Here is a 57,671-nt window from a genome sequence, read left to right as displayed (position 1 = left end):
GATCGCCTCGGCGGCGCGCTTGCCGTGTTGCACCGCTTGCACGGTCAGATCCTGATCGAGGCTGGTGCAGTCGCCGCCGGCATACACGCCGGGGATGCTGGTACGCAGGTTTTCATCGACCTGGATGCGTTCGCCCTGACGCTTGAGTTCGCGGGCCAGCGGGTCGGCGAGGGCGCTGCCGTCGAAGGCCTGGCCGATGGCTTTGAAGATCGCATCGGCGGCCAGCTCGAACGTCTCGCCAGTGGTTTGCAGGCGACCTTCCACCAGATGCGTACGGGCGAAGCGCATGCCGCGCACCTTGCCCTGAGCGTCGAGCAGCACTTCGTCCGGTTGCGCCCAGGTCAGCAGCCGCACCTGATTGGTCTTGGCGATGTCCTGTTCATGGCCGGTTGCGCCCATGTCCGCAGCGCCACGGCGATAGACCAGATTGACGTCGCGGGCACCGAGGCGGGCCATTTGCACGGCCATGTCGATGGCGGTGTTGCCGGCGCCGAGGACGATGCAGTGTTCAGCCAGCGGCAGTTGCGACAGGTCATCGGCCTGGCGCAGTTCGCGGATGTAGTCGGTGGCGGCGAGCAGGCCGGGGGCGTCTTCGTGGGCCAGACCGAGTTGCTTGCTGGCGTTCAGACCGAGGCCGAGGAACACCGCATCGAACTGCTGATGCAGTTCGCTCAAGGTCAGGTTGTCGCCGAGTTTCTGCCCGTGGCGGATTTCGATGCCGCCGATTTGCAGGAGGAAATCCAGTTCCTTCTGCGCGTAGTCGTCGACCAGTTTGTATTTGGCGATTCCGTATTCGTTGAGCCCGCCAGCCTTCTCCCGCGCTTCGAAAATCACCACGTCATGACCGTGCATGGCGCTGCGATGCGCGCAGGACAGACCCGCCGGGCCGGCACCGACCACGGCGATGCGTTTACCGGTGGCGGCGGCGCGCTGGAACGGGTGCTCGGTGAAGTGCGCGTTATCCACGGCGTAGCGTTGCAGCAGGCCGATCAGCACCGGCGCGCATTCATGGGCGTTGTTGCGCACGCAGGCTTGCTGGCAGAGGATCTCGGTCGGACAGACCCGCGCGCAACTGCCGCCGAGGATGTTCGCCGAGAGGATTTTCTGCGCGGCGCCCGGCACGTTGTCCTGATGGATATTGCGGATGAACGACGGGATGTCGATTTCGCTCGGGCACGCATTCACGCACGGCGCGTCGTAGCAATACAGGCAGCGCGAGGCTTCCAGATGCGCCTGACGGTCATTGAGCGGTGGCGCCAGATCGGTGAAATGGCCGGCGAGGGCGGCCGCACTTTCGTGCGGGTGCGGGAGATGATTCAGGGTCTCGATCACGGTTTTTTGCCTCACGGTTATTTGAGGTTTTCTGCCTCTGTCGGGCAGTGGTTTTTTGTTGTCGATCGTTCCCACGCTCTGCGTGGGAATGCCTCAAGGGACGCTCCGCGTCCAGTGACGCGGAGCGTCACGGGCTGCATTCCCACGCAGAGCGTGGGAACGATCATCGGTAATCAGGAAGTCAGCGTTTGACGGCCACAGGTCTGTGCAACTCAGCTCGCTTGCTCAACAAGTCAAACACCGCCGGATACGCCGGCCGTTCGATATACCGCCCGGCCCCGCGCTCGGCGCGCAGGTCGCCGTCGGCCCAGACCAACCGGCCCTGGCTGACGGTATGGCTCGGCACACCGGTCACGGTCTTTCCTTCGAAGATGTTGAAGTCCACCTGCTGATGGTGGGTCTTGGCGGAGATGGTGCGGGTGCCTTGCGGGTCCCACAGCACCAGGTCGGCATCGGCGCCGACGCGGATCGCGCCCTTGCGCGGATAGAGGTTGAAGATTTTCGCGGTGTTGGTGGAGGTAAGCGCGACGAAGTCCTGCATCGACAACCGCCCGGTGTTCACCCCTTCATCCCACAACACCGCCATGCGGTCTTCGATGCCGGCGGTGCCGTTGGGGATCTTGCTGAAGTCGTCGCGGCCGGCGGCTTTCTGCTCGGCGCAGAAGCAGCAATGATCGGTGGCGGTGGTGTGCAGATTGCCGCTCTGCAAGCCATGCCACAGCGCCTCCTGATGCCCGCGCGGGCGGAACGGCGGGCTCATCACGTAACCGGCGGCGGTCTGCCAGTCCGGGTGCTGGTAGACGCTGTCGTCCAGCAGCAGATGCCCGGCCAGCACTTCGCCGTAGACCGGTTGACCCTTGCTGCGGGCGTAGGTGATTTCGTCGAGGGCTTCCTGGGTCGAGACGTGTACCAGGTACAGCGGCGTGCCGATGGTTTCAGCGATGCGGATCGCCCGGCTCGCGGCTTCACCTTCGACCTGCGAGGGCCGCGACAGCGGGTGCGCTTCCGGCCCGGTGATGCCCTGGGCCATCAACTTGCGCTGCAGGTGATAGACCAGTTCGCCGTTTTCCGCGTGCACGGTCGGCACGGCGCCGAGTTCCAGGCAGCGCTCGAAACTCGCCACCAGCGTGTCGTCGGCGGCCATGATCGCGTTCTTGTAGGCCATGAAATGCTTGAAGCTGTTGATCCCGTGATGGCTGACCAGTTCGGCCATTTCCTCGCGGACCTGCTCGCTCCACCAGGTGATCGCGACGTGGAAACCGTAGTCGGAGGCGGACTTCTCCGCCCAGCCACGCCACTGATGAAACGCTTCGAGCAGCGACTGCTGCGGATTGGGAATCACGAAATCGATGATCGAGGTGGTGCCACCGGCCAGGCCTGCGGCGGTGCCGCTGTAGAAGTCTTCGCTGGCCACGGTGCCCATGAACGGGAGTTGCATGTGAGTGTGTGGATCGATGCCGCCGGGCATCAGGTATTGGCCGCTGCCGTCGAGCACTTCGGCGCCGGCGGGAATATCCAGGTTTTCACCAATGGCTTTGATCACGCCGTCAGCGCAATAGACATCGGCGCGGTAACTTTCATCATGGGTAACAACGGTGGCGCCACGGATCAACAGAGACATTCCGAGTTCCTCGCAGGCATGACCGACTTGTGCCGGTTCTAGATGTTTTATTGTTTTCAGCGCCAATGCGTAATCTTGTCAGCGCTGTCAGGAATAGACGCTAGTCGCAGTTTTACAATTGAGCAAGAATATTTTTTATAAGCTTATATCTGTTTTAAGTTACTGATAAATAAAGATAAAAATACAAAATCACCAAAATGGTGAGGTGCTTCACCATTTTGACGCACTTGACAGGTTGGAAATATGAGCAAGATTTCCTATGTGAAATCAGCCGCTTGAAGTTGAGCTGCGGTTGATCGCCCACGACGAAAAAAAGTGCAGTGCACCAGATTGAGTCCTGACAGTTCGGACAACTTGCCTGGCATTTAGCCTGAGTGTTCAGTCAAGTTTTCACGGCCTCATAAGGTAAATAATTAAAACTGATAAACATCAGTAAGTTACAAGAAATAGAAAGCACGGCCCTAGCGCCAAGCGGTTCCCCCGGCACGTTTATTGATGCCGCCGCTGACACCATGGCCGGTGCAAGAAAGTTGTCAGTTCCTCCGGCCATCGTCCGGCTTGCACCCGCGTGTGCAGCCGCCTGATGAGCAAAAAAATAATCAGAAGAACAGTGGAGCGGCCATGCAACAGAACAGATCACAAGTGATTGAGCGCGACGGCTTGTTCGAGCTCGAAGCCGGCAGCGACGTCCTCGACAGTCCCCGTTACAACCACGACATGGCACCGACCAAGGTGCGCGAACGAACCTGGAACAAATGGCACATCACCGCGCTGTGGATCGGCATGTCGATCTGCGTGCCGACCTACACCCTAGGCGGGGTGCTCACCGCGTACTTTGGCCTGACCGTTGGCGAGGCCTTGCTGGCAATTCTGTTTGCCAACGTCATCGTCCTGATTCCTCTCACGCTCAACGCGTTTCCCGGCACCAAGTACGGGATTCCGTTTCCCGTGCTGCTGCGTTCGTCGTTCGGGATTCTCGGCTCCAACGTGCCGTGCCTGATCCGGGCGCTGGTGGCGTGCGGCTGGTTCGGCATCCAGACCATGTTCGGCGGGCTGGCGATTCACCTGTTTCTCGGCTCGGTGTTTGAGGGCTGGAAATCCCTCGGCGGGACGGGGGAGGTGATCGGTTTCATGATTTTCTGGGCGCTGAACCTGTGGGTGGTGATTCGGGGAGCCGAGTCGATCAAGTGGCTGGAAACCCTGTCGGCACCGTTGCTGGTGGCGGTCGGCATCGGGTTGCTGGTGTGGGCCATGCCCAATGTGTCGATGACTGAACTGCTGGCGATTCCGCCGAAGCGTCCCGAAGGTGCGAGCGTGGTCAGTTACTTCGCCGCCGGGCTGACAGCGATGGTCGGTTTCTGGGCCACCCTGTCGCTGAACATTCCCGATTTCAGCCGATATGCCCGCAGCCAGAAGGATCAGATCCTCGGGCAGATTTTCGGCCTGCCGCTGACCATGTTCCTGTTCGCCGCACTGGGCGTGGTGATGACCGCCGCGTCGGTGAAACTGGTGGGCGTCAGCGTCTCCGATCCGGTGACCCTGATCGGCCATATCCAGAGCCCGGTGTGGGTCGCGGTGGCCATGGCGCTGATTATCATCGCCACGCTGTCGACCAACACCGCCGCCAACATCGTCTCGCCAACCAACGATTTCCAGAACATCGCGCCCAAGGTCATCAACCGCACCAAAGCGGTGATCCTCACTGGCTTCGTCGGTCTGGCGCTGATGGGCCATGAGCTGCTGAAAAAGCTCGGATGGATCGTCTCCGATGTCAGCCTGGAAACCGTGTATTCCAACTGGCTGCTGGGCTATTCCAGCCTGCTCGGGCCGATCGCCGGGATCATGGTGGTGGACTATTTCCTGATCAAGAAACAGCAACTGGACCTGGCCGGCCTGTACCGCGACGACGTGTACCCGGCGTGGAACTGGGCCGGGTTCATCGCGTTCGGCGTGCCGGTGGTGCTGACCCTGCTGTCGCTGGGCAGCAGCGCATTCAGCTGGTTTTACAGCTACGGCTGGTTCACCGGCTCGGCGCTGGGCGGATTGATCTATTACGGGTTGTGCGCGATGCGGACCAGCCCGGTGGTCGTCAAATCGCCGTTGTAATTCCCATAAGAACTGCCTGAGGAGATCCCCATGAACGCAGCCGTAGACGTTCTGCAATCGACCCATCAGCACATCAACCGCGATCGCTTGTGGGCGTCGCTCATGGAACTCGCCAAACTCGGCGCCACGGTCAAGGGCGGGGTCTGTCGCCTGGCCCTGACGGACCTCGACCGCCAGGCCCGCGACCTGTTCGTGCAGTGGTGCAAGGACGCCGGTTGCAGCGTCACGGTCGATGAAGTCGGCAACATCTTCGCCCGCCGCCCCGGCCGCAATCCGAACCTGCCCCCGGTGATGACCGGCAGCCACATCGACACTCAGCCCACCGGCGGCAAGTTTGACGGCTGCTTTGGCGTGCTGGCCGGGGTCGAAGTGTTGCGCACCCTCAATGACCTGGGCGTGGAAACCGAGGCGCCGCTGGAAGTGGTGGTCTGGACCAACGAAGAGGGCTCGCGCTTCGCCCCGTGCATGATGGGCTCCGGCGTGTTCGCGGAAAAATTCACCCTCGAAGAAACCCTGGCCAAGGTCGATGCCGACGGCGTGACCGTTGGTGAAGCGCTGAATGCCATCGGCTATGCCGGGCCACGCAAGGTCAGCGGGCACAAGGTCGGGGCCTACTTCGAAGCACATATCGAACAAGGACCAATCCTTGAAGACGAGCAGAAAACCATCGGCGTAGTACTCGGCGCGCTGGGGCAAAAGTGGTTCGACCTGAAACTGCGCGGCGTCGAAGCCCACGCCGGCCCGACCCCGATGCACCTGCGCAAGGATGCTCTGGTCGGCGCTTCGGTGATCGTCGGCGCGGTCAATCGTGCCGCCCTCGGCCACCAACCCCACGCCTGCGGCACGGTCGGTTGCCTGCAAGCCTATCCCGGCTCGCGCAACGTCATTCCCGGCGAAGTGCGCATGACCCTCGACTTCCGGCATCTGGAACCGGCACGTCTCGACTCGATGATCAACGAGGTAAAACAAGTCATTGAAGCGACGTGCGAAGAACACGGCCTGAGCTATGAACTGACCCCGACCGCCGACTTCCCGCCGCTGTACTTCGAAAAAGGCTGCGTCGAAGCCGTGCGTGGCGCCGCCAAAGGTCTGGGCCTGTCGCACATGGACATCGTCAGCGGCGCCGGACACGACGCAATCTTCCTCGCCGAGCTCGGCCCGGCCGGGATGATCTTCGTGCCGTGCGAAGGCGGCATCAGCCACAACGAAATCGAAAACGCCGCGCCGGACGATCTGGCGGCCGGCTGTGCAGTGTTGCTGCGGGCGATGCTGGCGGCTTCGGCGGCGGTGGCGGGAGGGCAGCGCGCAGCCTGACTTGAAACTGTCATCTGTACGTGCGACGTTGCCGCCCCTGAAAAGGAAGTCAGGGACGCGCAATGTCGCCCATCAAAGTCATCACCTCAGGCTCGGCGTATCTGGACATCGACGCCTACGCCTGCTGCATCGCCTACGCAGAACTGCTCAACCTGCAAGGCATTCCCGCCCGCGCCGTCAGTAGCGCAAAAACCAACGCCAGCGTTTCGAACACCGTGCTCGGCTGGGGCGCGGTGCTGCACGATTACCGCCCGACTTCGAACGACGAGTTCGTGCTGGTCGACGTCTCCGATTACCACCATTTCGACCCGATGGTCGCACTCGATCGGGTGGTGGAAGTCATCGACCATCATCCGGGCTTCGAAGACCATTGGGCACAGACACTCGGATCTGCCGCCGACATTCGCATGATCGGCGCGGCGGCAACTCAGGTTTTCCAACGTTGGGAAACGGCAGGTTTGATTTCGAAGATCAGCGAACAAAGCGCCGCGCTGCTGGCCACGGCGATTCTGGACAACACGCTGAATTTCACCGGGCAGATGACCACAACGGCGGACATCGAAGCCTACGCCGAACTCGCGCCACACGGGAAACTCACGGCGGACTGGCCCGAGCAATACTTCCTCGAATGTCAGGCGGCCATCGAATCAGACATGTCGGCTGCATTGGCCGCCGATCTCAAACGCATGAAACCCGAAAGCCGGTTGCCTGAGGTTTTTGCGCAGATGACCGTATGGGATGCCGACGCGCTGATCGAAAGGTATCACAGCGAGATTTGCCGCTGGATGGACGGGCAGGGTGATGACTGGTTGCTGAACGTCATCTGCATCAGCCAACGCAAAAGTTGTTTGCTGGCCGAACCCGTGGTCAGCCAGCAGAAGTTGAGTCGTTTGCTGCCGATGGAATGGCAGGCTGGATTGGCGGTTCTAAAGCCCTCGATCTTGCGCAAGGAACTACTGAGCCTGGGGCTGAACGCAAACTCAGGCGGGTGAAGTGATTACCCGGGATTGTCGGTTTTACTCGCCGCGCCTTTTCGTCGTTCAACGCCATTCGGGTTGCCAACGTCCAGCAATCGTCTTTCCACCAGCACGTTCTCGAGCGCCTGGCGTTCGGCTGGCGCCATCTGGTGTTCGCGCTTTTTCAGCTCCAGCAGGATGGGGCTGGACCAGGTGCGATAGGTCTGTTCGATGAGGCGGTTGGATGTCATCAGTCTCTCCTTGATCAAGAGCCCGGTGTAGCAGGCAGGGGCTCAATCCGATGAGGTACTAACGTTAGTCGAGAAAGCCGAAAGTCGCGAACGCCGCCGGTGGGAGCTGACGAGACCAATCGTCGCACCGTCGCAGACGTCCGGGCCGAGCCATCCGTGTTTCGCGTCGGCTATGACGACCCGCAGCTGCGCAATGAATTGCTGATCCACGAGCCGATCCACGTGGTGATGCCGGCGGATCACCCGTTGGCCCGGCGCGACGTATCGGGCGGACGATGCCTCGCCGGTGCTCAAGCTGTTTCTGGATACGCTGCGCGAACTGGTCGATCACACATCGCGATAATCAGGGACAAAGTTGCCCGGCACGATCACAACGGCCTGCGGTCGTAAACTTCACATGCGTGCATTTGTGGAGAGCCAATGAGCCGGGACGTCCTGACCACCGAAACCAATCGCCGTCAGTTGCAGCAGATCATTGCCGGCCTGTCCGACGGGGTGATTCTGCTGGAACTCGACCAGACGATTCTCTGGGCCAACGAGGCGGCGCTGGCGATGCATGGCGTCAGTCGCATCGGCGAGTTGGGCAACAACGCCGGGGAATACGTCGAGCGTTTCAATCTGCGTTATCGCAACAACCATACGCTGACGCTGGAGCAGTACCCGATCAGCCGTGTGGCCGCCGGCGAGACCTTCAGCGACGTGCTGGTCGAAGTCACCCCGCGCAGCGATGAGGAGCGCACCTGGGTGCACAGCGTGCGCAGCATGGTGTTGACCGACCGCGACGGCGAGACCGAGTCGTTGGTGCTGATCATGAGCGACGTCACCGATTGGGCCAACGCCGAGCAGCGCTTCGAAAAAACCTTCAATGCCAACCCGGCGCCGGCAGTGATCTGCCGCCTCAGCGATCTGCGTTACATCAAGGTCAATCCGGGGTTCCTGGAAATGACCGGCTACACCCGCGATCAGGTGATCGGCGCCTCGACCTATGAACTGGATATTCTCGAACAGGCCGAGCGCAAGGACCTGGCGATCCAGCGCCTGCGCGATGTCGCGACCATTCCGCAGATGCAGGCTGAATTGCGTCTGCCGGACGGTGGCAGCAAGCAGGTGATCGTGGCGGGGCAGCCGCTGGTGCTCAATGACGAGGACTGCATGCTGTTTTCGTTCGTCGACATGGAGCCTCGGCACAAGGCCGAAGTCGCCTTGCGCCAAAGTGAAGAGCGGTTCGCCAAGGCCTTTCGCCTGACCCCGGTGCCGATCCTGATTTGCAGTGCCGACGAGCAGCGGCTGATCGACGTCAATCAGGCCTTTCTCGATACCCTGGCTTACGAGAGCGACGACGTGCTCGGCAAGACCGTCGCGCAACTGGAATTCATCGATGAACCGGCGGAACGCGCCCGGTTGCTGGCGGCGCTGGAGAAGACCGGTCGGGTCGATCGCGTCGATATGCGGATCCGCAAGAAAGACGCCGAATTGCTGGAGTGCGCGGTGTCCGCCGACACCGTCAACATTCAGGACACGGTGTGCTATCTGCTGGTGCTGATGGACATCACCGAACGCAAGCGCACCGAGCTTGAGCTGGTGGCGGCGATTGAAGAGGTGATGAAGGATGCTTCGTGGTTCAGCCGTACGCTGATCGAAAAACTGGCGAATGTGAAGAAGGTCAATTCGCCGCAACTGCCGAGCGTGTCGTTCACCGATCTCACCGCCCGCGAGCGCGATGTGCTGGGGCTGATCTGTGAGGGGTTGGCGGACAAGGAGATTGCCGCGCGGTTGAAGCTGGCGCCGAACACGGTGCGCAATCATGTGGCGACGGTGTATTCGAAGCTGGATGTGCACAGTCGCAGTGAGGCGATTGTCTGGGCTCGGGAGCGTGGGTTGTTTTCGGGGGGTGGTCGGGGGCAGTGGTAAGGTGCAAATGCACTAGTTCTCAAGGTGCAAATGGGGGTTTAGAGTGGGCGGCGTGCTACTTAGTCTGTTGGAGTGCAATACGAGTTTTTGCCCGTGTAGCGTCCCTTCGAAGTAGCTAAAGGAACGGTCCATATGATGAATCTGGCACAGTTGCGAGTGCAGCTTGAGCGCAGTTTTTTGCCACTCGCGTGTGAGTGTCTGGTGGATGGTGATCATTCATTGACGGTGAAGCTTTATCATCCGGTGTCGGGGCAGGTGGATCTGGTGATTAGTGGATTGCGGCTGAATTCGCTGCGTACGCCAGAGTCAATTGAGGCTTTAATTGAAGAGTTGAGATATGAGTTGGAGAGTAACTTGTTATAGTGCTCTTGCGCTTTTTTCTTTGTACAAGGGATCGGTAATATCTGAAGAATATACAACAGTATTTAGTTGGGGGTGGAGGGTGTTGTGGTGGCAGTTTTTTTGGGGGGGGGTATGTCGGTAATTTACTTGTCGGTATATGAGAAGTTGATTGATAATGCGTGAGTGGTGTGAAGTGCACTTCTGTTTGTTAGCTAGTGCACTTTTGTATCGAGTGCTGTTTTGATTTTATCTTATCGGTTTTTGTAGGCATACTCCCCAGGAAGCAACCATTCTTGATAAGTTTAGATATGCAGAGTCTCGTCCGTTATCTATTGCTTCGGATAGCTTATGTATTGTCATGGACTTCATAAGATCAATAGAATGATCTAAGAAATGATTGCCTAGTGAACCACAGATAAAGGTATCGAGGATCTGCTCAGTGTTGCTGGGGAGCAAGTCTTCCCAGTATTTTTCTCCCTGGGTTTTGTCGAGTTCGAGAGCCTCCTTGATGGAAATTCCTTTTTTGTGATCAAGAAATTTTCTGATGGCTGGGGAAATGTCTGAGAATTTTTGTAGCTCAGGATTATTTGTTTTTTCGAGAGCTTTTTTTGCGATAGCCCAAGGTACTAGATTCTCTGCTTCGGTACATTCCAAGATATGAAGCCAGTATCCTTGACCCCAACCGCACTTATATGAAGAAAATCGCGAGGCTGTATCCTTCGCTCCTTCTTTTGGATGTTTTTTATCACTATCCAATATGCACAGTATTAGATCTTTTTGATTTAGGTGATACTCAAATGACTCGATTGTTGGATTTCCTCCACCTGATACTTTCCTGAATTTTGTATTATATATGCCGAGTAGTTTTTCATTTCTTAGGTGGACTTTGCCACCTAGCTCATAAAACTCCACGTCTGAGAGGTTTTCTGCAACGAATATTGGTGGTTGAACCGATGCGCTGTCAGTGAAGTAAGAATAGCTAATGGTTATTTTGTTAGGCTCTGAATAGTCGAAGCTTTTTATTCCTGTAAAGTCTACTTCTATCGAGAAGTCGAAGCTGTTTATGGAGGCTTTTGCAAGTCTTGAGTTCTCTTTGAGTTCATGCAGTACTTGAAGTTGATATCCGTGTATTAGATTGGAGGAAATAAGGCTTTCGATTTTTTTTGCAGGCATCCATAACACATGCTTTCCTTCACCATAGGCTAGAAGAATATTGTTTATAGCCTTCAGTTTTTCTGGTGACTTTGTCAGGTCGCCTGTTTCATTAATAACTATGATCATGGCGACAAAAATCCAGCTGGCCAACTAACAAGATACCCTGAATCGTTAAATGTCGAGTGCGATGTTTTCGTAAAGCCGCTTTTATCTTTTTCGAATAAGGTGATGTTTACATCGTCTAGGCTTATTTGCTTTTCTTCTATGCATTCGCCAATGGCATCGATAATGTGCTTGCTGTGTGTTTCTAAAACAAAGCAAAAATTCTGTGAGTTCTGGAGGTTTGCTATTTTGGCAATGGCTCGTCCAAATTTGTATTGAAGTTCTGGGTGGAGATGGAGTTCGGGCTGTTCTATAGCTAATATAAGTTGAGGGGAATCACTTGGGCGGAAGGGTGCCTTTTTTACCTTTATATTGTTTTCAAGCCATATGGATACAATAATTGGTAGGAGTTGTGAATAGCCGAACCCCATATCGCTAACGTTATGGAAGTTAGAGGCACTACTTTCTTTGATTTCGATGGCGTAGTGTGATCCTGTATTTGTAAGTTGTAATTCGAAACCAAAATTTTCATGTATCCAGGTATTTAGCTGCGCGCGCTCTGTTTTTTTTAAAGAATTAATGACCATCGGAAGATTTGATCCCGTATGATCTACTTCTGCGACTTGGAGGTCTTGATAACGATAGAAGCGTTCAGCAGAAGCCCTGACTGGGCCGAGATATTTCACGCCTGAGTAAAAATTTGTGAGAGCGGAATCAATTGCTTTTAAGAATTTATGTAAGTTTGCGCCAAGGATATAACTAAAGCATTCGTCAACTACATTTTCTTTGTTTGATGTCAGGTCAGATAGTAGTTTTTTGTTACTGTTGAATAATTTTTTAAGTTCGGTGTGTGTTTTGTTTTTTGGTTGTAGCTTGATGCTGGTTGCGGCGGATATTAGTTGTTCTCTTTTTTTGTTTTGTGCATTTTCTCCAAGGGCGTAGTCAGCAAGCATTTCTCTGAATACAAAGCGAATCCTTTCCGTTGGCCAAAAGCTAAAGAGGTTTTTTGATTTTTTTCGGTCGGAAAAATCAATAGGGATCAGGTTTCCTTTTTCAATTATCTCTATCTCCTCGAATCCCTTGAATAGGGTTTTTTCTCCGACTTTTAGTTCAATGCTTATTACTGTTTCTTCTTTATAAAGTATCTCTATGGTGGTTTCGGCTGTTTGGATGCTGATTCTGTTTATAGTGTCTAGGTGGGTGTCTCTACTAATGCCAAGTGTAAATTTTATTGGGAAATTATTCGATGCGGTCTTTTGAGTGGGATTGAATTTTTTAATGAAGTTAGAGGCCATTTGGTCTAGGGTATCAATTTCTTCCTGTATGGATACCTCTAGGTTGAAGTCGAAGAATATTTCTTTCGCCTTTAGATTGGTAGCGGTTTTGATGTCTCCGAAATCAACAAAGCTTCCATACCAAAGTATTGGGTTTTTAGTGTCTGCTTGAACTGATTGCCTTAATAGGGGAAATGTCCTTAGTAGCGAGCTTTTTCCGCAGCTATTTTTTCCGACTAAAATATTTATTTTCTTAAGTGGAATATGTTCATTATCTTCGCCGAAGCTTCTTAAATTTCTGACTCTGATTGATTTTAAGTGTTTCATATACGTCCTTATATAAAGCTCGTTTAGTCTGTCTCGGCTTTTGACTTCAAGGTTAATGGTGGTCGAGATGTCACATTGCCATGAGTATTCTAGTTTTTAAAAGGCGCTACTAGCAAATTTTTTCGTCTCACAAGATAGCGTTACTATTGAATAGCCTACGTATTCGGGCAAGACCTCTCATACATTCTTGCCTTCTATCTTAGGGGTATCAGCGTTATATGAGCCGAAAAATGGCTTAGCTATAGTCCGGAATTCCAATCCACTGGCGCAAGCGGGGCGGTCGGCTATAAAGAATGAGTGGTTAGGTCTTCCGTGGTCGATTCGGTCGCGGGAGTGGCTCTTCCATTTACCGCGGGTTGAAATATGAACAATCCTGGGAAACGCGTGTTGCCGTTAGCTTTTTTCACCGTTTTACTAGTGGGCTGTGCCAGTCCTCCACCCCCTCCGCCGGCCGCGCCGCCTCCGCCACCTGAACGCACCTGTCAGGTGATGGAAAATACCGAGGTCGCCGGTGACATGTATGCCGACGGGCAGGTAACCCGACACATCACCAAGACTCGTTGCGTCACTCAATAACGCACGCGCCGTCGAAGGCGCGGGTCGAGTGGATTGTGCTGGTGGCCGATCTGGTCGGCACGGCGGTGTTTGCGGTTGAAGGCGCGATTGCGGCGATGCGCAGTCAGCTCGATCTGCTCGGGGTGATGGTGATTGCCTTTATCGTCGCACTCGGCGGCGGGGTGACCCGTGATCTGTTGATCGGCGCTACACCACCCAAGGCTGTGGCTGACTGGCGTTATCCGGCGCTGGCGTTTGCCATGGGCGGGGTGGCGTTTGTTTTTCATGAACTGGTGCTGGGCTGGTCCGGTTCGACCTTGATCGTGCTGGACGCGGCGGGGTTGGCGCTGTTTGCCGTGGCCGGGGCGCAGAAAGCGTTGAATTTCGGGATCTCGCCGTTTGTGTCCATGCTGATGGGCACGATTACCGGCGTCGGTGGCGGGGTGCTGCGTGACATCGTGCTGGCGCGGGTGCCGGTGGTGTTGCAGGCGGATTTGTATGCCAGTTCGGCGTTTGTCGGCGCAGCGGTGTTGATCATCGGGCGCAGGCTGGGGGTTCCGCCAGTGGCTGCGGCGTTGCTGGCGGGGGCGGCGTGTTTGTTGTTGCGGTTGTTGTCGGTGCATTTTGGCTGGCAGTTGCCGAAGGTTCTGGAGGCATGAAAAAGGCAGCCCTTGGGCTGCCTTTTCGTTTGCGTCAGAAGCGGATCAGGACAGGAAACCGCCGTCCACGTTCAGCGACACGCCGGTGGTGTAGCTCGACGCATCGCTTGCCAGGTACAGCACGGCGCCGGCCATTTCGCTCGGGTCGGCTACGCGTTTTAGCGGGATCTGTGTCAGGGCCTGTTTCAGGATCGCGTCGTTCTTCACCAGGGCCGAGGCGAATTTGGTGTCGGTCAGGCCCGGCAGCAGGGCGTTGCAGCGGATGCCGAATTGCGCGCATTCCTTGGCGAAGACTTTGGTCATGTTGATCACGGCGGCTTTGGTCACCGAGTAGATGCCCTGGAAGATCCCCGGCGAAATGCCGTTGATCGACGCCACGTTGATGATGCTGCCGCCACCGTTTTCGCGCATCAGCTTGCCGGCTTCCACCGACATGAAGAAGTAGCCGCGGATGTTCACGTCGACGGTTTTCTGGAAGGCGCCGAGGTCGGTGTCCAGCACGTTGCAGAACTGCGGGTTGGTCGCGGCGTTGTTGACCAGAATGTCGAGGCGCCCGAACTGTTCCTTGATCCCGGCGAAGACCTGGCTGATCTGTTCCATTTCGCCGATGTGGCAGGCGACCGCTGTGGCCTTGCCGCCGGCGGCGATGATGGCGTCGGCCACGTGTTGGCAGCCTTCGAGTTTGCGGCTCGAAACGATCACATGGGCGCCTTGCTGGGCCAGCAGTTTGGCGATGGCTTCACCGATGCCACGGCTGGCGCCGGAGACGAAAGCGATCTTGCCGTCGAGGTCGAACAACTGAGTCTTGGACATGGGATTCCCTTGTAGTAAGCCTTGTTATAACGCCGTCATCAGAGGCTGGATTTGGCAATGACCTGCAGGCTCATGTGCTCCAGCAGTTTGTTCATGTGAATGAACTGCGCGAAGCGTTTGTCCTGGGTCTGGCCATGGAAGAAGCGGTAGTAGATCTGCTGCACGATGCCGGCCAGACGGAACAGGCCGTAGGTGTAGTAGAAGTCGAAATTGTCGATCTGGATGCCGGAACGCTCGGCGTAGTAGTCGACGAATTCGCGGCGGGTCAGCATGCCCGGGGCGTGGCTCGGTTGGCGGCGCATCAGTTGCACCGGTGCCGGGTCGTCGGCCTGGATCCAGTAGGCGAGGGTGTTGCCCAGGTCCATCAGCGGATCGCCGAGGGTGGTCAGTTCCCAGTCGAGCACGCCGATGATCTGCATCGGGTTGTTCGGGTCGAGGATGACGTTGTCGAAGCGGTAGTCGTTGTGGACGATGCTGGAAGTCGGGTGATCGGCCGGCATCTTGTCGTTGAGCCAGGCTTTGACCTTTTCCCAGTGCGGTGCATCCGGGGTCAGGGCTTTTTCGTAGCGTTCGCTCCAGCCTTTGATCTGGCGGGCGACGTAGCCTTCAGGCTTGCCCAGATCGCCGAGGCCGCAGGCGTTGTAATCGACCCGGTGCAGCTCGACGAAACGATCGATGAAGCTCTTGCACAGGGCTTCGGTTTTCGCCGAATCCAGGCCCAGTTCCGGTGGCAGGTCCGAGCGCAGGATGATCCCCTTGACCCGTTCCATCACGTAGAACTCGGCGCCGATCACCGAATCGTCGGTGCAGTGCACGTAGGCTTTCGGGCAATACGGGAAGCCGTCGCGCAACTGGTTGAGGATGCGAAATTCGCGGCCCATGTCGTGGGCGGACTTGGCCTTGTGGCCGAACGGCGGACGGCGCAGGACGAATTCCTGATCCGGGTATTCCAGCAGGTAGGTCAGGTTCGACGCGCCGCCGGGAAACTGGCTGATCTGCGGCGTGCCGGTCAGGCCCGGAATGTGCGCCTTGAGGTACGGATCGATCAGGCTGGCATCGAGTTCTTCGCCAGAGCGGATACGGGTGGACTGGTCAGTAAGCGCCATGCTTATCCCTTCTGCTTATTTTGGAGGCCAGACATCATTGGCTAATCTAATGGCGCGCTCGGGCGGTCACAAGCGCGGTTCGGTCTTATAGGTTAGCGTGTTGCACGATAATCACCTTTGGGAATGTGCGCGGCGGGCCGCTGGCGACTAAGGTTTAGCGCGAATGCCTTGTTCAGAAAGGAGCTTTGAAATGGGCTGCCCGCAAGTCTGTGCCAGCGCCACCCTGCAATGCAGTTTCGGCGCCGCGCCGGCAGTGCTCAACGTGCTGCCGGTCAACCGCACGCTGACCGGCGGAATGCCGGCGGCGAACATCATGGATCACATTCCGCTGGTCAACGTCACCACGTTCGGCATGTGCATGAGCATGGCCAACCCGATGGTCGCCGCCGCCACTGCCGCAGCGCTGGGTGTGTTGACGCCGATGCCGTGCATTCCCGCCACCGCCTCGCCGTGGATCCCCGGCGGCGCGCCGACCTTGCTGCTGGGCGGGATGCCGGCGATCGATGCCAACAGCACGTTGATGTGCAACTGGGCGGGGGTGATCAAGATCGTGATGCCGGGGCAGATGCAGATGTTGATTCCCTGAGTCAGGCCTGCGCCGGATCCGTCCATTTGCGATACCACCAGCGCACCCGGGAAATCGGCTTGCCATCGGCATCCAGCGGCCGCCCGTCCTCGGCGAACCCGTGCTCCGGTTCCATCAACTGCCCATTCAGATAACGCGCATCCACCGCCGGTTTGCCGTTCGGGTGAAAGCGCTGATAGCGACCCTCACGCACGCCGTCGCGATAGAACTCGGCCTCCGCCACTTGTCCGTCGGGAAAGTAATTGAACGCCTCGCCATGCAATAACCCGCGCCGGTAGGTGGCCTTGCGCTGCAACCAGCCCTCGGGCGCGTAGAAACTGGCGATGCCCTGCAGTTTGTCGCGCACGAACGGCATCTGCGCCGACACCTTGCCGTTGGGGTGATAGAGCAGGGACGTGCCCTGCAATTCGCCCTGACTGTAATTCAGGTCTGCCTGTTGGCGACCGTCATCCTTGATGCTCAACGGACCATCGAGTTGCCCGTCCTGCAGACGCCCCTTGAGGTGTTTGTCATCCTGCTGCAAATCCAGCGGTATGATCGCCATGGTGACTCCGTGTCAGTTGACCTGCACCAGCCCGCCCTTGATGGTCAGCATGCCGCCGCCGTCCACGGTCTGCGAGGCCGCACCCTTGTTGGTCAGGCTGATGCCGGCATCATTGGTCAATGTTGTCCCGGCCTTGTTGTCCAGCGAGGTGCCGGCCTGGTTGGTCATGGCGGTGCCGGCCTTCTGGGTGATCGAAGTGCTGGCGGAGGTCGCCAGATCCGCGCCGCTCTTGATCGTGAAACTGCCGCCGCTTTGCAGCGTGAGGGTGCCGCTGACCTTGATTGTCAGGTTGCCGTCCACCGTCAGGCTGTAATCGCCCGTGACCTTGTCGGTGTAGTTGCCGCCGGTGCTGTGGGTCTGGTCGGCGCCGACCTTCACGGTGCGACTGTCCTTCACATCGAGGCTGTCGCTGCCGGTCTGGATGGTCACGCTGCGTTTGCCTTTCTCAAGCGTCACGGTTTCGTCGCCTTCCTTGACCGTGCGGGTGCGGGCGTTCTGCACCGTGAGGGTTTCGTCGTGGCCGACGGTGGCGGTGGTGTCGTTGAGCACGTTGATCTTCAGGTCTTTCTGCGCTTGCAGGAACACTTCTTCGGCATCCTTCTTGTCCTCGAAACGCAGCTCGTTGAAACCGCCGCCGCCCTTGGACGACTGGGTCTTGATCCCTGATTGAGTCTGGTTGGCGGGCAAGGCATAGGGCAGGGCGTTGTCGCCGTTGTAGACGCATCCGGTGACCAGCGGCCGATCCGGATCGCCGTCGATAAAGGTCACGATGACTTCCTGGCCGATGCGCGGCACAAACTGCATGCCGAACCCCTTGCCGCTCCACGGCAACACCACGCGCACCCAGCAGGAGCTGGTTTCATCGTTCTTGCCGTCGCGATCCCAGGGGAACTGCAACTTGATCCGGCCGTACTCGTCGGTCCAGATTTCTTCCCCGGACTTGCCGACCACGAGGGCGGTCTGCGGATGCATGCGCGGTTTGGGTGTGGTGCGTTGCGGGCGAAAGGGCGTGGCTTTGGGAATCGCTTCGAAGCGGTTGCGATAGCTTTCGTGGCTGGCGTCGTGGGTGACGTGCGTGACCACCCAATCGATATTCAGGCTCGCATCGTCATGGCCGTCGAGGGTGAACCAGTGGCCCGGGATCAGCCAGCGGCAATCGCTTTCGCCGACGAAACGTTTCTCTTCACTGCGCAAACCGTCGACCCGTTGCTTGGTCAGCGCATCACCCCGAGCCTTGGCGTTGTAACCACCGGGATGCTCGTAGATCGAACGCGGCCCGGCCACGGCCTCCGCCTGGCCATAGAGCGAGGTGGTCGGCGTGGTGAACTCGTAATCCGTCGCTCGATACACGCCCGCGACAGCCTGCACGCACACCTGGCCGGAGCGGATGCCGTGCAGCTCACGTTCACCCATTTGCTGACCCAGATACTTGACCTTCGGACCGTTGGGGATCTGCACGAAGGCATCATTGCTGTCCCCGAGTACCAGCGTGTGCTTGCCGTCCTCGTGGGTGAAAAACCAGAAGATGCCTTCCTCTTCCAGCAACCGTGAGACAAAGGCGAAATCGGTTTCGCCGTACTGCACGCAGTATTCGCGGGGGGTGTAGCTGCCGGTCAGCGACAGTTTGAAATCGGTGAAACCGTGGGCCTTGAAGATCGTGGTGACGATGTCCGAAGTGGCGAGGTTCTGGAACACCCGGTTGTTGCTGGCCAGGGTCAGCCACCAGAGCCACGGACGCAATACGAGTTGATAGCGCTCGGCGGTGGCGTCGGCAGGGAGTTGGCGGATTTCGGCGACCAGTGCGTCGAAGGGACGGAGTTGGGCGTCGTTGTGCAGGGTGGTGGTAACGTGAGTGGCGACAGCGCTGGTCAGGGTGAGGGCGGTGCCGTCGTTGAGGCCGTTGAGGGTTTGCGAGCCGAGTGAGTTGAGCGATTCGTCACCGGCCAGCGAATCGGGGTAAAGCGCCGACAGCGAGGGGGCGGTGAGGGAGAGCGTGGTATTGCTGTCGGTGGAGCGGGGCATCAAATGGCCTGCTATTGATAGTTCAACTCATGAACGACAGTACTGGCATTGCCGTCCTGATAGTAGAAGTGCCACTTTGAGGTGAACGGCCAGTATCGGGCCACGTATTCACCCCAGATGACAGCATCTGTCCATGGGCCAAAATGCGTATAGGAAGTCGCGTTGTTCAGAGTAGCCGCGTTGTACTTGTCCGCCGGCAATAACCAGGAAATGTTAGTGCCGTATCTGGCCAGATCATCACGGGAGAAGACCGGTTTGTGATCGTCCTCAGTCGCCAGGTTGTAATGACGAACCCTGATAAAACCACCGTAATTCTGAATGCCTACGCAACAGCCCGTGAGATTTGCCGTAAGAAAAACAATCGGGTCGGTTCCGGTGGGGGCGGCAGGCAGGTCAATAAACAGTCCGCTGTCCTCACGCCACGCCAGGTAGTAGGCCCGATAAGGCCCGCCGGAGTTGACCAGCATGTATTGCGGACCGGAAGACGGACGTTCCAGGTCGAAGTCAACTGTTCCTGAATGAGTTGTGTCTATGTTCATCATCAGGTGTGTTTTTGTTCTTTCGAGAATACTTTTCAACATGATGACTTTTCCTTATGTCTACCACGTGCTGCCTCATTGACTCCCGTTTGATTCTTTGGAGCTGTTCTCTTGCCGTCCGGTTTGCTTTTACCAGGCGTCAGTCCAGGAACGTTCCCAGTAAAGGCGCGTTCTTGTTAAGCCACGTGTAGTCAGATCCCCACATCAATACGGTACAGCGGTAAACCGACCAGCCGGCATCGGTTTTTACCGAGACAACCGTGTGTTCAAACCAGGTCTTCACAAACTTGTTAATGTCCTTCGCGCCTTCCTCGGCAGCCTGTTTGGCTTTGACGATAAATGCGCTGAGGTCGGTGGAGTCGCTTCCGGAAAAGTCTGCATCTGTGCGGCGAAACTTGGGGAGGGGCTCAACACCTTCAGGTAACGGATCGGGCATGTGTTTGCCGTCGGCATCATGAAAGAAGCGGTTGCCGGTTGCCGTTCCATGAACGGACAGCGCACAACCGTTCATTGAACACGTCACAACCAGCGTGCCTGTGTCCTGCCCTTTTGGGACCTCGATAGAACCTGCGTCAAAGTTTTTATAGGGGATATACCAATCGATGCCCGCCGCTGTGGCGTTCAATTGCAATACACTTTTATTGCCCGTCGAGACGGGTGAAACACTGCAGTCCGGGGTGGCGGAGCCGCCTCGCACAATCAGGGCATGGCTGCCGAAAAAGGCTTCAGGGTTTGTGCGCAGCAATGAAAGCAATGCTTCAGGCTGATCGGCCTTTTTTGAGTTTGATGAGGTATTGCCCATGGTTGAACGCCTTTTGAATAAATAAGCAGCGAATGACGAATAGCTCGGCCCGTTTGATTCCTTGCAAATGAAGGGTGCTATTCCAGCACCCATTCCGCTAACTTCCCGGTCACCTGCGTCATCAACACGTTCTCGACATCACGCGCCCCGGCCGCGCTGCATTTGGCGAGTACTGCTTTGACGATTCCTGCATCAAACTCGAACTGTTTGCCGGTCGCCGCCTTGTAGCGCCCGCGCAGTTTTTCCAGCTTCGCCAACACAATTCCTTCCAGCGTCGCCTCATCCAGCGGCCGGTACGCAACCACCGTCATGCGTGCCAGAAATGCCGGGCGGAAGGCTTGCAAAAGGACTTTGTGCAGCGCCTCGTTGAAGGCTTCAGAGCCGATCTGTGACACGGGCGTATCGAGTAACAGTTCAGCGCCGACATTGCTGGTGGCGAGCATCACGGTGTTCTTGAAGTCCACCACCAGGCCGGTGCCGTCCTCCATCAAGCCCTTGTCGAAGACGTTGTAGAACGCTTCCAGCACATCCGGATGCGCCTTCTCGATTTCGTCCAGCAACACCACCGAATAGGGTTTGCGCCGTACTGCTTCCGTCAGTACGCCGCCACTGCCATAACCGACGTAACCCGGAGGGGCGCCCTTGAGCTGGCTGACGGTGTGGGCTTCCTGATATTCGGAGAGGTTGATGCTGATCAGATTGCGTTCGCCGCCGTACAAGGCATCGGCCAGCGCATACGCGGTTTCGGTTTTGCCAACGCCAGTGGGGCCGACCAGCAAGAACACACCGACCGGTTTTTGCGGATCGGTGAGCCCGGCGCGGTAGGCCTGCAAGCGCTGGGCGATGGTCGCGAGTGCCGTTTTCTGGCCCATCACGCGCAAGCCCATGCGCTGTCCGAGGGTGCGCACGGCATGGGCTTCGTCGGCAAGCATTTTGCCGACGGGGATGCCGGTCCAGCCTGCGATCACGGCAGCGACGGTTTTGCTGTCGACCTGTTCGGGCACCAGCGGGTCGTCCTGGCGAATCGCATCGAGGCCTGCCTCAAGCCGCAACAATTCGGCTGCCAGATGATCAATGCGACTGTCGGTGGCTTCGTCGGGCTTGTCGCTGTCGGCGCGTTCACTGAGGTCGAGCAATTCGCGACGGGTGTCGAGCAGTTCGCGAACGGCGACGCGCTCTTCGCTCCAGCGGGTTTCCAGTTCGCGGATCGCCTGGACGTTGGTCTTCGATTCACTTTCCAGCAAGGTGATGCGTTCGCGGTGATCGAGCCCTGTGGCTTGTTCGCGGCGCAGACGTTCGACTTCTTCTTTCAGGCTTTGCTGGCGATGGCGCAGGCTCTCCAGCGGTGGCGGCACGTCGTGCTGGCCGAGGGCGACCCGGGCGCACGCGGTGTCGAGGACGCTGATGGCTTTGTCCGGCAACTGACGGCCGGAGATGTAGCGGTGCGAGAGTTTCACCGCTTCATGGATCGCCGCATCCAGAACCTGCACGCCGTGGTGTTGTTCGAGTTTGGCGGCGACGCCACGTAGCATTTCCACGGCGGTGATTTCATCCGGTTCCTCGACCTGAACAAGCTGGAAGCGGCGGGCGAGGGCCGGGTCTTTCTCGAAGTATTTCTTGTATTCCATCCACGTCGTGGCGGCGAGAGTGCGCAATTCGCCTCGGGCCAACGCTGGTTTAAGCAGGTTGGCCGCATCGCTGCCGCCCTCGGCACCGCCAGCACCGATCAGTGTATGGGCTTCGTCGATGAACAGGATGATCGGCTTGTCGGCGCTACGAACGGCGTCGATCACACCTTTGAGCCGTTGTTCGAATTCACCTTTGACCCCGGCCCCGGCCTGCAACAGACCCAGGTCGAGCACCCGCAGGCTGACTTCCTGCAAGGAGGGCGGCACGTCCCCGGCAGCGATGCGCAGTGCCAGGCCTTCGACCACGGCGGTTTTGCCCACGCCCGGTGCGCCGACCAGAATCGGGTTGTTTTGCCGGCGCCGCAAAAGGATATCGATGCACTGACGTATCTCGCCGTCGCGACCAACGATGGGGTCGATGCGCCCGGCATGGGCGTCAGCGGTGAGGTCCTGGGTGTACTGATCGAGCACCGAGTCCTGCCGTGGCGCAGGGTTTCCAGAGGCGACAGAGCGCGGGCCTGCGTGCTCGCGGGAGTTCTCCGTCCACTCCAGCAGGTTCGCGCGCAGGGCTTCTTTTGGAATGCGTAGCAGTGACGATGCACTGTTGAGCAACAGACTGCGGCGCTCATCGCGATCGATCAATGCCAGCAACAGCAGCCCGGAACGAATGCTGTCGATCCCCAGCACACTGGCCTGCACCACCGCATCTTCCAGCAATCCCAGCGTGTGCGAAGACAGTGCCGGCGTGCGGGTACTGCCAGCCTTGAACAGGTCCAGCGCCTTGTTGATTTCAGCCGTCAGCGCATCCCGTTCCAGTCCGAAACGCGGCAGCAGAAAGGCAAAGTCTCCGCCCTCGATGTCGAGCAACTCCAGCAACAAATGCTCGATCTCGACAAAGTGATGCCCGCGTTGCAGGCATCGTTGCGCGGCGCGTTCGAGGGCGCGGCGGTTGTCCGGGTTGAGGCGTCCGATCAGGCTGGCCAGTTCCATTTCAGGTGATCTCCAGCTGACGAAGACGGGTTTCGATCCGTTGTACTGCAAGGCTGGCCTGACGCTGCAAACCGCCGTTCCAGCTCAACAACGCCGGGGTCTGGCGACCGAGTTTCATCGGCCCGGCGCCGCGTACCAGCATCACCAGTTTCACGTCCAGATCCGGGCCGAAATACAGCGCCGCCAGGCTCGCCAGTGCCGGGTGCGCTTCACCGTCCGGCAAAAAGCGCCCGGCCTGCGCCGAGGACAATGGGCCGAGCGTCAGGCGAATCCCGGCGTGTTCATCCCAGACCCGAGTACCGGCGACAGCGCTACGACCGAGTTGCAGATTGCGCCCGCCAGCCTTCATGACGCTGCGGCTGGCGGCCGGAATCTCACGCCACGCGCCCTCATAGGCGCTCAGCTCCACCGGCACGGCAAATTGCTCGCGGACAATAGCTGCGAACCCCGCCAACGACCGGCGGCCATCGGCGTACAACGCCGTGCAGGCCAGCACGGCGCAGTCGGGAATCGCCTGGCGCTCCTGCAACGACTTGGGCAGCAACCCGGTCAGCGCCCGCAATTGCGCCTGCACCGGCGAAGCGCCGGGCGTGGTAAAGCCGAGGGCGATCCGGTGTTTGCGCATCACCTTGTAGAGCAGGCTGAGCAACCGATGCTGGAACAGGTCGAGGAACTCGGCGGGCGCGTGATCCTTGGCCCGGGCCCGTTGTTGCAGCCATTCCTGATAGGCGTAAGGCAACGGGCCGTCGGGGCCGCCGAGGCCGAACATCGGTGTGTTCAGGGTCAGCGGCTCGCCCGGTTTTTCCTCAAGGCTTTCGATCTGGCTGGCGGCGAACACGGGCGTCAACGGCCCGCGTAATTTCAACGCTTCGGCCTGCGGCGACGTACCGGAACCCAGGGAGTCGGCCTGCGGCTGTTCGCGCTCCAGCAACAGCAACGCCTGCAACCATTCGAAGGCCTGCGGATCGCGGCGCAGTCGCTGACCGAGTGTCAGAGCGACAGGGGCGTGCCGGCTTGGGGTTGCCATGCCTTGACCTCCTTGTCCGCCTGCATGAGCACCGTGCGCACAAAGCGATTGGCCGTGGCGTACACCGAAAAGAATTGCGCGAGCACCGCCGAGAACAGCACCGCGCTGCTGCCGACGAAATGCTGCGGATCAAGCTGCAACTGCACTTCAAGTCCGTTGCGCCAGCCGCGCCAGGCATCGGCACCGACGTGGCCGATCACCCGTTCGCAAGCGAGGCTCAGCAAGCCTTCGATCTGGCGCAGGGCGCTGGCTTCATCGCGCAGGTTATGCAGATGAAGAATTTCCTTCAGTGCGTCCAGCGCCTGTGGCCCTTCGACCAGCGACAGGTGATTGAGGGTCAGTTGCGACACCAGCCGCCAGCGCGAATCGCCGTCCAGTCGCGGCAGACTCTGCGGGCTCGGAGGATTGCGCAGGCGTGCCCACGCTACCGGGCCCGGCCGTTCGAATCCCAGCGGCGTACCGGCCGGCAGACTCTGTGCCAGATGCCGGTTGGTGCACAGCAGTTCGGCCGTGAGGCTGTAGTCGGGCAGATCGGTTTGCGGTTCAAAACGGGTGTCGACGACGCTGACCAACAGATCGCTGCCGAGCCGGTTTGGCGACTGGCCACTGACTCGCCGCGCATGCCAGTAACGCTGTTGATCGCCGCCGCTGTGCTGGCTGCCGTAATAGGCGGGCAGGCGTTGCACGCCGGCACTGGAACTGGCGCGCACGCCTCGGATGCTGTGGATCTCGACGCTGTTTTCCCGGTGGCTGTCGGCGACCAGTCGGTACTCGCTGCGGGTGCCATCGGGGCGCAACGGCTCGGAGGTGCGTGGGAACAGATTGATCACCGGCGCACAGCCCAGTGCGATGTCGCTGGCCTGCAAGTGCAGTCGGCCGGCCGGCGCACGGTCGAAAACGATGTAGAGATAGAGCGTCTGGCTGTCGCTGGAAACGCCGGCAAGCGGCAGGTCGAAGAAGTGGAATTTTTCCGGGAAGGCAAAGTATTCCGCCAACAGACGCATGCCCGGGTGTACGCCGTCTTCGTCCGGCAGCAGCACTTCGTCGTCGGCAAACCCGACGATCTGCGGCAGTCCCTTCACCTTCGCCGGAATACTCCCTGGCGAGCCTGCAAGTACCTGCACCGCGTGGGCACCGAGCAAGTCATAGAGCCCGGCGTTGATCACGGGTGAGGCGGCCAAGTGAATGCGTAAACTGTCGATCTCCAGCTCGGACCATTGGCTTTCGCCCAGGCAACGCAGGCTCAGGCGCAAGGCCGAACGGGACTGCGCCACGCCGGTCAGCGCCTGGGCTTCGTCGCTGCCAAGCAGCAGCGCTTCAGTCACTTCGATCGGCCACAGCCGCACGGCGGCACTGGTGCGAAAGTGAATGCTTTCGCCCTTGCTGGTGGTGACGAACAGCGGTGTGTCCCGGGGCAGGGGATAGCCGCCGTCGAGTTTGCCTTTGCTCGGGTCCGGCTCGAACTGCACGATGGCGCAGGACGGCAGCGGGCGCACGGCCAAGGGATAGAGCTGCTCCAGCAACGCATCGCTGAACTCGGCGTAGTCGTCATCCAGACGCCGTTGCAGGCGCGCCGCGAGCAGGGCGAAGCCTTCGAGCAATCGCTCGACGTGCGGATCCGGGCATTCACCGGGCGACAGTTCCAGCCGCCGCGCGACTTTCGGATAGCGTTCGGCAAACTGGCTGCCGGCGTGGCGCAACCAGGTCAGTTCGCGTTGGTAATAGTCGAGCAGTTGCGGGTCAATCGAGTCGCTCATGGCGCACCTCCAGCCCTTCGTTGCCGGGCTCGATGACAAAGGCCACCGGCCAGTGCTGCGAGCCGCTGCGCAACTTGCCGAGCAGACGGATGCTCAATCGCTGTGGCTGATCGGGGAGGGGATTGACCTGAACCTCGCCCAGCAGCAGGCGCGGTTCGAAATGGGTGATGGCCTCGCGAATGTCCCGCGCCAGGCGACGGCGGTCATCGCTGCGCTGCTGTTGCAGGGCACTCCAGTCGGCGATGCCGTAGTCGATCACGCTGGGGGGCACCGTCAATGTGCGCGGGCCGCGGCGGGTGTTGAACAGGCGCCCGAGCTCGGTGTGCACCGAGTCGAGCAAATCCTGCCGATCGAACTCCGGCGGCTCGTCGGCCTCGCTCCAGGCGAGGCGTTCGAACAGCGGTGCGCGGATGCCGGTGCCAGCCATGGCGAGGGCGTCCGGTTACTTGCTGGCCTTGTTGGCCGCCAGGTCCCAGACCGTGCCGGCGGTGCCTTCCTTGGTGCCGTCGTCTTTTTGCGCAGTGAGTTCCCATTTGATCTTGGTGAAGTTCAGGGACAGGGTTTCCACCGGTTTGCCCCCGGTGCCGCCGCTGACGCTGACGTTGGAGATCACCACGTTGGTCAGGGTGTAGATGATGAACGGCATCAGTTGCCCGCTGCCTTCGGCGGCGTTGCGGCCGATGGTGATCTTGGCTTCCGGGATCGGTTTGCCGGCGCAGCAATATTCGTTGAGGGAGGGCGTCGAGCTGTCGACGAACTTGGTCAGGGTGAACTCGCCGATGTGTGGGCGGCCGGAGGTGCGCTCCGAGTTGCTGACGTCGTTGGTCACCTGCATCGCCACGTTGTGGCTGTAGGACATGACTTCGATCTTGTCCTTGTAGCCCTCGAGCAGGCTGTCGCCTTTGATGTCGCCGCCGAGGTCGAGAATGATTGCATCCATCGCTTGAAACTCCTGAAAGGTGTCGCGCTAGACAAACAGGGGAGCGCCCGCAGGAACATCCTGCGGGCGTATGCGGGTCAGGCGGCTACCGGAGGCGGCAGCGTGGCGACCAGGCGGATCGATGCCGTCAGTTCTTCCAGCTGGAAGTGCGGCCGCAGGAACACGGTCGCGCGATAGGCACCGGGTTTGCCGGCGACTTCGGTGACGTCCACCCGTGCTTCGCGCAGCGGGTACTGCGCCTTGATCTCCTGCGGCGCGTTGTCGTTGATCAGCACGTAGTCGGCGATCCAGTTGTTGAGGTAGGTCTGCACGTTGTCGCGGGTCATGAAACTGCCGACCTTGTCGCGCATGATCACCTTCAGGTAATGGGCGAAACGCGAGGCCGCGAGCACGTACGGCAACATCGCCGAGATTCGCGCGTTGGCGTTGGCCTCGTTGGTGTTGTAGACCTTGGACTTGTTGGTGGTCTGGCCACCGAAGAACACCGCAATGTCGCTGTTCTTCTTGTGGCACAGGGCGATGAAGCCGAGGTCGTTGAGCTCTTTTTCCCGGCGGTCGGTGATCGCCACTTCGGTCGGGCATTTGAGCGACAGGTCGCCGGAGCTGGTGCGGAAGGTGTGCGCCGGCAGGCCTTCGACCGCGCCGCCACCTTCAGCACCACGGATCGCCGCGCACCAGCCGTACTTGGCAAAGGCTTCGGTGATGCGTTGCGACAGCGCCCACGCGGCGTTGCCCCACAGGTATTTGCTGTGGTCGGTGCCGTTGGTGTCTTCGACGTAGTTGATGCCTTCCACCGGCGAAGTGTCCGGGCCGTAAGGCAGGCGCAGCAGGAAGTGCGGCAGCACCAACGAGACGTAGCGCGAGTCTTCGCTCTCACGGAACGAGCGCCACTTGATCAGCTCCTGGCTCTCGAACACTTTCGACAGATCACGCGGCACAGCCAGTTCGGTGAAGCTGTTCATGTCGAACAGACGCGGGCTGGCGGCAGCGATGAACGGGGCGTGGGCGGCGGCAGCGACGTTCGACAGTTTCTCCAACAGGCCGATGTCCTGCGGGTGGCGGCCGAAGGTGTAGTCACCGACCAAAAGGCTGAACGGGTGGCCACCGAAGGTGCCGTATTCCTCTTCGTAGATCTTCTTGAACAGGGCGCTCTGATCGAATTCGACGGCTTTTTCCAGGTCGTTCTGCAGCTCTTTCTGCGTCACGTTGAGCAGACGCAGTTTCAACCGGGTGCTGGTTTCGGTGTTCTGCACCAGCATGTGCAGGCCGCGCCAGGACGCTTCGAGTTTTTGCAGGTCCGGGTGATGCAGCACTTCGTTGAGCTGGGCGCTGATCAGCTCGTCGATCTGGCTGATACGGTCGTTGATCATCGCCACCGTGTCCTTGTCGATGGCCATGCCTTCGTCGAGTACCTGGGTGGCGAATTCCGCGAGCATGTCGCGGGCGTAGTCCTGCTGGCTGTCGTCATGGGCCATGCGGCCCTCGGCGATGATCCGGTCAAGCAGGGATAAAGTCTCGGCAGCAGCATTTTCGCTGGCTTGATTCTGGGCGGCGGCGGGCATGGCGAATTCTTCCTCGGTCAGGTGGACGATCAGGCTTGCGGTTCGGCCGGAGCCTCGGCATCAGCTGCCGGGGTAGCGGTGTCCGGGCGGGCCGATTTGATCTCTTGCAAGCCTTCGGTGTTGGCGATGACATCGCGCAACAGCTTGTCCAGATCATCGTTGCCGTCGAGTTTGGTCAGCAAATCGCGCAGGCGCTGACGGGCTTCGAACAGGCGGCGCAGCGGGGTGACTTGCTCCACCACCTTGACCGGGTCGAAATCGTCGATGTGTTTGAAGTTGAGTTCGATGTTCAGCTTGCTGTCGTCGCCGCTGAGGGTGTTGTTGACTTGCAGCGTGGCACGGGGGCCGATGGAGGCGAGCACTTCGTTGAAGTTGTCGCGGTCGATTTCGGTGAAACGTCGCTCAGTCAGTTTTGCCAATGGTTCGAGCGGTTTTCCCGAGAGGTCGGCCAGGATCCCGACGACCAGCGGCAATTCCTTTTTCTCGATGGCGTTGCCGATTTCGACGTCATAGGTGATTTGCACTCGAGGCGGGCGAACCCGGTCGAGCTTGTGCTGGGTACTTTCTGCCATGTCGGCGGACTCCGATGCGATGAGCGGGCGCAATGCATCGGGGAGGCCCGTTCATCGCTTTCCCTTGCTGGACCACAGGTTAGAAAGGGAGGCAGATGACCTGTCGTTCCTTTGACAAACCTTCCACATTCGGCTGTAGGAACCGAACTACCCAAGACGCTAGAACAGGTCTATAAAAATGCAAGCGAAAAACATTTTTGGACTGTCTCGCGAAAAGGAAAATTCATTTTGTCTGCACGACTTTTTCTAACACTCGGGTTTGCGCTGCTTGCGGGCTGTTCGTTCTTCGGGCCGAAAGTCGACCTCGACAGCCTGACCCTCGACGTCGCGCCCAAGGCCAATGACGACACACCGATCGCCGTGGATTTCATCGCGGTCAACGACCCGGATCTGCTCAAACAACTGTCGGGCATCAGCGCCCAGCAGTGGTTCGCCGGGCGCGAGCAGTACCAGCGCGACTATCGTCAGCTGATGAGCGTGTGGGGACTGGAGCTGGTGCCGGGGCAATTCATCGACCGCCAACCCTTCCCGTTGGGGGGCAAGCGGGCGGCTGGACTTTTAGTCTTCGCCAGCTATAACACACCCGGAGCGCACCGCTTGCGGCTGGACGATCAGAGCGATGCCTGGCTCAAGTTCGACAGCCGCGAGATGAGCCTGGTCAGCAAGGAAAACTGAAAAAAACACCGTCCGCCGCCGGTTCGCGGTGCAGTCGAAGGGAGTCGTATGAGTCTGCTACCTGACGCGGTCTGCTGGCATGAAGGCATGCAATTGCTGCCACAGCATTTTCAGTTGCAGGGCCTGCGGGCCGAGGCGCTCGGCGCGCATCTGGCCCAGGCGTGCAACCCGTGGTTCTTTGGTGTCGGCCACATGGAGTTCGACCCTTCGGCGATGAGTGCCGGGGTGGTGCGGGTGCTGTCGTTGCAAGGGACGATGCCGGACGGTTTGCCGGTCAATCTGCAGGCGGGAGTCGGGCCGTTGCTGGAGCTGGATGTCGGCCCGTCGATCAACGAAACCGACGATGCGACCGTCACCGTTTACCTGGCGATCAGTCCGCTGTGGCGCGCCGGTCAACTGTTGCCGCTCAAGGGGCGATTGCAGTCGGTGGTCGGCGAGGCACTGCCGGATCTCACCAGCGGCGAATTCCCCGAATCGATTACGGTGTGGCGACCCAACCCGCGTCTGTGCACGCAACTGAACAAGGCCGATTCGATCTGCCTGCCACTGCTGAAAATCCGCAAGGAGGGCGGCGGTTTTCTGCCGCTGCCCTACACACCACCGACGCCGATCCTGTTACCGGAGTCGCCGCTGGGTCGGCGCATTGCCGGGCTCTGCGCGCGAGCCCGGGAGAAATGCCTGTTCCTGGGCGGGCGTCTGCGTCAGGCACAACAGTCCGGCAATCAGGACGATGCGCTGGAGATTCGCCGCCAACTGACCGCGTTATGGACGCGACTGCCGGAAGTCGAAGGGTCGCTGAACAGCCGCATTGCCCATCCGCAGGGTTTGTACGTGCAGTTGCTGGGGCTGGCCGGCGCGTGGTCGGCGCTGGATCCGCTGGCGGGCGTGCCGTCGTTCGCGCCGCTGGACTTTTTCGAGTTGCAGCGCGGTTACGAGCCGCTGCTGGACTGGCTGGAAACCACCCTGGAGCTGATCCGCGCCGGTTACCGCAGCATCGCTTTCGAACGCAGCGAACACAGTTTTTCCATTCAGTTGCCGGACGAGCAGCCCAGTCAGCGGCTGGTCATCGGCCTGCGCATGCCCAACGGTGCCAGCGAGCAGGCGGCCGGCGAGTGGCTGCGCGGTGCGATCATCGCCTCGGCGCCACACATCGCCTTGCTCAGCCGCCAGCGCATGAGCGGCCTGATGCATCAGGCGATGAGCCGCAGTGAGCAAGTGGCCTACAGCGTCGGCGACGACACCCGACTGTTTGTGGTGACGGCCGAAGGCAACTGGTTCGACGCGCAATTGCCGCTGATGATCGCCGCGCCGGCCACCCGGCTGACCAGCAGTCCGTGGCAAGTGGTGCTGTTTGTCGCCCAGAACAGTGAAAGTGCCTGATCACACAAGGAACGCCGTATGTCGCAAGGAAGTGCCGCAAGCCTTGGGTTGCAGGACGCACCGTTGAGCAGCGCGTTCCGTCAGACGTGGCAGCAATGGCAACTGGACTGGACTCAATTGCCCAAGGACATCGAGGACGATGCGGCGCTGGTCGAAACCGTGGTCGAGCTGTCCACCCAGGCTTCACAGCGCTTGTGGCGTACGGCGTTTTCGCGGGTCGGCGACTCGGCGACCGAACAGGTCAAGGCGCTGGTGTACGCCTTCGTTGCGCTGGTCGATGAAACCCTGCTGTTCAGCCCATGGCCGGGCCAGGGCGCCTGGCAAGACAAACCGCTGGAGTCGCGCCTGTATTCCAGCCGTCAGGCGGGTGAGCAAGTGCCGGCGGCGATTCAAACCCTTCTCGATGAACAACAACCCACCACCCGTGACCTCGCCAACGTCTACCTGCAATGTCTGATCCTCGGTTTCCATGGGCGTCTGCGTGGCGAGCACAGTCAGGCGCAATTGGAAAAGTGGCGGCTGGCGCTGTTCACCTTTGCCTGGCAGGACGAGGCCAGTTACGACGATGTCAGCGAACGACTGGTCCAGCCGTCGCTGGTCGCACCCCTGCAACTGCCGGTGCGCACGGCGTTGCCGGACGGTTTTCGTCTGGCGTTGGGCATTCTGGCGATGGTGCTGTTGCTGACCGGGGTCGGCCAGTTCTTGTGGAGCGACATTCGTTCCGAACTGGAACCGGTGCTGCAAACCACCGACTCGATGGCGGCGCCGGAGCAAGACTCATGAGTACCTTGTCGATCGTCGCGTGGGTGGTCGCGGTGCTGTTGCTGCTGGTGATCGTCGGTGTGGCGGTGTGGTGGCTGCGCACTCGAAGCGGCGCGGCGATCCGCAGCTTCTATCTTGCGGTGCGGCACATGGAGCAAGAGCAGGGCACTCACGATCGCTATCAGTTGCCATGGTTGCTGATGCTCGGTGATGAGGTCCAGGGCACGCAACTGGTGACTGAGTGGCGCCTGCAACCCACCGACAAACCGGCCTGGTTCGGCCGTTGGTGGTCGGACCCGGAAGGTGCGGTGCTGGTGGTGCCCCAAGGCTTGTTTCTGCCGGAAGACGGCATGCATCTGCAGCGTGGCGGCTGGTGGCGACTGCTCGGGCTGATCCTGCGCCTGCGCAGCAAGCGTCCGCTCGACGGGGTGATTTGGACCGTGTCGGTCAGTCGCCTGGGCAATCTGGAACAGGCGACGCAGTTGGGGCTTGCGGCGCGCCGACGCTTCATCGATCTGCTGCAGCGCTTTGGCCTGAGTGTACCGGTGTACGTGATCGTCACCGGGCTTGAGGAACTGCCGGGGTTTCAGGACCTGATCAGTGCGCTGCCTGATGAGGCACGCGAACGCACCCTGGGCTGGTCATCGCCGTTTGCGCGGGATGCGGTGTGGCAGGGGCAGTGGAGTGATCAGGCGCTGGATCGCCTGCACCGCGCCGTCGCCGAAGCAGTGATTGAACTCGGCACCTTGTCCGGGCATTTGAGTGCTGACCTGTATGCCTTGCCGGAGCGTCTCGAAACGCTGCGACGGGGTCTGCAAAACGTGCTTGAGCCGGTGTTTCAGGGCAACGCGCAGGGCGAGGCACCGTGTTTTCGCGGTGTGTATTTCAGCGCCAATCAACCCTGCGAGGATGCGCTCGACGGGTTCAGCGCCGATGACAGCGGCTTGCAGCGCAGTGTGTTCATGCGTCAGTTGTGGCGCCAGCGCCTGGTCGGTGAGCGTGGTCTGGCGCTGGGAGTGCCGCGCCTGTTGCGCCTGCGTCAGCGTTGGCAACGGCTGACGGCCGGCGTGGCGCTGGTGGTCGGCGTCGTCTGGGCACTGGCGATGTTCTGGGTGTGGAACCAGTCGGTCAAGGATGCCCACGAACTGGCGCGGCTGATGCAAGGCGCGCACAAGAGCTACGTCACGGTCACCGACGAGGCGCACCGCGTCGAGCCGACCCGGCGCAACGTGCAGAGCTTCTGGCGGGTACTGGAAAAAGCGCCGCACTGGCACTACGTGTCGCTGGCGTTTCCGTCTTCGTGGATTTCCTCTGTGGACGTGAAGATCGAACGGGCGGTGTTCCAGGCTGCCCAGCGTCATATGGTTCAGCCGCTGCATGCGTTGCTGGTGGCGGAGCTGGCGAAGATCAAAGCGATCCGCGTGGCGGATCGGCGCAACAGCGTCGAAAGCGAAGACCCGGCCCAGTGGCAGAACTACCAGAAGGCCACGGACCTGGTGGACCGGGCGCTGCGCCTGGAGCAGCAGAACCAGTTGTTCGCTGAGGTACAGAACAATCAGCGGGCACCGCTGGACGATCTGGTGCAACTGAGCAACAACGCGCTGTCGCTCAACCTCAACGCGGCGACGGTGCCCCACGCCGCTTATTACAACCGGCTGTTGGCGGCAGGGGACAATGGTGATTTGCAGGCGCTGGATCTGAGTGTCGAGCGGCCGCTGATCGTCAGCAACTTCAACGGGCTGATGGAGCGCTGGCTCGATCAGTATTTTCTGGCCGACAACTTTGTCAGCAAGGCCGGCTACCTCAAGCTGCACCTGGAACAGCTTGAGGCCGGGAGTGGCAACAGCCTCAGCGAGCTGGAAGACCTGCGCGCGCTGATCGACGACCTGCAAGCGGCGATCGCCCTGACCAATTCGACCTGGAGCCGCGGCAAGGGTCAGGAACTGGTGCCGGGCTACCGCGAATTTCTCGACAAGGTGCGCAAGAGCACGTTGCTCGGGCCTGCGGTGGAGCAACAACTCGACGCCCAGGCGGGCAAGTTGCAGCAGAGTTTCCGCGATCAGTGGATCGCTCAGGTCGGTTCGCGCGGCAACTTGCTGGTGCAGCAGGGCAGCGGGCAACTGGCGTTGCAGGATCAGGTGGTGAAGCTCAATAACGCGGTGCAGGCGCTGTTCAAGCGCGACTTCGTGTCCATCGCCATGCGCGCCACCGAAGACAACGTCAACCTGCAAGGCCAGACCGTCGATGGCGACGATCTCAACACCTCGCTCAACTATTTCGCCAGCTACAAGAGTTATGTCGCCGAAGAACTGCCGCGCATTCCCCCGGCTTATCGCGGTGCGCTGCTGCAAGCGGCTGAAGGCGCGGCGGCGCAGGCCATGTGGCTGAGCCTGAAAGATCACAACGACCAGACTCATCCCTATGCGGTGTTCAATGTGCAGGCTGAGCAGGCCATGGCTTTGCAGAAGGCGTTTGTCGAAGTCCATCGCAGCGATCTGGCGGCACGTCTGCAAGGTGCGTTGAACCGTCGGGCCATGGCGCAGATCGTCAACGGTCTGGATGAAATCACCGCACAACCGCTGTTCGGCGGACGGACTGAAATCAGCCAGTGGGACGGCTCGAAAAACCTCGGCTTGCAGCTGTACGGCGCCAGCGATGTGCAGGACTTGAAGCTGAGCCTCAAGCAGCAATTCAACACCATGCTCGGCATCACCGAGCGGCGCACGTCGGCATTGCAATGGCTGATGACCCAGCAGAGCAATCTGTCGGCGCTGGATTACGAACGGGTGACCCAGTTCAGCGCGCTCAACGACGAACTGCTCAAGTACAAGGATTCGAACCCGGCCAGTTCGCCGGCACAGATCGAGCAATTGGTCAGCCGCGATTTCATCGAGATGGACACCGGCTCCTGCGTACAGGTGTTACAAACCGCCAATCTGGCGGGCGGGCGCGGCACTCTGGCAATGCGTGCGGTGGAATTGCAACAGTCGGCCATGCAGCGTTGCCAGTACCTGCAACAGCAACAGGCAGCAGCGGCGTGGAATGAACTGGCCAACTATTTCAATCAGTACCTGGCCGATCGCTTCCCGTTTGCCAACGGTTTGCAGGCGCAGGATGCCGACCCGGCGCGGGTGCAGCATTTTCTGGAAATCATCGACAAACGCTTGCCGGTCGCCCAGGCCGGGTTGGTGCTGAGTCAGACCCCGGAACGACTGGCGGCGGAAGATTTTCTCAACCGTTTGAAGCAGGCGAGCCTGTGGCTGACCCCGCTGTTCGTACGCGACAAGAGCGGCATTCTCGGTGTCGAGATGGACGTTCGCTGGCGCACCGACCGCGACGATGAGCGCGGTGCCGATCAGGTGATCGCCGGAGGCTTGCTGGCGGGCAGTCAGCAGATCAGCTATCCCACTGCCGAGCAGACGAACCTGCGCTGGATGGTCGGCCAGCCGATCCGCCTGACCCTGCGCTGGGCGCGCAACGGTCGCGAGCGCCCGGTCAACGATCCGCTGCAACCGAACCTGGTGGTGCGGGACATGGAGGCGGGCTGGGAGTACGGCGGGCCATGGTCGTTGCTGCGGCTGATGCGCGCGCACTTCTCGGTGCAGCGTCAGCCGAGCATGGATTACACGGACTTTCCGCTGACCCTGCGCCTGCCGGTCACCGCGTTCAACGACAGTGTCACCACGGAGTTCACCCGGATGTTCGTGCGCCTGTCGTTGATGAGCCAGGGTTCGAAACTGCCGTTGTCGATTCCACCGTTGCCGACCCGTGCGCCGCGTTCGCCGTTTCAGGCGACCGGCACCACCGCCGCCATTGAATCTCGCGAGGAGGGCCTGTGAGCCTGCTATCTGCAACCATGCCGGACCTGATCGATCAGTTGCTCGCACCGATCAGCGCCGACGCGCCGTGTGGTGCGGATCTGCGTTACGAACGCGAGTTCGATCAATTGCGCGACCTGCGTCGCGAGGACGATGCGAGCCTGCCGACCGGGGTCTGGCAATCGACGCTGAAACAGGCGAACTGGCCGGAAGTGGAAAAACTCACCACGACGTTGCTGATCGAGCGCAGCAAGGACCTGATGCTCAGCGCCTGGCTCGGCGAGGCCTGGCTGCACCTTCAAGGGCTGGACGGATTGCCCGGCAGCCTGGCGCTGATCGCCGGATTGTGTGAGCGCTATCCCGAACAGTTGCACCCGCAGGCCGAGGAGGGTGATCAGTCGTGGCGGGTGATTCCGCTGGAGTGGCTGGTGCGTCGGTACAGTGAGGTGCTGCTGACCCGGGTGCCGCTGTTCGGTTCGCACAACAGCGATTTCGAGGCATACAACCTGGAAACCTGGCGCCGCTTGCAGGTGCAGCAGGTGCAGGTCAACGACAGCAAGAATGCCAAGGCCTCGGCGGAAACCGCACGCAATGAACAGAAGAAACTCGGCGATCAGGTGCGCGCCACGCCATTGGCATTCTGGCTGCGCCAACAGGGCAACCTGCTGCTGAGCCAGCAACACCTGCAGCGTCTGAACGCCTGGAGCGATATGTATCTGGGCGATCAGGGGCCGGGGTTGCAGCCCTTGCAGGAGATCATTCAAGCGCTGCTGAAACTGGTTCAGGAGTTCATCGCCATGCACCCACAAAAACCGGCGCCGGTTGCCCCTGTCGAAGCCCCCGTGGTGGAGGCGCAGCCGGTCGATGAAGCGCCCGTGGCGGCGCAGGTCTTTCGTGAGCCGGCGAACCGCGAAGAAGCCTATCGGCAATTGCTGCTGATCGCCGAATACCTGGCCCGCACCGAACCTCACAGCCCCGTGCCATACCTGATCCGGCGCGGGGTGGAGTGGGGCAACAAGCCGTTGAGCGAACTGCTCGGCGAGTTGATCTCGGCCGACGCCGAATCGCGGCGGCTGTGGACCTTGCTCGGCGTGCTTTAGTGCACGCGCTGGTTGTTCTGCTTCGGCGGCAGTGTCAGCGGTGTCAGTACCGGTTCCCCGGCAAAGAACGCCACCAGGTTTTTCCCCACCAGCTCCACGGTGCCCTGGGTGGCTTCCGGTGACAGCCCGGCGACGTGCGGGGTGAGAATCACGTTGCTCAGGGTTTTCAGTGCGTCCGGCACCCGGGGCTCGTGGTCGAACACATCCAGTGCGGCGCCGGCGATTCGCCGTTGCTCAAGTGCCGTGATCAGGTCCGCCGTGTTGATCACGCTGGCGCGGGCGATGTTGACGATAAAGCCTTTGGGCCCCAGTGCGTCCAGCACGGGACGGGTCACCAGATGCTGGCTGCCGATGCCGCCGGGCGTCGCCACCACCAGAAAGTCCGAGGCTCGCGCCAGTTCGGTGGGGGTCGAGCAGAAGGCGTAGGGCACATCGCTGCGCACCTGGCGGTTGTGGTAGCTGATCTCCATGTCGAAGCCCAGATTCGCCCGTTTGGCGATGGCCATTCCCACCGCGCCGAGGCCGAGAATCCCGAGCCGCTTGCCCGCCAGGGACGGGCGCATGATCTTCGGCCATTCGCCACGGCGCACGGCCGCGTCACAGCGCGGAATGTCGCGCACCAGCGACAGCAGCAACGCCATGGCATGGTCGGCCACCGACGAGGCGTTGACGCCGGCGCCGTTGGTGACGGTCAGGCCCCGGTTGCTGGCGGCTTGCAGGTCCACCTGTTCGTAGCCGGCGCCGATCACGCAGATGATTTTCAGCGCGGGCAGTGCGGCGATTTCTTCGGCGTACAACCCCAGCGGGCCACGGGTCAGCACCGCGTCGATGCGTGCGCCGTGGGTGGCAATGGCCTGGGCGCGTTCGGCGGGCGTCGGGGCGAGGATCAGGTGAAAGCCCTGTCGTTCAAGAATGGGCAGGTAGTCATTGATGGTTTCAACCAGTACCAGAACGGTGGCGGGCATTGCTCGGCTCCTGTGATCGTCGGCGTGTCGGTCGCGAAAGTCGTGTCAGAGTGCTGATTCCAGAGCGGTTTGGCAATGGCCGGCACTGCCCCGCACCAGCCAGTGTAGGAGCTGATACGGGGAGCGCGCGGGCGCTTCGTCAGAAGGCAACGTCGGCAGTGTTGATCAACCGCGCGAACGCCGCGCCGAGGGTTGCGTTGTGGTGCTCGATGATCGCTTGGGCCGGTAGTGCGGGTGTGTCCATGCAAGTGTGGGCATCGGCTACCAGCAATGGTTTGAAGCCCAGATCGGCAGCGGCGCGGCAGGTGCTGTCGATGCAGAACTGGGTTTTCATGCCGACGATGTACAGATCTTCGATTTTCGCGGCGTTGAGTTGTTGAGCCAGATCTGTGCCGTGGAAGGCATTGGGGCGGGATTTGTCGATGAAGGTGGCGTTTTCAGCGGCCAGCTCAAGTGCTGGCAATAACTGCCAGAACGCGCTGCCGGCGGCAATCGGCGAGCCAACCGGGCCGGTGTGGCGCACGGCAAGGATCGGCACTTGCTGTTGGCGTGCCTGGGCGATCAAGTGCTGGATGTTGGCGAGCATACGTTCGCCGTCGTGGGGCTTTTCCTGACCCTGGAACAGGCCGACCTGCATATCGATGATCAACAGTGCTGCGGGCATGGTGTTTCTCCTTCGGTACCAAACGTGCCGCACGGACGGGAGAAACAACAAGGCCCCGTCCATTGCTGGCGGGGCCTTGGGTTTGCTGCGCTGGATTTACCTCAGGCGCAAACACCACGACCCGCCGGTGGCGGTCGTGGTGGTGCGGGTGAGGTGCAACGCGCAAAGGTTCATGGGGCCGATCATGCTGGCGGCGTCAACGGGCTGTCAACAGATGCATCAACTGGCGTACTGGGCGATGCCGTTGCCGAATGACCAGTTTTCTTTCTTCACTTCCACCAGATTGATGAACACATCCTCCAGACGGATCGACAGGTGCGTGTTCAGGTTCTGGGCGATGGTCTGGTACAGCGCTTTTTTCTGCTCCAGCGTCCGGCCCTCATTGAGGGTGATCTGGATGATCACCAGTTGGTCGCTGCGCTGGATCCCCAGGTATTGCGTATCGAAGATGAAATGCTCGCCGTCGTGCTCGGCCAGGATCTGGAAGTTGTCGTGCTCCGGGACATTGATCGTGCTGCGCATCGCGGCGTAGATCTGCTCGCCGACGCGTTTGGCGAAGGTCGGGTCGGGACGTTTCTTGAGTTCGACACGGACGAGGGGCATGAAAAGGCTCCTTGGGGCAGGGGACTGGAAGCGGCTGTCAGTCGGTTCGCCATTGGGTATAGCCGAAAAATGCCAGTCGGTGAGGCTGTTTAAAGCCGTTCGACGATGTCAGTGCCGTCCTGCAAAAGTTACGGAAGCTGCCTACGGATGCTGGTGGATTTATCCGCTATCTGACGGGGTGAGAAATGCGAAATCATTCAGGCAAGACGGGATGCGCTCTTCAGGATGGGGCAGCAACCTGAACGGTGATTGCCATTAGCCAAGGAAGGCCAATGCTTCAGAACAACCGCGAAGAGCTGGAACTCGAAAGGTTACTGCATGAATCACGAAAACTCGTTGCTGAAAGGCAAAAGCTTTTGGCGGAGGTTAAAAAGCTGAACAGTGAAATATACCTGTATCCAATCGCAGTATTGGGTGGTGTGGTGACCGCAATCACTGCAGTAGCAAGTGTTTACTTCAAGTTTTGAGTATTCGCTACTCATAAAAAACAGACCCTTGACCCGAAGGAGCCAACATGAACACATTTGACCGCCAGGCCATCATTGAACAAGCAGATCGAGAGTACGATGAGTGGGTCGAAAAAATGCGAATCAAAGACAAAGAGGGCAGGTACCCGGTCTGGAGCATGCTGGGTTTCGGTCTCTTCTGCATGTCACTTGGCTTCATAGTGGGCCGATCGATTTGACCAGGTTTTTCTGATCACATTCGGCACCGGGACGCGTCATAAAACGACATCAAGCGTACCTGTTGCCGACAGCAATATTCCAAGAAACGACATCGCTCCAATCTGCTCCGCACAACCATTCCTCAGCTAAGTCTTTGCTTCCGCTCATTTATCGCGGAGAATCGCGCCCCTGTTTCGGCCGGAGCATGTCTGTCGGTTTTTTCCGACGCGTCCTGACCGAGTGGCAAGTGACCGGAATGCGGAGATCCGACCGGATGAATGATCAGGCCAATAGCGTCGAACAACGCTTTGAAGCGGCAGCACCAGCGCAACTGTCGAGCTGGAATCGCCATGACACTACCTGGATGTTGGGACTGTTTGGGACGGCCATCGGCGCCGGTACCCTGTTTTTGCCGATCAACGCAGGTCTGGGTGGCTTCTGGCCGCTGGTGATCCTCGCGCTGCTGGCATTCCCCATGACCTTCTTCGCACACCGCGGTCTTACCCGCTTCGTGCTCTCCGGTCGCGAAGGCGCCGACATCACCGAGGTGGTGGAGCAGCATTTCGGCATCAAGGCCGGTGCGCTGATCACGTTGCTGTACTTCTTCGCGATCTTCCCGATCCTGCTGATCTACAGCGTCGGCCTGACCAACACGGTCGCCAGCTTCCTCGAACACCAACTGCACATCACGCCGCCACCGCGCGCGCTGCTGTCGTTCGTGCTGATCCTCGGCCTGCTGGCTGTGGTGCGCTGCGGCGAACAAGTGATCGTCAAGGCGATGAGCCTGATGGTGTATCCATTCATCGTTGCGCTGCTGTTCCTCGCCGTGTACCTGATTCCGCACTGGAACGGCGGCATCCTGTCCACCGCTTCGCAGGTGCCGGCGCCGTCGGCGCTGCTGCACACGCTGTGGCTGGCGATTCCGGTGATGGTGTTCTCGTTCAACCACTCGCCGATCATCTCGGCGTTTGCGGTGGACCAGAAGCGTCGTTACGGCGTTCACGCCGACGAGCGCAGCTCGCAGATCCTGTCCCGCGCCCACCTGCTGATGGTGGTGATGGTGCTGTTTTTCGTCTTCAGCTGCGTGCTGACCCTGTCGCCAGAGCAACTGGCCGAAGCCAAGGCGCAGAACCTGTCGATCCTGTCTTACCTGGCCAACCACTTCAGTAACCCGACCATCGCTTTCGCAGCGCCGTTGATTGCGTTCGTGGCCATCTCCAAGTCGTTCCTCGGTCACTACATCGGTGCCAGCGAAGGTCTGAAAGGCCTGATCGTCAAAAGCGGCAAGCGTCCGGGCGCCAAGGCGCTGGATCGCATCGTTGCGGCGTTCATGCTGGTGGTGTGCTGGATCGTGGCGACCCTGAACCCGAGCATTCTCGGCATGATCGAGACCATCGGTGGCCCGGTCATCGCGGCGATCCTGTTCCTGATGCCGATGTATGCGATCCGCAAAGTGCCGGCAATGGCCCGCTATCGTGGCCAGGCGTCGAACGTGTTTGTCACCGCCGTCGGCCTGGTGGCGATTTCGGCGTTGATCTACTCGCTGACGGCCTGATTCCAGACCAGCAGCACCAAGCGGGGGCGAGCGATTCGCCCCCGTTTTTGCAAGACCTTCCGGTGCCTGATCCAGGGCACACATCCCACGGCATAAACGGCTACGCTTGAAAGGCACTTTTCCCGGAGATGCCTCATGCCCCGTGCCCGACCGCAACTGATCAGCGCCAAACTGGAAAAACTCCATCCTACCCAGCTCACGGTCGGCCTCGCCGAAGTCGCCGACAAGCGTCAGGAATGGAAGAAACTCAAACGCAAGGAGCGGGCGGCAGCGCTGGATAATCACTGGTTCCCCAGTGTGCTCGGGCCTGAAGGCGTCTATTACATCGTCGATCACCACCACTTCGGTCTTGCGCTGATTGAGGAAGAAGTCAAGAAGGCTTCATTGCTGGTGCTCAAGGACCTTTCTTTTGTCGACCCGGTGACGTTCTGGAGCGTGATGAACTTCAACCAGTGGGCGCATCCCTATGATGGTCGCGGTGCCAGGCGCACCTTCGAAGCCATTCCCAAATCCATAGTCGATCTGCAGGACGATCCTTATCGCAGCCTTGCCGGACGCTTGCGCCGGGCCGGTGGCTACGCCAAGGACGCCACGCCCTACAGCGAATTCCTGTGGGCGGACTTCTTTCGCAGCCGCATCGCCAGCGACCAGATCAACGATCTGAGTCCGAAATTACAGACCAAAGCCATGAACCTGGCGCGCAGCCAGGAGGCTCGGTATCTGCCGGGGTGGGTGGGTCCGATTGTCAACTGAACCCCTGAGCGCTTCCTCCCGACCCGAAGTACAAAGTCGCAGTCAGGATCTGCTGGCCGGGTTGTCGATTGCCGGCCTGTTGCTGCCCGAGGCGGTGGCCTACTCCAGCATTGCCGCGCTGCCACCCCAGGCCGGGGTGATCGCGTTGTTTGCCGGGTTGTTGTGTTACGCGCTGATGGGCACCAGTCGGTTTGCCGTGGTTTCGGCCACCTCATCCTCGGCAGCGGTGCTGGCGGCGGCAACGGCTTCGCTGGCCGGTGGTGATCCGGCATTGCGCCTGAGCCTGGCAGTCGGTCTGGTGTTGATGACCGGCGTGCTGTTTCTGTTGGCGGGACTGTTCAAGCTCGGCAGCGTGACTTCGTTCATCGCCAAACCGGTGTTGCGCGGGTTCGCCCTGGGGCTGGCGGTGACGATCATCCTCAAACAGGTGGCGAGCGTCGTCGATGTTCACCTGACGGACAGCAACCTGATTCGCTTCCTGCCGCAGTTGTTGGAGCAGTGGCCGCAATGGAACCTGGCGGGTGCCGGGGTCGCGCTGGTGGCGTTGCTGTTATTGATGGTCTGTGCGCGTTTTCGCCGGGTGCCGGGCGGTTTGATCGTGGTGGCGTTGGGCATTGCCGCCAGCCAATGGCTGAACCTGCCGGCCCACGGGGTGAAACTGATCGGGGTCATCGATCTGGCGCTGGAGGTGCCACGCCTGCCGAACATGCCGTTTGCCGACTGGCTGCGCCTCGGGGAACTGGCGTTCGCCATGGTGATGATTCTGTATGCCGAGTCTTATGGCTCGATCAGCTCGTTTGCCCTGAAGCACGGCGACAAGGTTTCTTCGAACCGCGATCTGTTGGCTCTAGGCGCGTCCAATCTGTTGTCCGGGCTGTTTCATGGCATGCCGGCCGGAGCGGGGTATTCGGCAACATCGGCCAATGAAGCAGCAGGCGCCACATCGCGATTGGCGGGTATTGTCGCGGCGGCAGTGGTGCTGCTGATCGTGTTGACGGTGCTGCCGTACATCGCTCTGACCCCGGAACCGGTGCTGGCCGCTATTGTGATCCATGCCTTGGGGCGGGCGTTGAGCCTGCAACCGCTGGGCCGCTACTTTATCTGGCGCCGCGATCGCTTGTTGGTGATCTGCGCCGTGGCGGCGGTGTTGGTACTGGGCGTGCTCGACGGTTTGCTATTGGCGGTAGCGATCAGCGTGGTGCTGATGCTGAAACAGATGTCATCGGCGGATATCCAGGTGCTGGGGCAAATGGGCGGTGGTCACGACTATGTCGACGTGCAGCGCCATCCGGATGCCCGGGAAATCCCCGGCGTGCTGATTGTGCGGCCAAGTGAGGCGCTGTTTTTCGCCAATGTGGAGCGCATTCTCGGCGGTGCGCTGCGCTTGGCCCGTCATGCGCCGGCAGCGGTGCATACGATCATCCTGAGTCTGGAAGAGTCGCCGGACCTGGACGGCACCAGTATCGAAGCGCTGGAAGCGTTCTTCCTGCAAGTGCGGGCCGAGGACAAACTGTTGATTCTGGCGCGCCTCAAGCATGAGGCGCAGACCGTGCTGACGCAGTTGCCAGAACTGGAACGCGAGCAGGTGTTGCTGAGCGGTTTGAGTGTGGACGAGGCGGTACAGCAGGCACTCAAGCTCAATGCATGAGTTTCCGGAGGCATAAAAAAACGCCGCACATCTCACGATGGGCGACGTTTTTCATTGCGTTGCAGCGTTAGGCTTGAACGACCGGAATGTTGGCGTTCGCAGCAGCTTCACGGAACTCGGCAATCTGGTCGAAGGACAGGTAGCGGTAAACATCGGCCGCCATGCTGTCGATCTTGCCAGCGTATTCCATGTACTCCTCGACGGTCGGCAGGCGACCCAGGATCGAAGCAACGGACGCCAGCTCAGCCGAAGCCAGGTAGACGTTCGCGCCGTCGCCCAGACGGTTCGGGAAGTTACGGGTCGAAGTCGACACCACGGTGCTGTTCGGCTCAACGCGTGCCTGGTTACCCATGCACAGCGAGCAGCCAGGCATTTCCATGCGTGCGCCGGCCTTGCCGTAGATGCCGTAGTAGCCTTCTTCGGTCAGTTGGTGAGCGTCCATTTTGGTCGGCGGCGACAGCCACAGACGAGTTGGCAGTTGACCCTTGACCTGATCCAGCAGTTTACCGGCAGCGCGGAAGTGACCGATGTTGGTCATGCACGAACCGATGAACACTTCGTCGATCTTCTCGCCAGCAACGCTGGACAGCAGACGGGCGTCGTCCGGGTCGTTCGGCGCGCACAGTACAGGCTCGCTGATGTCGGCCAGATCGATTTCGATGATTTCGGCGTATTCGGCGTCGGCATCGGCTTCCATCAGTTCCGGATTGGCAACCCAGGCTTCCATCGCTTGAGCACGACGTTCCAGAGTACGCGCATCGCCGTAGCCTTCGCCGATCATCCAGCGCAGCAGGGTGATGTTGGAGTTCAGGTACTCGGTGATCGACTCTTTCGACAGCTTGATGGTGCAACCGGCAGCCGAACGTTCGGCCGAGGCGTCGGACAGTTCGAAAGCCTGTTCCAGGGTCAGGCCTTCCAGGCCTTCGATTTCCAGGATGCGGCCGGAGAAGGCGTTTTTCTTGCCTTTCTTCTCGACGGTCAGCAGGCCGTTCTGGATGGCGAAGTAAGGAATGGCATGAACCAGGTCACGCAGGGTGATGCCAGGTTTCATTTTGCCTTTGAAGCGCACCAGGATCGATTCCGGCATGTCCAGCGGCATGACGCCGGTGGCAGCGGCGAACGCGACCAGACCGGAACCGGCCGGGAACGAGATGCCCATCGGGAAACGGGTGTGCGAGTCACCACCGGTACCCACGGTGTCCGGCAGCAGCATGCGGTTCAGCCACGAGTGGATGATGCCGTCGCCCGGACGCAGGGAAACGCCGCCGCGGGTCATGATGAAGTCAGGCAGGGTGTGGTGGGTGGTCACGTCGATCGGCTTTGGATAAGCCGCGGTGTGGCAGAAGGACTGCATCACCAGATCAGCGGAGAAGCCCAGGCACGCCAGGTCTTTCAGTTCGTCACGGGTCATTGGACCGGTGGTGTCCTGAGAACCTACGGTGGTCATCTTCGGTTCGCAGTAGGTGCCAGGACGAACGCCTTTGCCTTCTGCCAGACCGCAAGCCTTGCCGACCATTTTCTGCGCCAGGGTGAAGCCCTTGGTGCTTTCAGCAGGAGCTTCCGGCTTCTTGAACAGGTCGAACGCAGGCAGACCCAGTTCGGCGCGAGCCTTCTCGGTCAGGCCACGGCCGATGATCAGCGGGATACGGCCGCCGGCGCGGACTTCGTCCAGCAGAACCGGGGTCTTCATTTCGAAGGTGGTGATGACTTCGTCGGTACCGTGCTTGCAGACTTTGCCAGCGTGCGGGTACAGGTCGATCACGTCACCCATGTTCATGTTCGATACGTCGAACTCGATTGGCAGTGCGCCGGCATCTTCCATGGTGTTGTAGAAGATCGGAGCAATTTTGCTGCCGAAGCAGAAACCGCCGCCGCGCTTGTTCGGCACGTAAGGGATGTCGTCGCCGAAGAACCACAGAACCGAGTTGGTCGCGGATTTACGCGAGGAACCGGTACCGACCACGTCACCGACGTAGGCGATCGGGAAGCCTTCGCCGCGCATGGTTTCGATCTGCTTCATCGGGCCGGTCTTGCCTTGCTCGTCCGGAACGATGCCGTCACGGGCCATTTTCAGCATGGCCAGGGCGTGCAGCGGGATGTCTGGACGCGACCAGGCGTCTGGAGCAGGGGACAGGTCGTCGGTGTTGGTTTCGCCGGTCACCTTGAAGACGCGCAGGCTGATCTTGTCGGCCAGCACAGGGCGCTTCTTGAACCACTCGCCGTCAGCCCAGGATTGCAGCACGGCCTTGGCGTGAACGTTGCCGTTCTTGGCTTTTTCAGCCACGTCGTGGAAGGCATCGAACATCAGCAGGGTGTGCTTGAGTTCTTCGGCAGCCACTGGCGCCAGCTCGGCGTTGTCCAGCAGGTCTACCAGGGTCACGATGTTGTAGCCGCCCTGCATGGTGCCGAGCAGTTCTACAGCGCGCTTCTTGTCCAGCAGAGGGGAGGAGACTTCGCCCTTGGCCAGTGCGGAGAGGAAGCCGGCCTTGACGTAGGCGGCTTCGTCCACTCCTGGTGGAACGCGATTGGTGATCAGGTCAACGAGGAAAGCTTCTTCGCCAGCCGGAGGATTCTTCAGCAGCTCGACCAGGCCTGCAGTTTGTTCGGCGTTAAGCGGCTGGGGAACGATACCCAGGGCTGCACGCTCTTCGATATGTTTGCGGTAGGCTTCAAGCACAGTTATTACCCTCATCAGTGGTCCCAAATGGGTGTCCGGGACGCTCATCCCGAAATTGCCGTACTCATGCTCCTCACGACGTTGTGGGTCGTTCGGCCAGAATTACCGGCAATTCCTTACAGAAGCTGCTTTCAAAGTTTTACGCCTGCAGAACGGGGAGCTGATGAGGGTTGGCGTATGGCTTTTCCCCGCTGGAAAAACCTTACGCCAACACCGCTCTGAAGGAACGACTGTGCTCGTGACGCTTTGAAAACAGCTTCTAACGGACATTGGCGCCTAAAAAGGCTGGCTGATTCTACGGCAAAAAAAATTTAAAGGTAAGTCGCGCTCTATTGGACTTTGGTTGCGTTGTGCGCGGGTGGGGCAAACCTTGATCCAGCACTTGTCCCTGACGTTTGAGGGGTGATGAATGCCGGACAAAGGGCTAACATGCCGACCTGTTCCGCGTTTCAAGTGTTTTGCCCATTCTATGCCCAATCAGACCATCAAGACCCCCTGCGTCGGCCTCTGCTCCACTGTTTACGGTGATCTGGTGTGCCGTGGCTGCAAGCGTTTCCACCACGAAGTGATCCACTGGAACGGTTACAACGAGGAAGAAAAACGCGCAGTGTGGCTGCGTCTTGAGCAATTGCTGTCACAAGTGATGGCCAGCAAGGTCGAGGTCTTCGACCCGGCGCGACTGCGTCAGCAACTGGAACAGCGCAAGATCCGCTTCGTGCCGCATCAGTCGGAATATTGCTGGGCCTATCAGCTGATCGCCCGGGGCGCGCGGGTGATCATTAATCTGGAAGCCTACGGGATGGTGCTGCTGCCGGAGTTTCGCGACTGGAACCTGCCGGAACTGCGCGATGCCATTGATCGGGAATTTTTCCTGCTGTCGGAAGCGCACTATCAGCGCTACATCGCGCCCGGTTTTCTGAAGGATGCGCTGGGCGAGTGAGCATTACCTGTGGCGAACACGCTCGCCACAGGATGACAACAATGCTTAATGTTTCACCGCCAACTCCACCAGATGGTCTTCAACCTCCTGCGGCTTGAGCACCAGCACATCACTCTCCAGCGCATCCAGCACCACTTCGGCGGTATTGCCAATCAGCGCCCCTGACAACCCGGTGCGCGCCACGGTGCCAATCACGGTCACGGCCGCCTGCAGCTTGTGCGCCATAAATGGAATCAGCACATCCGCCGGGCCTTCCTCGACATGCAAATGCTCGTCGTCGACATCGAATTCAGCCTGAAACGCCCGGCATTGCTCGCGATAGCGCGCCTCGATGGTTTCCTTGAGCTGGAAGGTCGGGTCCGCCGCCGACAGCATCGGTGACGGATGGGCGGTAATGACGTGCAGATGCCCCTTGGCCAGGCTCGCGATGTCATAGCCGTGATCGATGAGGGTGGTGTGCAGGTGGCGGTGCTCGCCATCGGCATTGCCCACATCGACCGCCACCAGAATCACTCGGTCTTTCCAGGAGGCCGAGGTCTTCACCAGCAGCACCGGGGTCGGGCAGTGGCGCAGCAGTTTCCAGTCCGCCGGGGTCAGCAGGGCCTTTTTCAGCGAGCTGTCGGGGAAATGCTGTTTGATCACCAACCCGCAGCCTTCGGCTTGCTGCACATCGATGATGGTTTCGTGCAGGCTCTCGTTCCACGCCTGTTCGGTGGTGACGCTATAACCGTCCGCCAGCAGCGCGGCCTTGAGCACGCTGAGCATGCCGGCGTGATCGTGCTTCTTGTCGCAGACCAGCAGGTGCAGATGGGCCTGGGTCACCCCGGCGATCAGCTTGGCGCGCTTGAGCGCCAGGCTTTCCGCGTGTTCGGGTTCGATGACCACCAGAATGCTGCGAATGGCTTGCATGAGTGAGTCTCCAGCAATGAAAAGGCACGGCGTTGCACAACTATAGTTGCTGCTCATCCGTCTGCGACTTGATGCATATCAACGCGGGCGGCTGGTGGTCTGCGGGTAGGCCGGTATAATCGGCGCCCTTCGCTCGAACACCTTTTGACCGTGAGCCCCATGATCCTTCCCGAAATCCACGAATTCCTTGGTTGCCGCACGCCTGACGCCTGGGTCCAGGCCGCGCTGGCCGATCAGGAAACCCTGCTGATCGACCACAAGAACTGCGAGTTCAAGGCCGCCAGCACCGCGTTGAGCCTGATCGCCAAGTACCATTCCCACGTCGATCTGATCAACATGATGTCGCGTCTGGCCCGGGAAGAACTGGTTCACCACGAACAGGTCATGCGCATTATGAAGCGGCGCAAGATCGAACTGCGCCAGCTGCACGCCGGCCGTTATGCTTCGAGCCTGCGCAAAGTGGTGCGCAGCCACGAACCGGTGAAACTGGTCGACACCCTGGTGGTCGGCGCCTTCATCGAAGCGCGCAGTTGCGAGCGGTTCGAAGCACTGGTGCCGCATCTGGACGAAGAACTCGGCAAGTTCTACTTCGGCCTGCTGAAAAGCGAGGCCCGGCATTTCCAGGGTTATCTGAAACTGGCTTACCAGTACGGCGACGCCAAGGACATTGCCCAGGTGATCGAGAAAGTCCGCGCCGCCGAGCAGGACCTGATCGAATCGCCGGACGAGGAATTCCGTTTCCACAGCGGTGTGCCCGTCGCGGCATGAATTGTTAAAAACTCTTAAGAGTATGAAACATCAACGAAAACCGGCCCAAGTGGCCGGTTTTTGCTGCCTGCGATAAACGTCTCGCCCGCGAATGCCTCCATAATGGCGCCCACTTCACTGAGGGTTGGCGACGGTTGTTATGGATAACCTGGGTTTTGGCAGAGTCCTGCTGGTGGAAGACGATGAGCGCCTGGCTGCGTTGATCGCTCACTTTCTCGAACAACACGGTTATGAGGTGCGGACGGTGCATCGCGGCGATCTGGCCGTGGCCGCGTTTCTCGAATTCAAGCCCAAAGTGGTGGTGCTCGACCTGATGCTGCCGGGGCAGAGTGGCCTGCACGTGTGCCGGGAAATCCGCAGCGTGTCGGACACGCCGATTGTCATCCTGACCGCCAAGGAAGATGACCTCGACCACATTCTGGGCCTGGAGTCCGGGGCCGACGACTACGTGATCAAACCGATCAAGCCGCCGGTCCTGCTGGCACGCCTGCGTGCCCTGCAACGTCGGCAAGTGCCGGACAGCGGCGTGGTCAGCTCGCTGGAGTTCGGCAATCTGATCATCGATCGCAGTTGCCGCGAAGTGCGTCTGGCGGGCGAGTTGATCGAGCTGACCACCATGGAATTCGAACTGCTGTGGCTGCTGGCCAGTGCCGCCGGCAATATCCTGTCGCGCGATGACATTCTCAATCGCATGCGCGGCATCGCTTTCGATGGCCTCAATCGCAGCGTCGATGTGTACATCAGCAAGCTGCGCAACAAACTCAAGGACAATCCCCGCGAACCGGTGTGCATCAAGACCGTGTGGGGCAAGGGCTATCTGTTCAATCCGTTCGCGTGGGAGCTGTAGATGCTGCGGTTATTTCTGGGACTGTTTCTGGTGATGACAGTCGGGCTGGTGGCGGCGCTGCAAACCGTCGAACACACCTTCAACGCGTTGCTCGACAACCAGATGCAGGCCTACAACCGCGAGGCGGTGCGGGGCCAGGCCTGGTCGCTGATCGAGCACATGCGCGACCAGCAAGGAGCGGCGCGCGAGGCGCAACTGGAGGCGTTGCGTCCGCATTACGGGCTGACGTTGAACCTGATCGAGTCCGATCAACTGGCCCTGACGCCCGAGGAAAAGGCTGAACTGGCGCAGAACCTGTTGGTGATTCGCGACAACTACACCCAGTTCATCAGCAACATCGACGGCGGTTCGCAGGTGCTCAGCATCAAATTGCCGCCCGAGCCGAGCCTGATGCCGTTCTACATCGCAGCGGCCTATCTGATGCTGGCGGTGCTGCTTGGCATCGTCTTGTACTTCTGGGTCCGTCCGCACTGGCGCGATCTGGAAAAACTGCGACTGGCCGCCGAGCGATTCGGCGACAACGACCTCTCGTCGCGCATACAGCTCTCCAAACGCTCGAACATTCGCGATCTGGCCGAACACTTCAACCTGATGGCGGCGCGCATCGAAGGCCTGATCGCCAATCAGCGCGAACTGACCAACGCCGTGTCTCATGAACTGCGCACGCCGATTGCCCGGCTGTCGTTCGAACTCGACCAGCTCAAGCAACAACCGGACGCCAGTCAGAACCGCGAACTGATCGCCGACATGTACGCCGACCTTGGCGAGCTGGAAGAGATGGTCTCCGAGCTGCTGACCTACGCCAGCCTCGAACGCGGCGCGACGGTCATCACCCGCGAAAACATTCAGGCCGCCAACTGGCTCGACAGTGTGGTGGGCAGCGTCGCCCTGGAAGCCGAGGCCGCCGGGGTGCAATTGCTGATCGGCGAATGCCGGGTCGAAGAAGTGCGGATCGAGCCGCGTTTCATGGCGCGGGCGGTGATCAATCTGCTGCGCAATGCCATTCGTTATGCCGAGCAGCGGGTCGAGGTGTCGCTGGTGCGCATCGGCGATCAATACGAAGTGCAGGTCAATGACGACGGGCCGGGTGTACCGCTGGCAGGTCGGGAGAAGATTTTCGAACCGTTCTCGCGCCTGGACGCCAGCCGCGACCGCCGTACGGGTGGTTTTGGTCTCGGATTGGCATTGGTGCGGCGAGTGTCGCAATCCCATGGCGGCCGGGTTGAGGTTGGCGATTCACCGTGGGGCGGGGCGTCGTTCCGCATGACCTGGGCACATCTGGATTGATTGAATTTCCTCCCCCGAAGGGGGAGGTGTCGGATCAACTCAGCACGTAGTCCACCGGTTTCAACGCCGGTGGCAACGGCTCGGTGCCCAGCTCCGAGAGAATATCCCGCTCGATGCCACGCACCAGCGCATCGGTTGGCAGGTCGTTTTCATCCCGGCCGAACGGGTCTTCCAGTTCATCGGCAATCGCATCCAGACCGAAAAAGGTGTAGCTGACAATCGCCGTGAACAGCGGCGTCAGCCAGCCCAGCGGTTCGGCCATGGCGAACGGCAGCAGGATGCAGAACAGGTAGATCGTGCGGTGCAGCAGCAGGGTGTAAGGGAAGGGCAGCGGCGTGTTCTTGATACGCTCGCACACCGCTTGCGCCTGGGTCAGGCTGGTCAGGTGATTGGCCAGCAGCATGTAGCGCCATTCACTGAGATCGCCTGCCTCATGCAGATCGGAACATTGCTGGCCGACGGTTTGCAAAATGCGCCCGCTGTAGTCCGGCACCTGTGCATCGTGTTGTGGCGTGATCCATTCGGCGCTGGCGGCGGCTTCGTTTTCCCGGCGCAACCGCGCGTTCAGGGCATGGGCAAAACCGCAGAGATTCAGCAGCAACAGCCGACGCTGCGCCGACTCGCGGATGACGTGGGTTTCGCGGATCACCGAACGTACATGCACGATCACCTCACCCCAGGCCTTGCGCGCTTCGTACCAGCGGTCGTAGCAGGCGTTGTTGCGAAAATTCATGAAGATCGACAGTGACAGACCGAGCAAGGTGAACGGCGTGGCGTTGACCTTGGTGAAGTTGCTCGGATGGAGCATTTCCACCAGCACGATGGCCGACGCCAGCAACGTGACCATCAGGGTGCGCAGGGCGATGCGCTTGGCAATCGAACCCTTGAGGGTAAACAGGACGGCGAACTGGTTGATCTTGGGCCGGATGATCATGCTTTTTTGCCTTGAAAACGTGGCGGTTCAGCCGCCGGTCATGTTCATGAAACGCACCACTTGCACGTCGTCGTTCACTTCAAAGTTGTGCCGGTAAGGCTTGAGCTTCATCGCTTCGATGATCGCTTTCTCCAACCGCTCCGGTTGACCCGGATGGGCGCGCAGCACCGCTTTCAAATCCACCGAATGCTCGTTCCCCAGACACAGTAGCAAACGCCCCTCGACGGTTAGCCGCACCCGGTTGCAGGTGCCGCAGAAGTTGTGGCTGTGGGGCGAAATGAACCCCAGCCGAATGTGCGGCGCTTCTGCCAGCCGCCAGTAGCGCGACGGGCCCTGGGTCGACTCGGCGGAATCGATCAGGGTGTAGCGTTCGGCGATCTTTTCGCGCACCTGGGTGCTGGAAAAGAACGACTCGGCGCGACTGTGTTCGCTGATGATGCCCAGCGGCATTTCCTCGATAAAGGAAATGTCCAGATCCCGCTCGATGGCGAACTGCACCAGGTCGTTGATCTCGTGATCATTGCGGCCCTGCATCACCACGCAGTTGAGTTTAGTGCGGGTAAATCCGGCCTCGCGGGCGGCATCGATGCCGTTGATCACTTGTGCCAGGTCGCCGGTGCGGGTCATTTGTTTGAAAAGCACAGGGTCAAGGCTGTCGAGGCTGACGTTGAGGCGCTTGACCCCGGCGTCGAACAGCGGGCTGGCGAGTTTGCCGAGCTGCGAGCCGTTGGTGGTCAGGCACAACTCGCGCAGGCCGGGCAGGGCAGCAATTTGCTTGCACAACCCGACGACGCCGGGACGAATCAGCGGCTCACCGCCGGTCAGGCGGATCTTGCGGGTGCCCAGCGCAACGAAGCTCTGCGCCAGTTGATAGATCTCCTCCAGCGTCAGCACCCGTTGGCGCGGCAGGAACTGCATGTCTTCTGCCATGCAATACACGCAGCGAAAGTCGCAGCGGTCGGTGACCGACATGCGCAGGTAGTCGACGCGGCGGTTGTAACCATCGATCAAGACGCGCTCTGACATGACAGCCTCGCTTGGGTGAAATCCGCTATTGAAGGGATTGGGTCGGCGCAGGTTATGAGCAACTTCGAACTGCGTCCAATCACTCTTAATGACCGGCCGATTGATGCTGTCGATGATGAAATAATTATTCCGGTTTTTGCGCTTCTTAGTTTTGCAAGTGCCCGTATTTAAAGGGTTTAACGCCGTGATAGATGATTTCGATAACGCAGTCATTAATAGCGATTAGACAAGTTTTTGCAGCGGTTCATATCCTTGGCCCCGTCAAACGAAACGACCGCTTTTGAACTTGAAAGTCAGTCGTCGCTGTTTAAATCCGATCAGGTTTTTGCCTGTGTGCATCGTCATGGAGAAGTCCCATGTCACAAGTCGACCGTTACAAACCCTACAAGGGCGCCGCTGCGGGTTGGGGCGCTGTGATCAGCCTCACCAAGAACTGGCTGGGCAGTGAAAATGCCCTGAAAAACATCCGCGCCATGCTCAAGACCAACCAGAACGGCGGCTTCGACTGCCCCGGTTGCGCCTGGGGTGAAGCACCCGGCGCGAGCATGCTGAAGTTCTGCGAGAACGGCGCCAAAGCGGTGAACTGGGAAGCCACCGGCCGCTTGGTCGATCCGGCATTCTTCAACAAGTACACGGTGTCGACGCTGGCCGAGCAAAGCGATTACTGGCTCGAATACCAGGGCCGGATCACCCATCCGATGCGTTACGACGCCCGGGTCGATCGCTATGTCGAGACCACCTGGGACGAGGCGTTCGCGCTGATCGCCAAGCACCTCAAAGGCCTGAAATCGCCCCACGAGGCCGAGTTCTACACCTCGGGGCGTGCCAGCAACGAAGCGGCGTTTCTCTATCAGTTGTTCGTCCGCGCCTACGGCACCAACAACTTCCCGGACTGCTCGAACATGTGCCACGAAGCCAGTGCGGTGAGCATGGGCGAGACCCTGGGCGTCGGCAAAGGCACCGTGGTCTATGAAGACCTGCACCACGCCGACGCGATTTTCGTCATCGGCCAGAACCCCGGCACCAACCACCCGCGCATGCTCGAACCGTTGCGTGAAGCGGTGAAGCGTGGCGCGCAGGTGGTGTGCATCAACCCGCTCAAGGAGCGTGGGCTGGAGCGTTTCCAGAACCCGCAAAACCCGATCGAGATGCTCAGCAACGGCTGGGAAGCGACCAACACCGCGTACTTCCGTCCAGCCTTGGGTGGCGACATGGCGATGATCCGCGGCATGGTCAAGTTCCTGCTGCAATGGGAGCGTGAGGCCCAAGCCACGGGCGGCGAACCGGTGTTCGATCACGCGTTCATTGCCGAGCACACGTCGGGCTTGGACAGCTATCTGGCCGAAGTCGATGCCACGAGCTGGGAGCACATCGTCGAACAGTCCGGCGTGCCGCTGCATGACATCGAACTGGCCGCGCGCATGTATGCCCGCGCCAAGAGCGTGATCATGTGCTGGGCCATGGGCCTGACCCAGCACGTGCACTCGGTGCCGACCCTGCAGGAAGTCATCAACCTGCAACTGCTGCGCGGCAACGTTGGCCGTCCGGGTGCCGGGCTGTCGCCGGTGCGTGGCCACAGCAACGTGCAGGGCGACCGCACGATGGGCATCAACGAACTGGCGCCGAAAGAGCTGATGGATGCCCTGGAAAAGCGCTTCAACTTCAAGGTTCCGCGCATGCACGGCCACAACACGGTCATGGCGATTGGGGCCATGGAGCGGGGCGAAGCCAAGGTGTTTATCGGTCTGGGCGGCAACTTCGCCCAAGCCACGCCGGACACCCCGCGCACCCACGAGGCGATGCGCAAACTCGACCTGACCGTGCACATCTCGACCAAGCTCAACCGCAGCCATCTGGTGACCGGGCGTGACGCGCTGATCCTGCCGTGCCTGGGCCGTACCGACATCGACGTGCAGGCCGAAGGTCCGCAAGGCGTGACTGTGGAAGACACCTTCAGCATGGTGCACTTGTCGTTCGGTCAGTTGAAGCCGAAGTCGGCGCATCTGAAATCCGAGCCGGCGATCATTGCCGGGATCGCCGCCGCGACCTTGGGCAAACACCCGATCGACTGGGAATGGGCGGTGGGCGACTACGGGCGTATCCGCAACCTGATCGCCGACGTGATTCCGGGTTTCGAGAATTTCAACGAGAAGCTGCTGATCCCGGGTGGGTTCCACCTCGGCAACGACGCCTCCGACCGTGTCTGGAACACCGAATCCGGTAAAGCCCAGTTCACCCCGTGCGTGCTGCCGGAGCATCTGATCAGCGAAGGTGTGCGTAATCTGCCGGTCAAACCGCATCTGATCCTGCAAACCATGCGTTCTCACGATCAGTACAACACCACGCTGTACGGCCTCGACGACCGTTATCGCGGGGTCTACGGCATGCGCGACGTGGTGTTCGCCAACGAGCAGGATATCCGCCGGCTCGGTTTCGAACCGGGGCAGAAGGTCGATCTGGTGGCGCTGTGGGGCGACGAGCGCGAGCGTCGGGTCAGCGGTTTCACCCTGATCGCCTACGACATTCCAGCGGGGCAAGCCGCAGCGTACTACCCGGAAACCAATCCGCTGGTGCCGCTGGAAAGCTACGGTGATCGCACCTATACGCCGACCTCCAAGTTCGTGGCGATCCGCCTCGAAGCGGCCGAGGCGAGCAACCTGATCCCGTCGTCGGTGGCCTGACCGACTCACGCGATCCAACCCTTTTGCAATTTGACTGGCTGCAGGCGTTCACGCCTGGCGGTGGCCCGGCCGTGTGCTGCCGCTTTTCAGCCTTGATGAGGACATCATCATGTTCAACCTGGAGGCACTGGACCTGGCGCGAATTCAATTCGCGTTCACGGTTTCGTTCCACATCATCTTCCCGGCGATCACCATTGGCCTGGCGAGTTTCCTGGCGGTGCTCGAAGGCCTGTGGCTGAAAACCGGTAACGACACTTACCGCGATCTCTACCACTTCTGGTCGAAGATCTTCGCCGTCAACTTCGGCATGGGCGTGGTCTCGGGTCTGGTCATGGCGTACCAGTTCGGCACCAACTGGAGCGGATTTTCCGACTTCGCCGGCAGCGTCACCGGGCCGTTGCTGACCTATGAAGTGCTGACCGCGTTCTTCCTCGAGGCCGGGTTCCTCGGGGTGATGCTGTTCGGCTGGAACCGCGTGGGCCGTGGCTTGCACTTCTTTGCCACGGTGATGGTCGCCATCGGCACGCTGATCTCGACCTTCTGGATTCTCGCGTCCAACAGCTGGATGCAGACTCCGCAAGGCTTCGAAATCGTCGATGGCCGGGTGATGCCGCTGGACTGGCTGGCCATCGTGTTCAACCCGTCGTTCCCGTTCCGTCTGGCGCACATGGCGATTGCCGCGTTCGTGGCCACGGCGTTCTTCGTTGGCGCTTCGGCGGCCTGGCATTTGCTGCGTGGAAACGACACCAAACCAGTGCGCAAGATGTTTTCCATGGCGCTGTGGATGGCGCTGATCGTGGCGCCGATTCAAGCGGTGGTCGGTGACGCCCATGGCTTGAACACCCTGGAACATCAACCGGCGAAAATTGCCGCCATCGAAGGTCACTGGGAAAACGCTGACAACGGACCGACCCCGCTGGTGCTGTTCGGCATCCCGGACATGCAGGCGGAGAAGACCAAATACGCGATCGAGATTCCGTACCTCGGCAGCCTGATCCTCACGCACAGCCTCGACAAGCAGATCCCGGCGCTCAAGAGCTTCCCGAAAGAAGACCGGCCGAACTCGACCGTGATCTTCTGGAGCTTCCGTGTAATGGCTGGACTCGGCATGTTGATGATCCTCGTCGGTGTGCTGGGCCTGGCGTTGCGGCGCAATGGCAAGGTCTACCGTCATCGCGGCTTCCAGCGTCTGGTGCTGCTGATGGGGCCGAGCGGTCTGATCGCGCTGCTGGCGGGTTGGATCACCACTGAAGTCGGGCGTCAGCCGTGGGTGGTGTACGGCCTGATGCGTACCCATGACGCTGCGTCCCATCACTCGGTGGCGCAGATGAGTACCTCGCTGGCGCTGTTCGTTGTCATCTACTGCTCGGTGTTCACCGTGGGCATCGGCTACATGATGAAGCTCGTGAGCAAAGGCCCGCAGCCGCACCACGAACACCCGCCTGAAGGCACCCAGATACAGACCCCGCGCCGGCCTCTCTCGGCGGTCACCGACAACCTCGAATCCGCGACCCGGATCCACTGATAAAGGAGCGTTGAGTCATGGGTATTCAAGGTATCGATCTCTCGTTGATCTGGGGCGTGATCATCGCCTTCGGGGTGATGATGTACGTGATCATGGACGGCTTCGATCTGGGCCTCGGGATCCTGTTTCCGCTGATCAGCGACGAGCAGGAACGCGACGTGATGATGAACACCGTCGCACCCGTTTGGGACGGCAACGAAACTTGGCTGGTGCTCGGCGGTGCGGCGCTGTACGGCGCGTTTCCGCTAGCTTACGGGGTGATTCTGGAGGCGCTGTATCTGCCGCTGATCTTCATGCTGGCGGGTTTGATTTTCCGCGGTGTGGCGTTCGAGTTTCGCTTCAAGGCGCCAGCGGAAAAACGCTATCTGTGGGACTGGGCGTTCATCGGCGGTTCGCTGCTGGCGACGTTCTCCCAGGGCGTGGTGATCGGCGCGTATGTGGCCGGGATTCCGGTGGTGGATCGGCAGTTTGCCGGTGGCGGTCTCGACTGGCTGGCACCGTTCCCGCTGGTTTGCGGTGTCGGTCTGGTGGTCGCTTACGCGTTGCTGGGCAGCACCTGGCTGCTGGTCAAGACCGAAGGCATGCTCGAGTCGCGGATGCGTCACTACAGCCGTCCGCTCGCCTGGCTGTTGCTGGCGATGGTGGTGGTGATCGGCGCGTGGACGCTGCAGCTGCACCCGGAACTGGCCACTCGCT

49 protein-coding genes (2 of these 49 running past the window's edge) are annotated in these 57,671 nt (G+C 60.0%); 24 read left to right on the top strand and 25 right to left on the bottom strand.

Translation table 11 applies throughout. The features are described from left to right. Both AC1RME_RS09135 and hydA read right to left on the bottom strand, forming a co-directional pair. Positions 1-1,332 carry the 5' portion of an NAD(P)-dependent oxidoreductase gene (locus AC1RME_RS09135; RefSeq protein WP_096822544.1) on the bottom strand. 36 nt of this gene lie to the left of the window's left edge, so only the first 1,332 of its 1,368 coding nucleotides appear in the window; it begins with the start codon at positions 1,330-1,332; the stop codon falls past the left edge of the window. A 181-nt stretch (positions 1,333-1,513) separates the two neighbouring features. Further along, positions 1,514-2,953, bottom strand: coding sequence for a dihydropyrimidinase (hydA, locus tag AC1RME_RS09130; RefSeq protein WP_096822543.1), 1,440 nt, complete (start codon positions 2,951-2,953; stop codon positions 1,514-1,516). Positions 2,954-3,574: 621 nt separating this feature from the next. Between hydA and AC1RME_RS09125 the strand changes: the two genes are divergently transcribed. The 3 genes from AC1RME_RS09125 (at position 3,575) to AC1RME_RS09115 (ending at position 7,365) form a co-directional block, all read left to right on the top strand. Then, positions 3,575-5,059, top strand: coding sequence for an NCS1 family nucleobase:cation symporter-1 (locus tag AC1RME_RS09125; RefSeq protein WP_096822542.1), 1,485 nt, complete (start codon positions 3,575-3,577; stop codon positions 5,057-5,059). A gap of 30 nt (positions 5,060-5,089) precedes the next feature. Then, positions 5,090-6,373 (top strand): Zn-dependent hydrolase, encoded by a 1,284-nt coding sequence (locus AC1RME_RS09120; protein ID WP_096822541.1) that lies wholly within the window; start codon positions 5,090-5,092, stop codon positions 6,371-6,373. 71 nt (positions 6,374-6,444) lie between these two features. Next, the gene (locus tag AC1RME_RS09115; RefSeq protein ID WP_176504901.1) at positions 6,445-7,365 is read left to right on the top strand and encodes a DHH family protein; all 921 of its coding nucleotides are present in this window, start codon (positions 6,445-6,447) and stop codon (positions 7,363-7,365) included. 5 nt (positions 7,366-7,370) lie between these two features. On the opposite strand, the gene AC1RME_RS09110 is transcribed toward AC1RME_RS09115, so the two are convergent. Further along, positions 7,371-7,580: a hypothetical protein gene (locus AC1RME_RS09110; RefSeq protein ID WP_096822539.1), complete on the bottom strand. Its 210-nt coding sequence runs from the start codon at positions 7,578-7,580 to the stop codon at positions 7,371-7,373. A 420-nt stretch (positions 7,581-8,000) separates the two neighbouring features. Between AC1RME_RS09110 and AC1RME_RS09105 the strand changes: the two genes are divergently transcribed. Both AC1RME_RS09105 and AC1RME_RS09100 read left to right on the top strand, forming a co-directional pair. Then, the gene (locus AC1RME_RS09105; RefSeq protein ID WP_096822538.1) at positions 8,001-9,491 is read left to right on the top strand and encodes a helix-turn-helix transcriptional regulator; all 1,491 of its coding nucleotides are present in this window, start codon (positions 8,001-8,003) and stop codon (positions 9,489-9,491) included. 132 nt (positions 9,492-9,623) lie between these two features. Continuing rightward, on the top strand, positions 9,624-9,854 hold the full coding sequence (locus AC1RME_RS09100; RefSeq protein WP_096822537.1) for a DUF1652 domain-containing protein: 231 nt from the start codon (positions 9,624-9,626) through the stop codon (positions 9,852-9,854). A gap of 225 nt (positions 9,855-10,079) precedes the next feature. Here the strand turns inward: AC1RME_RS09100 and AC1RME_RS09095 are convergent, their stop codons facing one another. Both AC1RME_RS09095 and AC1RME_RS09090 read right to left on the bottom strand, forming a co-directional pair. After that, positions 10,080-11,114 (bottom strand): hypothetical protein, encoded by a 1,035-nt coding sequence (locus tag AC1RME_RS09095; RefSeq protein ID WP_493072237.1) that lies wholly within the window; start codon positions 11,112-11,114, stop codon positions 10,080-10,082. After that, complete coding sequence (locus tag AC1RME_RS09090; RefSeq protein ID WP_493091012.1) at positions 11,111-12,691, bottom strand: AAA family ATPase; 1,581 nt, start codon at positions 12,689-12,691, stop codon at positions 11,111-11,113. Before AC1RME_RS09090 ends, AC1RME_RS09095 begins: the two co-directional genes overlap by 4 nt. Positions 12,692-13,251: 560 nt before the next feature. On the opposite strand from AC1RME_RS09090, the gene AC1RME_RS09085 reads away from it, so the two are divergent. Then, positions 13,252-13,905, top strand: a complete 654-nt coding sequence (locus tag AC1RME_RS09085) for a TRIC cation channel family protein (protein ID WP_255261914.1) — start codon at positions 13,252-13,254, stop codon at positions 13,903-13,905. Between the two features lie 45 nt (positions 13,906-13,950). On the opposite strand, the gene AC1RME_RS09080 is transcribed toward AC1RME_RS09085, so the two are convergent. Continuing rightward, on the bottom strand, positions 13,951-14,718 hold the full coding sequence (locus AC1RME_RS09080; RefSeq protein ID WP_085687598.1) for an SDR family oxidoreductase: 768 nt from the start codon (positions 14,716-14,718) through the stop codon (positions 13,951-13,953). 38 nt (positions 14,719-14,756) lie between these two features. Next, entirely contained in the window at positions 14,757-15,824 is a 1,068-nt protein-coding gene (locus AC1RME_RS09075; RefSeq protein ID WP_096820222.1) for a phosphotransferase family protein, read from the bottom strand. A gap of 190 nt (positions 15,825-16,014) precedes the next feature. Between AC1RME_RS09075 and AC1RME_RS09070 the strand changes: the two genes are divergently transcribed. After that, the gene (locus tag AC1RME_RS09070; protein WP_085732036.1) at positions 16,015-16,410 is read left to right on the top strand and encodes a DUF4280 domain-containing protein; all 396 of its coding nucleotides are present in this window, start codon (positions 16,015-16,017) and stop codon (positions 16,408-16,410) included. A gap of 1 nt (position 16,411) precedes the next feature. Here AC1RME_RS09070 and AC1RME_RS09065 read toward each other — a convergent pair whose 3' ends face one another. The 11 genes from AC1RME_RS09065 to tssB all read right to left on the bottom strand — a co-directional run bounded on the left by AC1RME_RS09065 (position 16,412) and on the right by tssB (position 28,793). Continuing rightward, positions 16,412-16,954 carry a toxin-antitoxin system YwqK family antitoxin gene (locus AC1RME_RS09065; protein WP_493091009.1) on the bottom strand — a complete coding sequence of 181 codons (543 nt, stop codon included), beginning with the start codon at positions 16,952-16,954 and terminating at the stop codon, positions 16,412-16,414. A 12-nt stretch (positions 16,955-16,966) separates the two neighbouring features. Beyond that, complete coding sequence (tssI, locus tag AC1RME_RS09060; RefSeq protein WP_096820220.1) at positions 16,967-18,976, bottom strand: type VI secretion system tip protein VgrG; 2,010 nt, start codon at positions 18,974-18,976, stop codon at positions 16,967-16,969. Between the two features lie 11 nt (positions 18,977-18,987). Further along, positions 18,988-19,557, bottom strand: a complete 570-nt coding sequence (locus AC1RME_RS09055; protein ID WP_096820219.1) for a hypothetical protein — start codon at positions 19,555-19,557, stop codon at positions 18,988-18,990. Positions 19,558-19,654: 97 nt separating this feature from the next. Continuing rightward, entirely contained in the window at positions 19,655-20,317 is a 663-nt protein-coding gene (locus tag AC1RME_RS09050) for a hypothetical protein (protein ID WP_096820218.1), read from the bottom strand. Positions 20,318-20,394: 77 nt separating this feature from the next. Beyond that, on the bottom strand, positions 20,395-22,935 hold the full coding sequence (gene tssH / locus AC1RME_RS09045) for a type VI secretion system ATPase TssH (protein ID WP_096820217.1): 2,541 nt from the start codon (positions 22,933-22,935) through the stop codon (positions 20,395-20,397). Between the two features lies 1 nt (position 22,936). Further along, positions 22,937-23,962, bottom strand: coding sequence for a type VI secretion system baseplate subunit TssG (tssG, locus tag AC1RME_RS09040; protein WP_096820216.1), 1,026 nt, complete (start codon positions 23,960-23,962; stop codon positions 22,937-22,939). Then, entirely contained in the window at positions 23,926-25,719 is a 1,794-nt protein-coding gene (gene tssF, locus AC1RME_RS09035; RefSeq protein WP_096820215.1) for a type VI secretion system baseplate subunit TssF, read from the bottom strand. The genes tssG and tssF overlap by 37 nt, the downstream gene beginning before the upstream one ends. After that, entirely contained in the window at positions 25,703-26,146 is a 444-nt protein-coding gene (gene tssE, locus AC1RME_RS09030; protein WP_096820214.1) for a type VI secretion system baseplate subunit TssE, read from the bottom strand. The genes tssF and tssE overlap by 17 nt, the downstream gene beginning before the upstream one ends. 15 nt (positions 26,147-26,161) lie before the next feature. After that, positions 26,162-26,659 carry an Hcp family type VI secretion system effector gene (locus AC1RME_RS09025; protein ID WP_096820213.1) on the bottom strand — a complete coding sequence of 166 codons (498 nt, stop codon included), beginning with the start codon at positions 26,657-26,659 and terminating at the stop codon, positions 26,162-26,164. A gap of 77 nt (positions 26,660-26,736) precedes the next feature. Next, entirely contained in the window at positions 26,737-28,221 is a 1,485-nt protein-coding gene (gene tssC / locus AC1RME_RS09020) for a type VI secretion system contractile sheath large subunit (protein WP_039767165.1), read from the bottom strand. Positions 28,222-28,250: 29 nt separating this feature from the next. Further along, positions 28,251-28,793, bottom strand: coding sequence for a type VI secretion system contractile sheath small subunit (tssB, locus tag AC1RME_RS09015; RefSeq protein ID WP_064117633.1), 543 nt, complete (start codon positions 28,791-28,793; stop codon positions 28,251-28,253). 228 nt (positions 28,794-29,021) lie between these two features. Between tssB and AC1RME_RS09010 the strand changes: the two genes are divergently transcribed. From AC1RME_RS09010 to tssA, 5 genes are read left to right on the top strand one after another with little or no spacing between them, the layout of a single operon-like run. Then, entirely contained in the window at positions 29,022-29,468 is a 447-nt protein-coding gene (locus AC1RME_RS09010; protein WP_096820236.1) for a type VI secretion protein, read from the top strand. Positions 29,469-29,516: 48 nt separating this feature from the next. Beyond that, the gene (tssK, locus tag AC1RME_RS09005; protein WP_096820212.1) at positions 29,517-30,848 is read left to right on the top strand and encodes a type VI secretion system baseplate subunit TssK; all 1,332 of its coding nucleotides are present in this window, start codon (positions 29,517-29,519) and stop codon (positions 30,846-30,848) included. Positions 30,849-30,866: 18 nt separating this feature from the next. Beyond that, on the top strand, positions 30,867-31,631 hold the full coding sequence (locus AC1RME_RS09000) for a DotU/TssL family secretion system protein (RefSeq protein ID WP_096820211.1): 765 nt from the start codon (positions 30,867-30,869) through the stop codon (positions 31,629-31,631). Beyond that, on the top strand, positions 31,628-35,449 hold the full coding sequence (locus AC1RME_RS08995; RefSeq protein WP_096820210.1) for a type VI secretion system protein: 3,822 nt from the start codon (positions 31,628-31,630) through the stop codon (positions 35,447-35,449). The genes AC1RME_RS09000 and AC1RME_RS08995 overlap by 4 nt, the downstream gene beginning before the upstream one ends. Beyond that, a complete protein-coding gene (tssA, locus tag AC1RME_RS08990) occupies positions 35,446-36,528 on the top strand; it encodes a type VI secretion system protein TssA (RefSeq protein WP_096820209.1) in 1,083 nt (360 codons plus the stop codon). Before AC1RME_RS08995 ends, tssA begins: the two co-directional genes overlap by 4 nt. On the opposite strand, the gene AC1RME_RS08985 is transcribed toward tssA, so the two are convergent. The 3 genes from AC1RME_RS08985 to AC1RME_RS08975 form a co-directional block, all read right to left on the bottom strand. After that, positions 36,525-37,493, bottom strand: a complete 969-nt coding sequence (locus tag AC1RME_RS08985; RefSeq protein WP_096820208.1) for a 2-hydroxyacid dehydrogenase — start codon at positions 37,491-37,493, stop codon at positions 36,525-36,527. The genes tssA and AC1RME_RS08985 overlap by 4 nt on opposite strands. Before the next feature lie 139 nt (positions 37,494-37,632). After that, positions 37,633-38,157 carry a cysteine hydrolase family protein gene (locus AC1RME_RS08980; RefSeq protein WP_096820207.1) on the bottom strand — a complete coding sequence of 175 codons (525 nt, stop codon included), beginning with the start codon at positions 38,155-38,157 and terminating at the stop codon, positions 37,633-37,635. Between the two features lie 219 nt (positions 38,158-38,376). Further along, on the bottom strand, positions 38,377-38,760 hold the full coding sequence (locus AC1RME_RS08975; RefSeq protein WP_096820206.1) for a tautomerase family protein: 384 nt from the start codon (positions 38,758-38,760) through the stop codon (positions 38,377-38,379). A 272-nt stretch (positions 38,761-39,032) separates the two neighbouring features. Here AC1RME_RS08975 and AC1RME_RS08970 point away from each other — a divergent pair, with 272 nt between their 5' ends. The 5 genes from AC1RME_RS08970 (at position 39,033) to AC1RME_RS08950 (ending at position 43,381) form a co-directional block, all read left to right on the top strand. After that, positions 39,033-39,227, top strand: a complete 195-nt coding sequence (locus tag AC1RME_RS08970; RefSeq protein ID WP_096820205.1) for a hypothetical protein — start codon at positions 39,033-39,035, stop codon at positions 39,225-39,227. A 47-nt stretch (positions 39,228-39,274) separates the two neighbouring features. Further along, positions 39,275-39,445, top strand: a complete 171-nt coding sequence (locus AC1RME_RS08965) for a hypothetical protein (protein ID WP_176504838.1) — start codon at positions 39,275-39,277, stop codon at positions 39,443-39,445. A gap of 254 nt (positions 39,446-39,699) precedes the next feature. Continuing rightward, on the top strand, positions 39,700-40,980 hold the full coding sequence (locus AC1RME_RS08960) for an HAAAP family serine/threonine permease (protein WP_096820204.1): 1,281 nt from the start codon (positions 39,700-39,702) through the stop codon (positions 40,978-40,980). A 135-nt stretch (positions 40,981-41,115) separates the two neighbouring features. Continuing rightward, positions 41,116-41,733 (top strand): ParB-like protein, encoded by a 618-nt coding sequence (locus tag AC1RME_RS08955; protein WP_096820203.1) that lies wholly within the window; start codon positions 41,116-41,118, stop codon positions 41,731-41,733. After that, positions 41,723-43,381, top strand: a complete 1,659-nt coding sequence (locus AC1RME_RS08950; RefSeq protein WP_255261913.1) for a SulP family inorganic anion transporter — start codon at positions 41,723-41,725, stop codon at positions 43,379-43,381. Before AC1RME_RS08955 ends, AC1RME_RS08950 begins: the two co-directional genes overlap by 11 nt. A gap of 67 nt (positions 43,382-43,448) precedes the next feature. On the opposite strand, the gene acnB is transcribed toward AC1RME_RS08950, so the two are convergent. Further along, on the bottom strand, positions 43,449-46,058 hold the full coding sequence (gene acnB / locus AC1RME_RS08945; RefSeq protein WP_096820202.1) for a bifunctional aconitate hydratase 2/2-methylisocitrate dehydratase: 2,610 nt from the start codon (positions 46,056-46,058) through the stop codon (positions 43,449-43,451). Positions 46,059-46,527: 469 nt separating this feature from the next. On the opposite strand from acnB, the gene AC1RME_RS08940 reads away from it, so the two are divergent. Further along, positions 46,528-46,998 carry a DUF1289 domain-containing protein gene (locus AC1RME_RS08940; RefSeq protein WP_085711613.1) on the top strand — a complete coding sequence of 157 codons (471 nt, stop codon included), beginning with the start codon at positions 46,528-46,530 and terminating at the stop codon, positions 46,996-46,998. Positions 46,999-47,043: 45 nt separating this feature from the next. Here the strand turns inward: AC1RME_RS08940 and AC1RME_RS08935 are convergent, their stop codons facing one another. Beyond that, complete coding sequence (locus AC1RME_RS08935; protein WP_096820201.1) at positions 47,044-47,907, bottom strand: universal stress protein; 864 nt, start codon at positions 47,905-47,907, stop codon at positions 47,044-47,046. A gap of 159 nt (positions 47,908-48,066) precedes the next feature. On the opposite strand from AC1RME_RS08935, the gene AC1RME_RS08930 reads away from it, so the two are divergent. The 3 genes from AC1RME_RS08930 to AC1RME_RS08920 all read left to right on the top strand — a co-directional run bounded on the left by AC1RME_RS08930 (position 48,067) and on the right by AC1RME_RS08920 (position 50,809). After that, positions 48,067-48,675 carry a MiaE family protein gene (locus tag AC1RME_RS08930; protein WP_085610660.1) on the top strand — a complete coding sequence of 203 codons (609 nt, stop codon included), beginning with the start codon at positions 48,067-48,069 and terminating at the stop codon, positions 48,673-48,675. 139 nt (positions 48,676-48,814) lie between these two features. Then, positions 48,815-49,522, top strand: coding sequence for a response regulator (locus tag AC1RME_RS08925; RefSeq protein ID WP_096820200.1), 708 nt, complete (start codon positions 48,815-48,817; stop codon positions 49,520-49,522). After that, entirely contained in the window at positions 49,523-50,809 is a 1,287-nt protein-coding gene (locus tag AC1RME_RS08920) for an ATP-binding protein (RefSeq protein WP_096820199.1), read from the top strand. A 34-nt stretch (positions 50,810-50,843) separates the two neighbouring features. On the opposite strand, the gene AC1RME_RS08915 is transcribed toward AC1RME_RS08920, so the two are convergent. Both AC1RME_RS08915 and moaA read right to left on the bottom strand, forming a co-directional pair. Further along, positions 50,844-51,743, bottom strand: a complete 900-nt coding sequence (locus tag AC1RME_RS08915) for a bestrophin family protein (RefSeq protein ID WP_096820198.1) — start codon at positions 51,741-51,743, stop codon at positions 50,844-50,846. 27 nt (positions 51,744-51,770) lie between these two features. After that, entirely contained in the window at positions 51,771-52,769 is a 999-nt protein-coding gene (gene moaA / locus AC1RME_RS08910; RefSeq protein WP_096820197.1) for a GTP 3',8-cyclase MoaA, read from the bottom strand. A gap of 356 nt (positions 52,770-53,125) precedes the next feature. On the opposite strand from moaA, the gene AC1RME_RS08905 reads away from it, so the two are divergent. The 3 genes from AC1RME_RS08905 to cydB form a co-directional block, all read left to right on the top strand. Continuing rightward, a complete protein-coding gene (locus AC1RME_RS08905) occupies positions 53,126-55,450 on the top strand; it encodes an FdhF/YdeP family oxidoreductase (protein ID WP_096820196.1) in 2,325 nt (774 codons plus the stop codon). Positions 55,451-55,559: 109 nt separating this feature from the next. After that, positions 55,560-56,975 carry a cytochrome ubiquinol oxidase subunit I gene (locus tag AC1RME_RS08900; RefSeq protein WP_096820234.1) on the top strand — a complete coding sequence of 472 codons (1,416 nt, stop codon included), beginning with the start codon at positions 55,560-55,562 and terminating at the stop codon, positions 56,973-56,975. A gap of 17 nt (positions 56,976-56,992) precedes the next feature. Then, a protein-coding gene (cydB, locus tag AC1RME_RS08895; RefSeq protein WP_096820195.1) for a cytochrome d ubiquinol oxidase subunit II crosses the window boundary here: on the top strand, positions 56,993-57,671 show its 5' portion. 338 nt of this gene lie beyond the right edge of the window; 679 of the gene's 1,017 nt are visible here — the first part of the coding sequence; its start codon is at positions 56,993-56,995; its stop codon lies off the right edge, out of view.

It is taken from the genome of Pseudomonas sp. GW822-FHT03F08 (assembly GCF_058801265.1).
The sequence above is the reverse complement of the archived record's forward strand: the minus strand, read 5'-3'. Positions and strand labels throughout refer to the sequence as shown.

Excerpts from the sequence above, each read along its gene's own strand:
- AC1RME_RS08960 (WP_096820204.1), top strand. The coding sequence starts at position 39,700 with ATGAATGATCAGGCCAATAGCGTCGAACAACGCTTTGAAGCGGCAGCA.
- AC1RME_RS08915 (WP_096820198.1), bottom strand. The coding sequence starts at position 51,743 with ATGATCATCCGGCCCAAGATCAACCAGTTCGCCGTCCTGTTTACCCTC.
- AC1RME_RS09065 (WP_493091009.1), bottom strand. The coding sequence starts at position 16,954 with ATGGCGATCATACCGCTGGATTTGCAGCAGGATGACAAACACCTCAAG.
- AC1RME_RS08900 (WP_096820234.1), top strand. The coding sequence starts at position 55,560 with ATGTTCAACCTGGAGGCACTGGACCTGGCGCGAATTCAATTCGCGTTC.
- tssC (WP_039767165.1), bottom strand. The coding sequence starts at position 28,221 with ATGCCCGCCGCCGCCCAGAATCAAGCCAGCGAAAATGCTGCTGCCGAG.
- AC1RME_RS08985 (WP_096820208.1), bottom strand. The coding sequence starts at position 37,493 with ATGCCCGCCACCGTTCTGGTACTGGTTGAAACCATCAATGACTACCTG.
- AC1RME_RS08965 (WP_176504838.1), top strand. The coding sequence starts at position 39,275 with ATGAACACATTTGACCGCCAGGCCATCATTGAACAAGCAGATCGAGAG.
- AC1RME_RS09125 (WP_096822542.1), top strand. The coding sequence starts at position 3,575 with ATGCAACAGAACAGATCACAAGTGATTGAGCGCGACGGCTTGTTCGAG.
- AC1RME_RS09075 (WP_096820222.1), bottom strand. The coding sequence starts at position 15,824 with ATGGCGCTTACTGACCAGTCCACCCGTATCCGCTCTGGCGAAGAACTC.
- AC1RME_RS08905 (WP_096820196.1), top strand. The coding sequence starts at position 53,126 with ATGTCACAAGTCGACCGTTACAAACCCTACAAGGGCGCCGCTGCGGGT.
- tssI (WP_096820220.1), bottom strand. The coding sequence starts at position 18,976 with ATGCCCCGCTCCACCGACAGCAATACCACGCTCTCCCTCACCGCCCCC.
- AC1RME_RS08980 (WP_096820207.1), bottom strand. The coding sequence starts at position 38,157 with ATGCCCGCAGCACTGTTGATCATCGATATGCAGGTCGGCCTGTTCCAG.
- tssE (WP_096820214.1), bottom strand. The coding sequence starts at position 26,146 with ATGGCTGGCACCGGCATCCGCGCACCGCTGTTCGAACGCCTCGCCTGG.
- AC1RME_RS09100 (WP_096822537.1), top strand. The coding sequence starts at position 9,624 with ATGATGAATCTGGCACAGTTGCGAGTGCAGCTTGAGCGCAGTTTTTTG.
- tssF (WP_096820215.1), bottom strand. The coding sequence starts at position 25,719 with ATGAGCGACTCGATTGACCCGCAACTGCTCGACTATTACCAACGCGAA.
- AC1RME_RS09025 (WP_096820213.1), bottom strand. The coding sequence starts at position 26,659 with ATGGATGCAATCATTCTCGACCTCGGCGGCGACATCAAAGGCGACAGC.
- tssH (WP_096820217.1), bottom strand. The coding sequence starts at position 22,935 with ATGGAACTGGCCAGCCTGATCGGACGCCTCAACCCGGACAACCGCCGC.
- AC1RME_RS09105 (WP_096822538.1), top strand. The coding sequence starts at position 8,001 with ATGAGCCGGGACGTCCTGACCACCGAAACCAATCGCCGTCAGTTGCAG.
- AC1RME_RS08975 (WP_096820206.1), bottom strand. The coding sequence starts at position 38,760 with ATGCCCCTCGTCCGTGTCGAACTCAAGAAACGTCCCGACCCGACCTTC.
- AC1RME_RS09090 (WP_493091012.1), bottom strand. The coding sequence starts at position 12,691 with ATGAAACACTTAAAATCAATCAGAGTCAGAAATTTAAGAAGCTTCGGC.
- AC1RME_RS08935 (WP_096820201.1), bottom strand. The coding sequence starts at position 47,907 with ATGCAAGCCATTCGCAGCATTCTGGTGGTCATCGAACCCGAACACGCG.
- tssK (WP_096820212.1), top strand. The coding sequence starts at position 29,517 with ATGAGTCTGCTACCTGACGCGGTCTGCTGGCATGAAGGCATGCAATTG.
- AC1RME_RS08995 (WP_096820210.1), top strand. The coding sequence starts at position 31,628 with ATGAGTACCTTGTCGATCGTCGCGTGGGTGGTCGCGGTGCTGTTGCTG.
- AC1RME_RS08920 (WP_096820199.1), top strand. The coding sequence starts at position 49,523 with ATGCTGCGGTTATTTCTGGGACTGTTTCTGGTGATGACAGTCGGGCTG.
- AC1RME_RS08930 (WP_085610660.1), top strand. The coding sequence starts at position 48,067 with ATGATCCTTCCCGAAATCCACGAATTCCTTGGTTGCCGCACGCCTGAC.
- AC1RME_RS09080 (WP_085687598.1), bottom strand. The coding sequence starts at position 14,718 with ATGTCCAAGACTCAGTTGTTCGACCTCGACGGCAAGATCGCTTTCGTC.
- AC1RME_RS08970 (WP_096820205.1), top strand. The coding sequence starts at position 39,033 with ATGCTTCAGAACAACCGCGAAGAGCTGGAACTCGAAAGGTTACTGCAT.
- AC1RME_RS08955 (WP_096820203.1), top strand. The coding sequence starts at position 41,116 with ATGCCCCGTGCCCGACCGCAACTGATCAGCGCCAAACTGGAAAAACTC.
- AC1RME_RS08940 (WP_085711613.1), top strand. The coding sequence starts at position 46,528 with ATGCCCAATCAGACCATCAAGACCCCCTGCGTCGGCCTCTGCTCCACT.
- AC1RME_RS08925 (WP_096820200.1), top strand. The coding sequence starts at position 48,815 with ATGGATAACCTGGGTTTTGGCAGAGTCCTGCTGGTGGAAGACGATGAG.
- AC1RME_RS09000 (WP_096820211.1), top strand. The coding sequence starts at position 30,867 with ATGTCGCAAGGAAGTGCCGCAAGCCTTGGGTTGCAGGACGCACCGTTG.
- AC1RME_RS09070 (WP_085732036.1), top strand. The coding sequence starts at position 16,015 with ATGGGCTGCCCGCAAGTCTGTGCCAGCGCCACCCTGCAATGCAGTTTC.
- AC1RME_RS09055 (WP_096820219.1), bottom strand. The coding sequence starts at position 19,557 with ATGTTGAAAAGTATTCTCGAAAGAACAAAAACACACCTGATGATGAAC.
- hydA (WP_096822543.1), bottom strand. The coding sequence starts at position 2,953 with ATGTCTCTGTTGATCCGTGGCGCCACCGTTGTTACCCATGATGAAAGT.
- AC1RME_RS09050 (WP_096820218.1), bottom strand. The coding sequence starts at position 20,317 with ATGGGCAATACCTCATCAAACTCAAAAAAGGCCGATCAGCCTGAAGCA.
- tssG (WP_096820216.1), bottom strand. The coding sequence starts at position 23,962 with ATGGCAACCCCAAGCCGGCACGCCCCTGTCGCTCTGACACTCGGTCAG.
- AC1RME_RS09120 (WP_096822541.1), top strand. The coding sequence starts at position 5,090 with ATGAACGCAGCCGTAGACGTTCTGCAATCGACCCATCAGCACATCAAC.
- tssB (WP_064117633.1), bottom strand. The coding sequence starts at position 28,793 with ATGGCAGAAAGTACCCAGCACAAGCTCGACCGGGTTCGCCCGCCTCGA.
- moaA (WP_096820197.1), bottom strand. The coding sequence starts at position 52,769 with ATGTCAGAGCGCGTCTTGATCGATGGTTACAACCGCCGCGTCGACTAC.
- AC1RME_RS09095 (WP_493072237.1), bottom strand. The coding sequence starts at position 11,114 with ATGATCATAGTTATTAATGAAACAGGCGACCTGACAAAGTCACCAGAA.
- AC1RME_RS09110 (WP_096822539.1), bottom strand. The coding sequence starts at position 7,580 with ATGACATCCAACCGCCTCATCGAACAGACCTATCGCACCTGGTCCAGC.